A 57,671-nucleotide genomic window follows, 5' to 3' on the forward strand; every position below is an offset into this window, starting at 1 on the left:
CGGCTCACAATCATTACCTCAATCATCAACAACCACTTCTACTAGTGCGTCAAATGTATTCGGCTCCACTCAGATCCTCAACAAGGGTTTCAAGGGCAATATCTATTATTTGGAGGAGGGAACGAGTCACCTTCCCGATTTCTCAAAAATGACTCCCGTCGGCACAATTTACATTGAGCAACTGGATATACCTGACAGGGATTTCACCGAGGGATTCCCGGGCATTACCAACAGGTTTGAATGGTTCGGAATCTCCTATGTCGGCGGAGTTTTTATCCCAGCCGAGGGCTATTACACATTCAAATTGACGTCCGATGACGGCGCCAAACTTTATATCGATGGTGAGCTGAAGATCGACAACGATGGGATACACCCATTCAGAACCCAAACAAAACAGGTGTATCTGACCAGAGGAGATCATGTTATAAAGGTTGATTATTTTCAGGGTCCAAGAGCCCGTTTATGCCTCCAGTTACATGTTCAAACTCCGGGTGGAGCAGAAGACCCGCTGAAACCCGGGCTCGACCCGTCCCAAATAGTATCTCCCGCTCCTGCATCGACCACCACTACCATTACGACAACCATACCTGCAGGCACTGCGCTCATTGCCGAGTCCAGGACCGTTATGACCGGCGGTACGGTTCAGGTGCCGATTTATTTCCAGGATGCTCAGAGCGTCGGCAGTCTGGGTTTCACACTATCTTACGATCCTGCAGTATTGCAGGTGGTAAAAGTATCCAAGGGATCCCTGCTGGCGCCGGCTACCTTTACATCCAGCGACCAATCCGGTTCCATTATTTTCGGTTTTGCTTCGCCCCAGGCGATCAGCGGCAACGGCTCCGCGGCCATTGTTGAATTCAGGGCTCTGGGCAGCGCGGGCAGCACAAGTGCTTTGACGCTGTCTGAGATACTGGCAACCAGCTATTACGGCTCCTCACTGACCGTCAGCCCCGTCAACGGCCTGCTTACCATCGGGCAAAATCAGCCGGGCGATGCCGACGGAGACGGCAAACTCAGTGTGCTGGATGCGCTGATTGCCCTTAAAATGTATGTCAAGTCGCTCCCGCTGGACCTGATAGCTGATATCAACCAGGATGGGAGGGTCACCCCCGAGGATGCCAGGTTGATTATGGAGAAGGCCAAGCCATAATAAAGGAAGGTGATGATCATGAAATCAGGTACCATTTGTCGGACTTTAATCATTGCGGCGCTGGCCGCCTTAATAATCATACCGGCGGCCGGCTGCATCAAGCTGCCCCGGAAGGCTGCTTCGACAAGCGGGCAGTTGAAGGTCCCCATTAATGCTGTCAACGCCGGCAACCTGGGTAGCCTTGAGTTTGAATTGGTATATGACCCCGCTATCGTACAGGCGGAGGGCGTGACAAAGGGCGATCTGGCGGATAATGCCATGCTTGATTTCAGTCTGTCACGTACCGGCCGCATATGGGTGGCCCTGGTGGATTCCAACGGTTTAAACGGCAACGGTTCCCTGGCCGTGATATCCTTCCACAGGGTGGGAAGCGGGCAAACGGCGGCCACCCTTAAACTGGAAAATGTCATTGCCCACGACGCCATCAACCTTGTTGATATCATAACCAGCACCACCGCGGGAAGTCTAACAACACCACCGGTTATAAATTTTACCCGCTGAGGAGATAGAGCGGCCAACCGGAAAGCTGATCTACCACTGGGTTATGGATATGTCTGAGATCAGACAGGATATTACCACTGAAGAATGGGTCATTATAGCGAAAGAAAGGGCGCTGAGGCCGTCCGAATTCGCCCGTCAGCAGTCCAGACCGGAACTTCCTGCATTTTCAGCATCATGCCCGTTTTGCCCCGGCAACGAATCGATGACGCCGGGAGAAATACTTATATACCGGGATAAAGAGGCCCCAGGATGGCGCGTGAGAGTTGTATCAAATAAGTTTCCTGCGCTCAAACCGGGCGGCAGTACCGTAAGGAAGATCGAGTCAGGATTATTCATGAGCATGGACGGCGTTGGAATACATGAGGTTATTGTGGAAACACCGGAACACAATAAAATCCTGTCATTGCAGGAAGCCGGCGGCATTGCAGATATCCTGCGCGCCTACCGGGAAAGGTACAACGCCATGAAACAGGAATCCTTCGTAAAGCTTATCACTATCTATAAAAATTATGGACCGAAGGCGGGCACTACGCTGGAGCACTCGCATTCGCAATTGATAGCTACGCCTGTCGTGCCCAGATATATGCGAATACAATTTGAAGTTGCTACAAGATATTATGACAATATCGGCAGGTGCCTTTACTGCGACCTGGCAAGCCATGAAATTAGCACATCCGACCGACTGGTAATGGAAACGGAATTTTTCACAGTCTTCCACCCATTTGCTTCACACACACCTTTTGAGACTTGGATTATACCTAAAAGGGGGCAGGCATCCTTTGGCAATACAACGACACAAGAGCTGGCTGACCTGGCACATGTACTGCGATCTGTATTATTGAAGATTTATACGGGTTTGAATAATCCCGATTATAACTATGTTATCAGTAGCGCCCCGGTGGATGATGAAAATAAAGACTATTACAGCTGGCACATCAGGATTATCCCCAGGCTGACGGAACTGGTCGGATTTGAAATCGGGTCAGGCATCAACCTGAACACTGCTTTACCGGAAGAGACAGCCCGATTCATGCGTGACCTGTAGTATAATTAATTTTAGTAATGATAGTGTGGAGATGGTGGCTAACATGAAAAACATCCTTTCGTCCAGGTTTCCGGTTCTCGCCGTCTTACTGATCCTATTGAGCACTACTTTTACAGCATGTGTATCCTCCGGGCAAGCCACCCCGCAAAGCGTCAGCCCTCAGGAGGCCCGGCAGATATCCTATAATGCCGCAATATACGGCTTCCCGCTGGTCGTAATGGACCTGACCCGGCAGGTCATGACGGCGGTTCCCACAGCCAATGCGAACGGGTCACCGGTCAACCAGTTCGGCAATAAGAAGGTCTTTCCGGATGCAACATTTACCAACGTGGTGAACCCTAATGCCGATACGCTTTATTCATCGGCCTGGATAGACACCTCTAAAGAACCAATTATCCTTTCTTTGCCGGATACTCAAGGACGCTACTACCTGATGCCCATGTTCAACTGCTGGACCGATTGCTTTGCCTCGCCTGGATCACGCACCACCGGCACCGGCGCCGGCAGCTACGCCATCACCGGTCCAGGCTGGGGCGGCGGGTTGCCTGAAGGCCTCCCTGAGATGAGGTCTTCCACCCGTTGGGTCTGGATAGTCGGTCGCATCGCTTGTAGCGGACCCGCAGATTATGAAAACGTCTGGAACCTCCAGGACCGGTTAAAGCTGACGCCGCTCTCCGCCTGGGGCACGGATTATGTACCGCCGGCTGACGTTCCGGTCGATCCTGCTGTTAATACCAAAGTCTCTCCTTTGAATCAGTTGCTGGCCCTGGATTCAGCCGGCTACTTCAACTACGTGTGTCGGTTGATGGTCGACAATCCTCCCTATGACGCAGATGCGCCGATGCTGGCCGACATGGCAAAGATAGGCATTAAGCCCGGAGCCGACTATGAATCATATTTTGCCGGGCTAAATGATAGTCTCAAGTCTGCAATTCAAACCGGTTACAAGTCCGCTCTGGCCGATATTCCCGTAACAGACCTGGGTAAAGAGAAAAACGGGTGGCAGCTCCCCACCAATACCGGCAACTATGGGACCGATTATACAGTCAGGGCGGTTATCGCCTACAGGGGGCTGGGCGCAAATCTAATCGATGATGCTTTCTATGCCTCGGCTTCAACCGACGGCGACGGGACAATATTTTCCAGCGATAACAAATATATACTTCATTTCAACAAGGACGAGATACCGCCGGTAAACGGATTCTGGTCTCTCTCCATGTACAATGACAAGATCATGTTCGTGGCCAATCCGATCAACAGGTACAGCCTGGGCTCATTAAGCGATCCGCCCCTGATAAAAAATCCTGACGGGTCTCTCGACATCTATATACAGCGCGATGCGCCTGACTCCGCCGTAATGAACAACTGGTTACCTGCACCGGCCGGCGGCGGCTTTCAGATGACGCTGCGCCTGTACTGGCCGCAGCAACCGGTGGTAGACCAGCAATGGGCGCCGCCGGCAGTACAACCGGTCAAGTAGAGTCAATATATCGTTCAATAGCACCGAGCATGCCTGTCAGCCTAATACTTTGACAGTCGACAGGAACGGCAATACAATTTTGATGGATTGGGGGTATGCATTTATGAAGCACAACTGCAAATATAAAATCATCTATCTGATGTCGGTCATTTGTATACTGGCCCTGTGTTTGCCGGGATGCGTATCCGGCGGCGCTCAAAATCAGGTCAGCGCATATCCGATTGATACTGACGTCCGGACTACGGTGCACAGGACGATCGCTCTCAATGAAAACATCTCCGGTCTCAGCTCTCTTGAGCTTTCCAAAGTCTCGGAATATGGCAAATACGGTTACGGCAAGTGGACCTATGGCCAGGGCATCCCCAACGAGCTGCGCACCGATATCATGCCGGCCGGTGATGCCGCCGCGTCGGTAAGCAGGAAAACCAGGCTACTGAATTTCTTCGCTATAACCGATGTCCATATAACCGATAAAGAATCCCCATCCCAGTTGATCTACCTGCAGCAGTTAAATTCCAAAGACGCCGAGGTCACTTCGATATACTCGCCGGTGATGCTTTGCACAACTCAGGTACTGGATGCGGCCGTACAGACCATAAACGCGCTTCACAGGCAAAATCCGTTTGATTTCGGCATCTCACTGGGCGACGTATCCAACAGCACCCAGTACAACGAAACAAGGTGGTATATAGATTTGCTGGACGGCAAGGTCATCAATCCGAGTTCCGGCGCCCATGCCGGGGCTGAAGCCATCGACTACCAGAAGCCTTTCAAGGCGGCAGGCCTGGATAAGACTATTCCCTGGTACCAGACGCTGGGCAACCACGATCATTTCTGGATCGGTTCAATCCCTGTCAACGACTTCCTGCGCCAATCGTACACCAGCGATACAATCCTGGCTGCCGGCGATGTCCTGGCCGACCCCAGAAATTTAAACAAACCTGATTATTATATGGGCGTAATCGACGGCTCGACTCCTTACGGAGAAATAAGGGGAGCCGGGCCGGTAGCCAACTTCAATAGTCCTCCCAAGGTCGTAGCCGACCCGGACCGCCGGTCACTCTTGAGAACCGAGTGGATCAACGAGTTCTTCAATACAACTTCCAGTCCTGTCGGCCACGGCTTCAACCTGGTCGACCCCGGCCAGCCGGAGGGATTCGCCTGTTATAGCTTCGTCCCCAAATCAACAATACCGCTCAAAGTAATTGTGCTGGATGATACGCAACGGGAAGATGATGGCTCGGCCGATATCCACGGCCACGGTTTCCTCGACCAGGCGCGCTGGGAATGGCTCAAGAAAGAGTTGGCGAACGGCCAGGCCGCCGGCCAGTTGATGATCGTCGCGGCACATATACCCATCGGCGTTCAACCCGACAATACGGAGCTAGAATGGTGGAACAGTCCTCAGAATGCCGTCACCCTGCCGGACCTGCTGAAGGAACTGGAAAATAATCCAAATCTGATTATGTGGATATCAGGGCACCGCCACCTCAATACCATCAAAGCGTTTGTGTCCACCGATCCCGCCAGGCCCGAATGCGGTTTCTGGCAGGTTGAAACGTCGTCACTGAGGGATTTCCCCCAGCAGTTCCGCACCTTCGAAATATATCTCAACAGCGATTACACGGTCTCAATCGTAGCAACCGATGTCGATCCTTCGGTCAAAGAGGGAACGCCGGCCGCCAGATCACGCGCTTACGCAGTGGCCGCGCAGGAGATCGTCAAGAACAATCTGAGTCCGGTCTTTGCCGGAGCCGATCCCACCATCCCTGATCCGACTATTCCGGATCCCACCATCAGGCCGATGCCGACACTTTCCTATAATGCAGAGCTTCTCAAGCAGCTGAGCCCGGCGATGAAGGCCAAATTGCAGGCGCTCTTCCCATAAGCAGCGCTCGACTTAATTAATGATATAACTGAATATGTAAGCCGCAAGTGATACCGAGTCCTGCCAGGTCTCAGTAGCTCTTTGATGAGTCCAGTTTATCACTCCACAACTGCTTGAGCATTTTCAGGTCATCTATAAACTCTTCCTGTGTCTGCTCTTTCTTCTTCTCAAGTGACTCCAGTATCTCAAAGGCAAAAGCCTCGCCTCCAGACGATTCCCACGCTTCCTTCAAGCGGAGGTCAAGGCAAGAGCCCGAAGATATCGTAAAATTGAAGCTGTTTTGCTTTGCTTGAAGGTTAGGTGTGCAGTCCAATAAATACATCCCGTTGTGAGTATTGATCAACCTGTATACTCCGCCAACAACCTTCGCCTGCTTATATTCATTTATAAGTGTTTTTCTTCTATCCATTTCGATCCGAATTCAAAAAAGTAAAAAATGGCAGCGACTGGGATTGAACCAGTGACCAAGGGCTTAACAAAACCTTTGTCTGAGCGGAATTAATATTTGGGATTTAGGCCAGCCTGTTTGCACAACCAGTATCATCTCAGTTAGAGCATCTTTCAACATTTCACGACATTCATCGATATCTTTACCCTCGGTAATCACCTCAGGCCATTCAACCAGCTGTCCCATATAACCCGAACTTATCTTTGTGTATTTTGCAGTGTAGCTCTTAACCATGTATTGCCTCCGTGCAAAGACCTATGACTATTATAGCAGTTACTCAAAGATGCGGAGATTGATACGTCACCGGATTCCCTGCGATAACATGGTAGAGGGTTGGTGGCAGCGACTGGGATTGAACCAGTGACCAAGGGCTTATGAGTCCCCTGCTCTACCGCTGAGCTACGCTGCCACGCCGAAAAACCTGTGATAATTAAAGGACAGCAAATATTTTAGCACTAAACTACCAACTTTTGCTACAGGTCCCTGCTCATCATCAGTAAACCTGCACGAGTCGGCATAAATACCCCGCCAGGTATACCTGATTTCACGAAAATGGCATTGACATAGATACGACCATGTGTTACTTTGACCAGACCCCATGTAGTCAAGGTTGGAGCAGGCACGGCAGCAAAAACGGCATCTTAAAATCTTACGAGGAGGTTGGCATGGAAAAAGGAACATTGGCAGAGGGACCGGCTTACTCTAAATGGAACACCTATTATACTACCGCTCTTCTATATCTCCTGCTGATGTTCGACTACATCGATAGATTTGTCATCGTTGCCCTGTTCCCCTTTCTGAAAAGTGAATGGGCTTTAACGGATACTCAATGCGGCTTGATGGTATCCGCCGTTTTCTGGGCTATCCTGGTTTTAACCCTGCCAACCGGGGCTTTAATAGACCGCTGGAGCAGAAAGAAAACCATCGGTCTGATGGCCATCATCTGGAGCCTTGGTACGGCAGCCGGCGCCCTGACCAGGAATTTCACACAATTATTTACGACCAGATTCATTATCGGAGCGGGCGAAGCGGGTTATTCGGCCGGCGGCACAGCCCTTCTGTCCGCCATTTTCAAACCGGAACAGCGCGCCCGTGTTATAGGGTTCTGGTATTCCGCCATCCCTCTCGGTCAGGCCCTGGGTATAGTGTTAGGTGGGATTATCGCAGTCAACCTGGGGTGGAGAAATGCATTGGGTATAGTAGCTCTCCCGGGATTATTGCTTGCCATCCTGTTTTTTTGGGTCAAGGATTATAAAACGGTGGACCTGGTGCAGTCCGTTCCCCAGGAAGGATTATCATCCAAACACAAGATGAGTAAGCGGGACATTATAAAAGAACTGTTCCGCAGCAAATCTCTTTTATTTAACAACCTGGCATTCTCCGCCTGTACCTTTACCATAGTTGCCCTGACAACCTGGCTGCCTGCCTATTTCCAGAGATTCGAAGGTATGGCTATTGAACGCTCAGGGTTGATGGCCAGTATCATTATGGTTCTGGCCATTGTCGGCGGCCCCCTCGGCGGTTTCCTCACCGACCGGTTTTATAAAAATAAGCCGAATTCACGCATGCTTTTCCCTGCGCTCACCTGTGCGATAACTTCATCCCTGTTGTTCGTTGCATTTCTGTTACATGGCAGCCTTCAATACGGTTTCCTCCTCGCAATGGGATTATTCATCATCATGTTTTCACCGGGTGCGATAGCTGTGACACAGGACGTCGTTCATCCCGGTCTTAGGTCAACCTCATTGAGCATTAACATAGTCTTTCAGCATCTTCTCGGCAGCGCGCTCGGGCCACTCGTAGTGGGCGCTCTTTCGGATATTTACGGCCTGGATAAGGCGCTGCTATTCCTTCCGGCAACACTCATTCTGGCGGCGATTCTCTTTTTCACGGGATCATTTTTCTATAAAAGAGATGCTGAAAGCGTTGAAAAAATGGCAATAGTATTTGAAGCCGGGTAGAATAATCCATCGCAAATAAACCTGCAGGGAATATGAAAATCATGAATATGACGGGTAGAGAAAGGATGCTGACTGCACTGTCACTGGGACAACCGGACCGCGTGCCGGTATGGGAGCTGGCTTTCAACGAAGAATCCATCATCAATATAGGAAGGTTGCTGACCGACGACGTCCCGCCGGTTAAGCTGGCTCACGAAATGACCCTGGAGGAAAAATTAAAGCTTTTGGAACTGCTGTACAAGATCACCCGGGAGCTCGATCTGGATGGACTGACCTCAATTCATCTCTTCAACCGTAAGCTCATCGATGTTAATCACATCGAGGATGACTGGGGCAGGGTATCCCACGTGGACCGGGTGGGCGACGCAGTGACGGTCAAAGGCCCGATAGCAGGACCCTCCGACTTGAAACACCTGAAGATCGTTCACCCCCAGGAGAGCGAGTTCCTCATGTTGATGGCTTCTATCGATAAACTGGGCCAGGATGTAACCCAGGTCCTTTTTGTTGTCGGCCCCTTCCGGGAAAGCTGGTCGATGATGGGAGGAATGGAGAACCTGTTCTACTATTATAAAGAGGACCCGCAGTTCGTGAAGGACCTGGCCCGTATCACCACCGATTACATACTGGAGATAATCGACAAGGGCGCCGACCTCGGCGCCGATGCCATTGCGCTATCCAGCGACCTTGCTTATAACCAATCCACTCTAATGTCACCCCGCCACTACGAGGAATACATCTTCCCCTACCACGTGGAGATAGTAAGGCACATACACAGGCGCGGGATGAAGGCCATCAAACACTCGGACGGCGTTATGTGGCCGATCATGGACCATATGGTGGAGGCAGGGTTCGACGGCATCCATCCCATTCAGCCGCAGTGCATGGACATCGGCCAGGCCAAGGCAAAATACGGCAAGCGCATCTGCATTATGGGCAATATCGACTGCACACACCTGTTGCCCACCGGCACTGTGGAAGAGGTTGAAAAAGCGGTTAAGGACACGATAGCCGTTGCCGCACCCGGAGGTGGCTATATCCTCAGTTCCTCCAATACCATCCATCCATCCTGCAAGGGCGAGAACTATGTGGCCATGGTCAGGGCTGCGCACAGATATGGGCGTTATCCCATATAAATATGCGACGCAAAAAAGCGTGGCCGGCTTTGGTCCGGGCGCTCCTGCCATAGAACTTGCCCAAGAGAATAAATAAGGAGAATGACTGCATGCAACGCGGCGTTAATAACAGGAGATCCCATGGAAATCGCGAGGACCTCACTGGTGAACACACAGTCGGCGATGCCGGGCAGGCAATTCTGGCCTGCCTGTTTTTTATTACCTGGATAGCAGATTCCTTCTTTTTCCATTACACAACTATGCTAAATCAATACGTAACTTTGTATATTCGAATACCGCTGGGGATTATCTTCATTTTAATATCCGGATATTTGGCGCTAAGGGGCATGTCCATTGTTTTCGGTGAAAAGAGAGAGCCGCCGGTTGTAATTCGAAAGAGCGTGTTCGGTATTGTCAGACACCCCATATATCTGAGTGAGATTTTGCTATATCTTGGTCTTATAATACTTAGTATATCCATCGCGGCTATCGGGCTCTGGATAATTGCTATAGTTTTCTTACACTGCATCTCACGCCATGAGGAAAAATTATTAATAGCGCGCTTTGGGGATGAGTATAAACAATACATCAGAGACGTACCAATGTGGATACCGCGCCTCCAGCGCAAGTAAACAATGAATAAACCACCTATGAACTTTCCCTGTCAAAGAGGCAACCGTACAGTAAATCAAGATCACATCGTCATTGCGAGCCCGTAGGGTGCGGCAATCCTGTACACCCGCATGACGGCACAAGATTGCTTCGCTATGCTCGCAATGACCGGGTTGCAATAGCAATAAAAAAGCTACGTAAAAGATGATTGACAACATTTTTGCCGATAGTGTAATATGTCATACAAGTTTACTACTTATGCTCATGTGCGCATAAGTATACGAGGGTAAAGGATGCGTGATCTACTGAAGATATTTAAAGCCATGGCGGACGAAACGAGATTAAGAATCATGTATTTGCTGATGGAAAGGGAGGCCTGCGTGCTGGAAATCAAGCAGGCCATGCGCATCAGTCAGACCCGCGCCTCGCGCAACCTGGGCATACTGCATGACGCAGGACTGCTCAAGGCGCGCCGCGAGGGTCCGCTGGTCTTCTATTCACTGGATACACGGCAGATCAAGAAAAGCTGCAACGGGCTGGACGCCATGGTCAAGCAGGCATTCGAGATGGACGAAACCTCGCTCAAGCACCGCGAAAGGCTGAAGAGGCCCGTCCCGCGTAGCTCGGACAGGGAATAAGGCCGATAAACGGCCACTACGGATTGACTTTTTTCCGTATAAGTAGTGTAATATTTAAGGCCTGTTGACGGTCACTATCTGAATATACTGATATGACAGATTTCGAACCTAAGATCGTCGCATTTCTATGCAACTGGTGCTCCTATCGCGGGGCCGATCTGGCAGGCACCTCCAGGATCAAATGCGCCGCCAACGTACGCGCCATCCGCGTGATGTGCAGCGGCCGCGTAGAGCCCGCCTTCGTGCTGCGCGCCTTCGAGCTGGGTGCAGACGGCGTCCTGGTGCTGGGCTGCCATCCCGGCGATTGCCACTACTCGGAAGGCAACTATAAAGCTCTGCGGCGCATGGACCTGCTCAAGCGTACGCTCATACAGCTCGGCGTGGGCGAGGACAGGTTCCGCCTGGACTGGGTTTCCGCCTCCGAGGGCGACCGGTTCTCCCATATCGTTAACGAGATGACCGAAAAGGTGAGGGCGCTGGGACCTTTCAAGACGAAGGAGGGAGCGGTTGCCTAAGCTCAAGGTCGCGCTCTACTGGGCCGCCTCCTGCGGCGGTTGCGAGATAGCCACCCTGGCTATCGGAGATAAGATACTCAAGCTGGCCGAAGCCGCGGACATCGTATTCTGGCCGGTCGCCATCGACGCCAAATATAAGGATGTCGAGAATATGCCGGACGGCAGCATTGACGCCTGCCTGTTCAACGGCGCTATCCGTAACTCCGAGAACGAACACCTGGCCAAACTGCTGCGGCAGAAATCTAAGATATTAATCGCCTACGGCTCCTGCGCCTACGAGGGATGCATACCGGGGCTGGCCAATTTCTTCGACGCAAAATCGATACTGGAAAACACCTACATCGGTACCGCATCCAGCGACAACAGCGCCGAAATTATCCCTCAGACAAAGGTGCTCGTGCCCGAGGGCGAACTGGAGCTACCCGAGTTTTACAACACGGTCAAGACGCTGGCCCAGACGGTCGACGTGGACTATTTCGTGCCCGGCTGCCCTCCCGAGGAGAGCACCACCTGGATGGCGCTCGAGGCGCTGGTCAGCGGCAAACTGCCTCCCAGGGGCACGGTCATCGCCCCTGCGGCGACCGCCGTCTGCAACGACTGCCCCCGCGTCAAACACGAGAAAAAGATCAAGGCCTTTCACAGGCCTTATGAGATCATCCCCGAGCCGGATAAATGTCTGCTGGAACAGGGCCTGCTCTGCTGCGGCATGGGCACACGCGGCGGCTGCGGCGCCCCCTGCCCACAGGCCAACATGCCCTGCACCGGCTGCTACGGACCGGTGGAAGGGGTGCGCGACCAGGGCAGCCATATTCTGACAGCCTGGGCCTCCATCATCGACTCCAACGACGAGGACGAGATTAAAAAGATACTCGACGGCATAGTGGACCCGGCGGGCTACGCCTACCGCTACAGCCTGCCCGATTCTATGATGAAACGGGCGAGGACCCGGCCATGAGAAAGATCACCATCGATCCCATCACCAGGCTGGAAGGCCACGGCAAGATAACCATCTTCCTCAATGATGACGGCAGCGTGGCCAACGTCTACCTGCAGATACCCGAGCTGCGCGGCTTCGAGAAGTTCTGCGAAGGACGTCCCGTGGAGGAGATGCCTCAGATAACACAGCGTATCTGCGGCGTGTGCCCTGAAGCACACCATATGGCCGCCACCAAGGCGCTGGACGATATGTTCCAAACCGAGCCCACCAGCACGGCTAAAAAGATCCGTGAGCTGCTCTACAGCGCCTTCTACGTCACCGACCACACCACCCATTTCTACATATTGGCCGGCCCGGATTTCATCATGGGGCCGGACGCGCCCGTGGCGGAGCGCAACATACTCGGCGTGATCGCCAAGGTGGGCATGGAGCTGGCGGGACAGGTTCTCAATACACGCAAGGAGAACCACTGGATCATACAGGCCGTGGGCGGTCGCCAGATCCACCCCGTCTTCGGGCTGCCCGGCGGCGTGAGCAAACAGATATCGGAAGAGGACAGGGCAAAGATCGAGGAGATAGCCAGAAGGGATGTCGCCTTCGCCCAGCTATCGCTCAAAGTATTCGGGGACATCGTGCTCAAGAACAAGGCCTACGTGGACATGATAACCAGCGACGCCTTCACCAGCCGGACCTATTACATGGGTCTGGTCGACGATAAGAATAAGGTCAATTTCTACGACGGCAAGGTCAGGGTCGTCGACCCGGACGGCAAGGAGTTCGTCAAGTACTCGCCACGCGACTACCTGGAACACATCGCTGAGCACGTGGAGCCCTGGAGCTACACCAAGTTCCCCTTCCTCAAGAAGGTGGGATGGAAGGGCTTCGTGGACGGCAAGGACAGCGGCGTCTACTGCGCCACGCCGCTCTCCCGCCTCAATGCCGCCGACGGCATGGCCACACCGCTGGCGCAGGAGGAGTACGACAAAATGTACTCGACCCTGGGAGGCAAACCCGTTCATCACACGCTGGCCACGCACTGGGCGCGCCTGATCGAACTGCTTTACGCGGCCGAGAGGCTGCTTGAGCTTTCACAGGACAGGGAGATCACAGGGCCAAATATCAGGAACATCCCCGCTGCCAAGCCGACCGAGGGCGTGGGCATCGTGGAGGCGCCGCGCGGGACCCTCACCCATCATTACGTAGCTGACGAGAAGGGATGCATCAAGAAGTGCAACCTGATCGTGGGAACAACCAACAACCAGGCCGCCCTCTTTATATCCATCAAAAAAGCGGCCGAAAATTTGATTAAACCCGGCCGGGACATACCGGAATCGCTGCTCAACCAGATTGAGATGGCCTGGCGGCCGTACGATCCCTGCATGTCCTGCTCGACCCACACGCTGCCCGGCGCCATGCCCCTCGATATTACCGTGCTCGACGCCGGCGGCAACACGGTCAGACGTCTGACCCGATAATTTATTTTTTACCAGATTTAAATGTTGAACCGGTTTACTGTCTTTAACCGGTGTCTACATATGAACATATTTAAATATGCTGCATAACATTGAGCGCAGCAAACAAAAAATAACAGAAGGAGTTGTGTATGCAGAACCGGGTCATATCCAGGAAGGACCTGGCAGGCTTCGTCGATGACCTGATCAAGACGAAGGCTGCGGGTGAGGTCATCGGCATCAAGGCGCAGGGCAACAAGTTCAACTTCGGCCCGCTCATGGGCAGCGGCGAGCTCCGCCTTGACTACGACGTGTCGCTGCTGCCGCCCAAAAAATACTTCTTCCCGCAGATGGAAACGGTGCTGAAGTATGAGGTCGGCAAATCGCCCAGGGTCGAGCCGCTGGTGAGCGAGCAGGAGCTTTGCATCATAGGTGTGCACCCCTTCGACATCCAGGGCATCCTGCTCTTCGATGCCGTATACGGGGGCAAGGACCCCGATCCCAATTACTTCCTCAAGAGGAACAAGGCTATTATTATCGGTGTCGATTGCCTGGCGCCCAATCCCAAATCGTTTGCCGCCAGCATGGGTACCAGTGTCACGGACGAAGGCTTCGACCTGATGCTGACCGACCTGGGCGGCGACTACTTCGTCACGGTCGGTACCAGCCGGGGCGACAGCCTGATCGGCAAAGCCAAAACCAGGGACGCCACACCGGCTGACCTGGAGAAACGCGACAGAGTGCGCAAGGATGCCGAGAAAAAATACAAGATATCGCTGAAGATGAAGCCGAACGAGATACCGGGGCTGCTGGACGCCACCTGGGACAGCAAGATCTTCACGGACAAGGCAGCTACCTGCTTCAGCTGCGGCTCCTGCGTGATGGTCTGCCCCACCTGCGTCTGCTTCGATGTGCAGGATGAGATGTCGCTCAACCTCAAGGACGGCGAGCGCTACCGCCGCTGGGACGGCTGCATGCTGACCCAGTTCGCCAGCGTGGCCAGCGGGGAGAACTTCCGCGAGCACAAGGAACAGCGCTTCCGCCACCGAATGTACCGCAAGGGCAAGTACCTGGTGGAGAGATATAAATACCTTGGCTGCGTCGGCTGCGGCCGCTGCGCCATCGCCTGTCTGGCCGAGATCGCCAGCCCGGCTGAAACTTATAACCTGCTCAAGGAGGCCAAGTAAATGGTTATGCAGCTAACCGCCAAACAATCCATACACCTCCCGAGAACAGCCGAACTGATCAGGGTCGAGAAGCTGAGCGATAGGGAGAAGGTATTCGAGTTCAAATTCGAGGACGGCAAGGAGCTCGGCCAGCGGCCGGGCCAGTTCGTCGAGGTCTCCATCTTCGGCGTGGGCGAAGCCCCCATCTCGGTGACCTCCTCGCCCACACACAAAGGCTCATTCGAGCTGGCCGTCAGGGCCACGGGAAGCGTCACCGACAAGCTGCACACGCTGGAGAAGGGCGCGAAAGTGGGTATCAGGGGCCCCTTCGGCAATGGATTCCCTATCGAGACGCTCAAGGGCAAGGACATACTCTTCGTGGCCGGCGGCATTGGCCTCTTTCCCCTGCGCTCTCTGATCAACTACGTCATGGACAACCGCAAGGATTTCGGAGAGGTCAATACGCTCTTCGGCTGCCGCTCACCGCAGGAGAGGCTCTTCATCGGCCAGCTGGCCGAATGGGACAAGAGCAAGGACATGTGCTTCCTGGAGACGGTCGACCGCGTGCCGGACGACTCCTGGCAGGGCAATGTGGGCGTGATCACCACGCTCTTCCCCAAGATATCCTTTAACCCGGCCACGACCTACGCCATCGTGGTGGGGCCGCCCATCATGTATCGCTTCGTAATCGCCGAGTGCCTCAAGAAAGGCCTGGCCGACGACCACATAATCATGTCGCTGGAGCGCAGGATGAAGTGCGGCGTGGGCAAGTGCGGCCACTGCCAGATCAACGGGCTGTACTGCTGCCAGGAGGGGCCCGTCTTCACCTACGCCCAGGTAAAGTCTTTAAAGGAGGCAGTATAAATGAAACCCAGAGTAGCCTTTTTCGATTTCACGGGCTGCGAAGGTTGCCAGCTCGAGGTATTGAACTTCAACCTGGAGATCGTTGATCTCATCGGCGCGGTGGACATCGTCGAGTTCCGCGAGGCCAGCTCAGACCACTCCGACGATTACGACATCGCCTTCATCGAAGGCAGCCAGACCACCAAGCGGGACGTCGAGCGGCTGCAGAAGATCAGAGAGAAGGCCAAGATACTGGTGGCCCTGGGCGCCTGCTCCTGCACGGGCGGCGTCAACGCCCTCAAGAACCGCTTCTCCATGGAGGAGAATCTCAAGGTCGTTTACGGTGAATCGGCCAAATACTATGACACCATACCCACCAAACCCACCAGCGCCTACGTCAAAGTGGATGCATATTTGCCTGGCTGCCCCCCTAACCGCAACGAGGTCATCAGCCTGGTCAAGTGCCTGCTGACCGGCAAAAAGTTCGAGCAGTGCCACAATCCCGTCTGCGTGGAATGCAAGCTGGCCGAAAACATCTGCGCCTTCGAGCGCGGCGAGTTCTGCCTGGGACCCATCACCCGCGGCGGCTGCAACGCCGTTTGCGTCACCGCCGGACGAAAATGCTGGGGTTGCCGGGGTCCGGTGGACGAGCCCAACACCAATTCACAAAAAGACATTATGGCCAAATACGGTCTGACTATGGACGACATGCTACTGCAGTTCAAGCTCTTCAATGGAGCGCTGGAGGTTTCTAAATAATGGCTGTTAAAGAATTGAATTTCAAAGTTCATCACGTAGCCCGCGTCGAGGGGCACGGCAACATAATCGTCAACGCCAGAGACGGCAAGATCGAACAGTGTCTGTGGGAAATACCCGAATCGCCGCGCTTCTTCGAATCCATGCTGCGCGGGCTCAGCTACTCCGACGTCAACTTTATTGCGCCGCGCATCTGCGGCATCTGCGCCGTGGCGCACGCCACAGCATCCATCGAGGCGGTGGAGGCCGCCTTCGGCGTCAAGCTCAGCGAGCAGGCCTCTCTCATCCGCGAGCTGCTTTTCGATGCCGAAACCGTCACCAGCCACGTGCTGCATTTCTATTTCCTGATAGCGCCTGACTTCCTGGGCGTGGGCAGTGTTATTCCCCTGGCAACCACACATACCGACGTTGTACTAAGGGCGCTGCGCATGAAGAAAACGGCCAACAACTGGGCGGATATGCTCTGCGGACGCAAGACACATCCCATATCCATGGTGGCCGGCGGCTTCGTCAAACTGCCGGAGATCGAGCAGCTTAAATGGCTCAAGCAGACGCTCGAGGGCGAGTATATGAAGGACCTTGAGGCCAGTGTAGAGCTGTTCAAAACTCTCAAGTTCCCCGATTTCACGCGTGAGACCGAGTACATCGCGCTCCACAGGCCCGATAAATACAGCTTCATCGGAGGCGCCATCGGCTCCACCGACTGCAAGCCCATACCCATCAACGACTACCAGAAAGTGACCAACGAGTTCTGCGTGCCGCATTCGACAGCTAAATTTACCAAACACCTGCGCGATTCATACCAGGTGGGCGCGCTGGCGCGTTTCAACGTCAACCACACCAAGCTTCACCCCAAAGCAAAAAAGGTGGCCCAGACCTTCGGGCTCAAGGCGCCCTGCTATAATCCCTATTTCATCAGCGTGGCGCAGATTGTTGAAACGATGCACGCCGTCGAGAACAGCATCATCATCCTCGACAAACTACTGAGCAAAGGCATCAAGCCGGAGAAGCCGGAGGTCAAGCCCAGGGCCGGGCGCGGCGTGGGCGCTGTGGAGGCCCCCCGGGGCATCCTCTTCCACGACTACACCTTCGACGATGCGGGCAAGCTGATCGCCGCCAACATCATCATCCCCACCAACGAGAACCACAACAGCATCCAGCATGACTTCAACAAGCTGCTGCCGGAGATAATCGACCGTCCGCAGGACGAGATCAAGCTGGCTATGGAGATGCTGGTCAGGGCCTACGACCCCTGTATCTCCTGCTCCACGCATATGCTGGAAGTCAAATTCGTTTAACTGCCGATAATCCGGTTTTTGTAACAGAACAGGGGGAGTGCGCACTCCCCCTGTTCTCTATGCTATGACAGATAATTCCTGTATAATGAACTATATTCACGTCACCGAGAAGACGCTTTATGATAAGCGGTAAGCTTCTATATCGCCTGTCGGCCATCTTCCTGGCAGCACTTGCACTACTGCTATCCTCCGGCCAGCCGGTCAGTGCTGATACATTCGTAGGCCCCTCTGCGATCGTCATAGACGGGACATTCACTGACTGGCCCGCCTCACCGCCGCCCAATCCCGGATGCTACGAAATCCAGGATTTTTCAAATACCGGCATTTATGACGGCACCGGCTTCAGCAATACCGCTGCCGATATCAATTACTTCTGGAATGCCATGTCCACCCAGAACGGCGGAACCGACAACGCCAGTGCCGCAAACAAGATACAAAATATCTATTACCGCATCGATACTTTCACCAATAGTGTGATAAGACCACAACAGACTTACAATATCCAGTTAAACCTGGGGGCGGCGGCGGCGGGTTATGCGGACCACCTTTTGCAGATATCGGTGCTTGACACGGCTACTCCCAAGGTAAGGATCCTGCTTTCCCAGTACAACGCGCCTTATTACAGGATGGGCGCCTACACCAGCGGATCGCTGACAAGCCGTGTATGTAATATTGCCGGTTACGGCGGCGTCGTGGATGCCAGGGCGGTTGGGGCTTATGGCAAGTATGACGGAACAAATTACGGTATCGAGGTCAGCATACCCATTGACTGGTACGGCGCCGCCTACGGCGGGACTGTAAAAGATGATGGAACCGGTGCGAGCTTGATTCCACTAACCCTGTTCAGCTCGACCGGCAGTCTCGGATCGGTCGGCACGGTCAAGGATACTATCAACGATGCCAGGGGCGAGCTGCATTTCGCCATAGTAAATGCCATAACCGGCGATACAACCTACGTATTTCCACCATCTCTCACCGTCACCAAAGAAGGCCCGGATGAGGCCACCGTGGGCTCTTATATAACCTTCACCGGCACTCTGAGCAATGTCGGCTATATACGCGCCGAGAATGTGGTCATGGTGGATTACCTGCCGGCAGGATTGAATTTCATAAGCTCCAGCCACTCATCTGTCTATGACCCTGTGGCGCACACCGTCACCTGGAACCTTGGCAGCGTCGGAGGACTCACTTCGATGCCCGGCTGGATCACCGTCCAGGTGGATGGCGCCGTCCCCAACGGCACTCTTCTGACAAATACCTTTAGCATCACCTGGAAGGACGATATCGGCGCCGGCTACGGCCCTGCAACTGCTACCAAAGACGTCATTATCTATACTCACCCGACTTGTGCAATCAGCAAGTCCGGCCCGGCGACAGGCAACCCGGGAGGAACTCTCAGCTTCAGCATCGATGTAACCAACACCGGCGGCCTGCCTGCTCAGAATATAACTCTGGTGGATACCCTGCCGCCCGAATATGCCTATGTCAGCTCCAGCTATTCAGGGGTATACGATCCCGGTGCGCGCACGGTCACCTGGAACCTGGGATCACTGGCCTCCGGGGGCAATAGCATCATATCACTGACCGTGCAGGTTGATGGCGGAGTGGCCAACAATACCCCCCTGTCTAACAATGCGGCCGTCACCTGGCAGGATGCGGGCGGCACTACCTACGGCCCAGCCGGCACTTCCCTGACCAGCACCATTTACACCACACCCCAGCTAACCATTACCAAAGAAGGCCCTGACGAGGTAACCACCGGCTCCTATATCACTTTTTCCGGCTCGATAACCAATGCCGGCGGCACGGACGCCATAGACGCCGTGCTGGTCGACCAGCTGCCGGAAGGACTGACATTTGTAAGCTCCAGTTATTCAGCGGTTTATGATCCCATCGCACGCACGGTCACGTGGAATCTGGGCAATATCCCCAGCGGCATTTCCCTCTCGGGCTGGATCACCGTGCTGATAGACGAGTCCGTTTATCAGGGAAGTCACCTGGTAAACACCTTTTCAACAACCTGGAAGGACGCAGGAGGAGCAAGTTACGGACCTTCCACTGCCGACAAGGAATTCACCGTCTATACACGCCCGGTGTTATCAATTAACAAGATGGGGCCGGCGACGGGCACACCGGGCGGCTGGCTTACCTTCACCATCGATGTGACCAACTCCGGCGACCTGCCCGCCCAGAACGTCTCCCTGGTGGACGTCCTCTCGGATAAGTACACCTACGTCAGCTCCAACCCGCCTGCCACCCTTATCGGCGGCAATGTTATCTGGGACCTGGGCACAATCAACGCAGGCGGCGCCGCCGCCGTATCGGTTACCGTGCAGGTGGACGCCGCCGTAGCTAATGGCACCCCGCTGGGCAACTCGGCCATGGTTACATGGGAGAACAGCACAGGCAATAGCTACGGACCCGCCAGTTCCTCCCTGACCACCAACATCTACACTGCACCCCAGTTGACCATAACCAAGGAGGGTCCCAACGAGGCCGCTGTTGGCTCCTATATTACATTCAACGGCTCAATAACCAACATCGGCGGCACAACCGCCCAGAACGTGGTGCTGGTCGATTACCTGCCGGCAGGACTGACATTCGTCAGCTCCAGCCATTCAGCGGTCTATGACCCCGTCGCTCGCACCGTTACCTGGAACCTGGGAAGCATCGACGGCGGCGCTTCTACAAATGGCTGGATCACCGTCCAGGTGGATGGCGCCGTCCCCAACGGCTCGCACCGCATCAACGACTTATCGGTAACCTGGCAGGACGGCTCCGGCACAGGCTACGGGCCGGCCAGCGCCACCAAAGAGGTTATCTGCTATACCCACCCCACGCTCTCTATCAGCAAGTCTGGCCCTGCCGTCGGAAGCCCGGGCGGCCGATTAACCTTCACCATCGACGTGACCAACTTCGGCGGCCTGCCCGCACAGAACGTCACTCTGATGGATGCTCTTTCAGATAAGTACACCTACGTCAGCTCCAACCCGCCTGCCACCCTTATCGGCGGCAATGTTATCTGGGACCTGGGCACAATCAACGCAGGCGGCGCCGCCGCCGTATCGGTTACCGTGCAGGTGGACGCCGCCGTAGCTAACAATACACCACTGTCCAACGGCGCCATGGTTACCTGGTCGTATGGCGCCGATAGCTTCGGACCGGCCGGGACTTCCCTGACCACCACCATCTACACCACACCCCAGTTAACCGTCACCAAGGAAGGTCCCGACGAGGCCACTGTTGGCTCCTATATTACATTCAACGGCTCAATAACCAACATCGGCGGCACCACCGCCCAGAACGTGGTGCTGGTCGATTACCTGCCTACGGGACTGACATTCGTCAGCTCCAGCCATTCAGCGGTCTATGACCCCGTCGCACATACCGTCACCTGGAACCTGGGAAGCATTCCCAGCGGCGTTTCCCTGCCGGGCTCGCTGACCGTCCAGGTGGACGGCGCCGTCCCCAACGGCTCCCGCCGCATCAACGACTTCGCGGTAACCTGGCAGGACGGCTCCGGCAACAGCTACGGCCCCGCCAGCGCCACCAAGGAGGTCGTCTGCTATACTGGCCCCACGCTCTCCATCAGCAAGTCCGGCCCCGCGACGGGCACACCGGGCGGCCGGCTCACCTTCACCATCGATGTGACCAACTCCGGCGGCTTGAGCGCACAGAACGTCACCCTGATGGACCTCCTCTCGGATAAGTACACCTATGTCAGCTCCAATCCCCCCGGCGCACTCGTGGGCGGCAACGTCGTCTGGAACCTCGGCTCACTCAACGCGGGAGGCAACGACTCGATCTCCCTGACCGTGGAGGTGGGCGCCGCAGTGGCCAACGGTACGCCCCTGTCCAACGGCGCCATGGTTACCTGGCAGGACGGCTCCGGCAACAGCTACGGCCCCGCCAACAGCGCCCTGACCACCACCATCTACACTACTCCTCAGTTGACCATCACCAAGGAGGGACCCGACGAGGCCACCGTTGGTTCCTATATCACTTTCACCGGCACGATCACCAACGAAGGAGGCATGTCCGCCGAAAACGCGGTCCTGGTAGATTACCTGCCGACGGGACTGACATTCGTCAGCTCCAGCCATTCAGCGGTCTACGACCCCGTCGCACACACGGTCACCTGGAACCTGGGAAGCATCCCCAGCGGCGTTTCCCTGCCGGGCTGGATCACCGTCCAGGTGGACGCCGCTGTGGCCAACGGCTCCCGCCGCATCAACGACTTCGCGGTAACCTGGCAGGACGGCTCCGGCACAGGCTACGGGCCGGCCAGCGCCACCAAAGAGGTTATCTGCTATACCCACCCCACCCTCTCCATCAGCAAGTCCGGCCCTGAAACAGGAAGCCCCGGCGGCATACTCACCTTCACTATCGATGTGACCAACTCCGGCGGCCTCAGCGCCCAGAATGTCACCCTGGTGGATGCCCTCCCTGACAAGTATGCCTATGTTAGCTCCAACCCGCCGGGCATCTACGGCAGCGGTAATGTTGTCTGGAACCTGGGCACGCTCGCCTCAGGCGGCACCGCCTCGGTTTCCCTGACCGTGCAGGTGGACGCCGCTGTGGCCAACGATACACCGCTTTCCAACAGCGCCATGGTTACCTGGTCGTATGGCGCCGATAGCTTCGGACCAGCCGGCGCCTCCCTGACCACCACCATCTACACCACTCCTCATCTGACAGTTGCCAAATCCGGCACGGCCACAGCCAGCCCGGGCGATCAATGCACCTACACCATTACTTTAACCAATTCATCAGGAGGAAGTGCCCTCGATACCGAGCTCAAGGATTACGTTCCGACCGGTATGATCTATGTGAGCAGCAGCGATGGCGGTGCCTATGCCGCCGGCATAGTCACCTGGAACCTGGGAACCATCGCCCCGTCCGGATCGCGCTCGGTAACGGTTACTTTACAGGTCGATCCTCTTATCGCGGAGCAGACCGTGCTGGTCGATACGGCCGCTGCCACCTGGAAAGACAGCCTCACAAATGAATACGGACCTGCCGGCGGAAGCTTCACCACCACCGCATATCTTTTCCCTGTTCTCTCAATGGCCGTGAGCGGGCCGCCCACTGGGCAGTGCGGCACCAACCTGGTCTTCACACTATCCATTACCAATAATAGCTCAACCGTAGACGCCGGCAACGTAATCGCTCAGTATATACTTCCCTCCAGCTGCACTTATGTCGTCTCCAGCGACGGTGGGACCTATGCAGGCGGCGTGGTCACCTGGAATTTGGGCCCCCTTGCAGCCGCAAGTACGCGGCAGGTAACGGTGACCATCTCCTGCTGCGGCGCTCCCGCCGGCTCGGATATCATTTCCACCGGCCTTGCTGTCTGGCAGTACCCGGCAGGTAATATGCACGGGCCCGCATTTGATACTGCGAGGACACATATTCAACTATCGCCATCACCAACTCCACCACCACCACCAACTGAAGATGTTGCTCCGCCCTTACAGCAGCAGATTACCTCGCATTCATCCACGGTATCAAACACATATACCTGGACGTGGGAATCGAACACCATTAATTTATCCAACATTGTTGTACAATCGGCGTCTCTATCTTCATCAAGTACCGAGCCGGGAATTCCCGTGACAGTCTCAGCGCTGGTAACCAATAAAGGCAGGGTGAACGGCTCTACCGATGTTACGATTTATGTCAACGGAGAGCAGGACCAGAGCTACGGCGTCTCAGTTAACAGTGGAAAATCCACCAGGGTCGAGTTCGCAGTCAGCCGCGAAATGCCGGGTACTTATTCGGTGTACGTCAACGGTATGAGCGCGGGCAGCTTCAGCGTGAGCGACAACCTGGGCAACAATATCGTACTGGTACTTAGCTCCCTCTGCCTGCTGGCTGCGCTATTCATTGGAGTTTTAATGATACTGCGCCGCCGGCAAAACCCGTATTGACGGCAGCCGTCGATCTTCCATCCCCACCAGTCCCGACGACCCCGGATAACAATTAAGCTCAAAACATAATATAATTAGTCGCCTGAATTATTATTAACGCCTTCTGCTTCATGCTTGATTTAAACTTAATCTTCGTCGGCTTCATCATACTTGTCGCCCTGGCTTTTGATTTCACCAACGGCATGCACGATGCCGCCAACTCCATCGCCACAGTTGTCTCCACCCGCGTCCTCTCCCCCAGGCTGGCCGTGATCTGGGCCGCCTTCTTCAACTTCGCAGCGTTCCTGATCTTCGGCACGCTGGTGGCCGAGACCATCGGCAAGGGCATGATCGACGTCAGCTCCATCAACGAGACGGTCATACTGGCAGGTCTGCTGGGCGCGATAAGCTGGAATATGATCACCTGGTACTTCGGTCTGCCCAGCAGCTCCTCACACGCCCTGATCGGCGGCTACGCCGGCGCCGCCGTCGTAAAAAGCGGTTTCGGTGTGATCATACCCTCGGGCTGGTACATGACATTGATATTCATCATCCTGGCCCCGGCCATCGGGCTCGTTTTGGGATATGTATTGAAAGTATTGGCCTCCTGGATGCTGTGCAGGCAGCGTCCGGGCGTGGTCAACAGGTGGTCGCGCATTGCTCAACTGGTATCAGCCGCGCTCTACAGCCTGGGGCACGGCGGCAACGACGCGCAGAAGACCATGGGCGTCATCACCAGCCTGCTTCTGGCAGGGGGATTGCTCACAGAGTTCCATGTCCCGATCTGGGTGGTCCTGCTATCTTATGCCGCAATTGCGCTGGGCACATTGACGGGAGGCTGGCGCATAGTCAAGACCATGGGGCAAAAGATTACACGGCTGAGGCCGATAGACGGCTTCTGCGCCGAGACCGCCAGCGCCTTCTCCATTTTCCTGGCCACTTACCTGGGCGTACCGGTCAGCACCACTCATGTGATTACGGGAGCCGTCTCAGGCGTGGGCTCTGCCAACCGCTGGACAGCTGTCCACTGGGGCGTGACACTTCGCATCGTCTGGGCCTGGCTGCTGACCATACCCGGCGCAGCCATCATCGCCGCCCTGATCTATTTCCTGCTGCAATTTACTATGGGGCAGGCACTTTTCTAATAGACGATAGTTACCGACTGTTGCTTCTTTCCAAACGGGCGGACCTGAAGGTCCGCCCCTACAGCAGCCCGGCTTATGTACCGGCTACCTGTTGAGCCTGACGGAAATCAGCTTGTATATCTCGGCGACCACGACTATGGTCAGGGCGCTGGATATCGCCACCACCCAATCCTCCACAGTCAGCGAATAAGTGTTGAAAGCGCCCTGCAGCAAGGGAACGTAGACTACAAGTAAGAGCAGCGTCAGCTCCCAGCCTACGGCGGCCAGCAGCCACCTGTTCTGTTCAACGCCCAGGTTGAAGAGCGACCGCTCCAGCGAACGGCAATTGAATGCATTGAGGAACTGGATGATGATAAGGGTGACAAAACACAGGCTCTGCGCCTCCAGCAGGCTCTCGCCCCGGTTCAACGCCCATATGAAAACGAAGATGGAAGCCAGGCATGTCCAGACTCCCATAACAACCATGTAGCTCACCGTATTGCGCGTGAAAACGGTCTGGTTGCGCGGTCGCGGCTTCCTGAACATGACGTCTTTGGAGTAGGGGTCAACGGCCAGTGCCAGCGCCGGCAGGCCGTCGGTTGCCAGGTTGACGTAGAGAATCTGCACGGCGATCAGTGGCAGCGCTCCTCCGGGTATGCCCAGCAAAGGACCCAGCAATATGGCGGAGGCCATGAGCAGTATCTCACCGAGATTGCAGGAAAGCAGGAATACCAGATATTTCTTGATGTTGTCATAGATGGCCCGCCCTTCCTCCACCGCCGCCACAATTGAGGCGAAATTATCGTCGGTCAGAATCATATCGGCGGCTTCACGGGTAACGTCCGTGCCTTTGATTCCCATGGCTATGCCGATATCCGCTTTCTTGAGCGCCGGCGCATCGTTGACGCCGTCGCCTGTCATGGCCACCACATGTCCCTTGCGGGCCAGCGCCTCGACCACGCGCAGTTTATGCTCCGGCGAGACCCTGGCATAGACATCGACCTCCTCCGCCGTGCGGTTGAATTCTTCCTCGGACATCCCGTTTATCTCTTCGCCCGTCAGCGCCATTCCGCCCTTCATTATGCCCAGCTCGCCGGCGATGGTAACCGCCGTCAGCTTATGATCGCCCGTTATCATGATGGTCCTTATCCCGGCCTGGTCGCACACTGCGATGGACCCCTTGGCCTCCGAACGCGGCGGATCGATCATTCCACCCAGGCCGAGCAGCACCATTCCGCGGACCGTGAATTCCTCAGTATTGAACCCACCGGGCAGCCTCTTGTAAGCGGTGCCCAGCACCCTGAGCGCCTCGGCCGCCATTTGATGTATCTTGCCGTGAATCCGGGCCTTCTCATCCTCATTCAACCTGACCTCCCGTCCATCACGATAGATATATTCGCAGGCATTAAGGATAACCTCGGCTGCGCCGTTGGAATAGGCCACGACTCCATCGGGCTCCCTGTAGGCGACCACCATCCTCTTGGTCTCCGACGTGAATGGTATCTCGCCGACCAGCGGATTATCGTTGCCGGCCTGGTATTCAATCAGACCTGCCTTGGCCGCCGCCACCAGGAAGGCGCCCTCCGTGGGATCTCCCTTGATCCTCCAGCGATCGTCCTCCTGGTAAAGCTTGGCGTTGGCGCACAGGTTGGCCGCCTTTAAATACTTCTGCAGCACGGGATCGGCCGGGTCCAGCTTGCTGCCGTCCCTGTAAAATTCGCCCGTGGGCTCATAGCCTGTGCCGGTAACCTCGATAAATTGACCGTCCAGATAGATCTTTTTCATCGTCATCTGGTCCTCGGTCAGCGTGCCGGTCTTATCGGAGCAGATCACGGTGGTACATCCCAGCGTCTCTACCGCGGACAGCCGGCGCACCAGCGCGTGGCGTTTGACCATGCGCCTGACGCCCAGCGCCAGTGATATAGTCACCACGGCGGGCAGCGCCTCGGGGACCGCAGCCACAGCCAGGCTTACGCCCCAGATCAGCATCTCCAGCGGCGGATGCCCGCGCCAGATGCCCATGCCGGCCAGCACGGCGCACAGTATCAATGCGCCTATGGCTATATATTTACCTATGCTGTCCAGGTTGACCTGCAGGGGCGTCCTCTCCTCTCTGACCTCCTTCAGCATGCGGGCAATCTGGCCGAACTCGGTCCCGCTGCCGGTTTCAACCACCACGGCTTTGCCCCTGCCGTAGACAGCCACTGTTCCGGAAAATACCATATTTACCCTGTCGCCCAGGCCGGCATCGCCCTCGATCCGTCCGCTATTCTTCTCAATCGCATTGGATTCCCCGGTCAACGGCGCCTCGTTGGTCCTCAGGTTGACCTCCTCGATAATGCGGGCGTCGGCGGGCACCATATCGCCCATGGTCAGCAGGATAACATCGCCCGGCACCAGCTCCCTGGCGGGCACATCGGTCTCCACTCCACTCCGCAACACCGAGGCCAGCGGCGCCGCCATACGCTTGAGCGCCTGGATGGCGCGTCCCGCCCGGTATTCCTGGAAAAAGCCCAGGCCGGCAGCGAATAAAATAATAATGAAAATAACGATGGCGTCGGTGACCTCGCCCAGGAAGGCGGAGAGCGCAACTGCGACCAGCAGTATTATGATCAGAACGTTCTTGAATTGCTCCAGCAGCAGCCGCCACGGCGATACGCTGTCATCACCTTCCAGCTCATTGTACCCGTACTTCTCCAGCCTGGAGGCAACCTCTTCATGGCTCAGTCCGCCGCTGCTGGAATCCAACCTGGCCAGCGCTTCATCAGCAGACAGGTTATACCAGGGATCTCTCCTGTCAGAATTCATTTGCAGCTTCCTTTCGATATGTCGTCCGGCTCAACGCATAATTATAGCAGTTGCGAGTCACGCCGGGCATTTTGACATACCTGTGATTCTATGTTAATGTTTAATCCATGGTTAACTGCATAGCGTCCCGCTGGTTTTACGCCTATTATTATTTTACGCCCGGCCGACTGCCTGGGGGACGATGCAACATACCTGAATTTTAAATAACTGTAAGTAAGAATAGCAAGAAGGGCCCTCCAGGCGGAGGCCCTTCTTTTTTTACACAAAATTTCAGGGAGGTACACATACAATGATGATAATGAAACGCGACGCCACGGAAGAGGAGATCAAGAACGTGATCAGGCAGATCAAGGTTCACGGGCTCAAGGCGGATGTCTCGCGGGGGGATTTCAGGACGGTTATCGGCCTGGTGGGCGATGAGCGCAAGGTGCCCTTCGATAACTTCGCCATACTGCCCGGCGTCAAGGAGGTGGTCAAAATCGAAACCCCATACAAGCTGATCAGCAGGGAGTACGGGCGCGCAGCCGACGGCAGCGGCGGGCTGCGCCGCACCATCGATATAGGCAACATCCATATCGGCAACGGTGAACCTATCATCATGGCCGGGCCCTGCGCGGTGGAGAACAAAAAACAGCTCTTCATGATCGCAGAGAGCATCAAAAAAGCCGGCGCACACATCCTGAGGGGCGGGATATTCAAGCCCAGGAGCTCGGTCCACTCCTTCCAGGGAGTGGGCGGCAGCGACACCAAGAGCGCCGAGCAGGCGCTCAAATGGATGCGCGATGCAGGCAGGGAGTTCGGTCTGCCCGTCGTCACCGAGGTCAGGGGCGAGGACCATGTAGACCTGGCGGCTGAATATGTCGATATACTTCAGATCGGATCGCGCAACATGTACAACCAGGACCTGCTGGCCAAGGTCGGCAAGAAGAACAGGCCCATACTGCTCAAGCGGCATTTCGGCGCCGGCATTGAGGAGTTCCTCTCCTTCGCCGATTACATCGCCGCCGAGGGCAACAAGGACATCATCCTTTGCGAGCGAGGCATCGTGCCGGTAGGCAAGGGCAAGGAGTATACGCGTTACACTCTGGACCTTGCCGCAGTGCCGGTCATTAAAAAGGAGACTTACCTGCCCGTAATCATCGATCCCAGCCACAGCACGGGCCGTCGTGACCTCATATTCAGTATGAGCTGCGCGGCCGTAGCCGCCGGCGCCGACGGACTGATGATCGAGGTGCACTATAATCCTCAGGAGGCCATCGTCGACGGCCGCCAGACCATTACACCCGCCGAATTACAGGATATAATAAAGTCCTGCCGTGAGATCCACGGCATGGTATCAGCCAAATCCGGAAGCTGACAGGCGGTATCGAAGGTTGAGGACAGTAAGGATCAAGCCCGGCAGGGTAAGCTACGATGTGCGCATCGGCGGCGGCCTGCTTTACAATGCGGGCAGATGGGCCAGGGAACGGTTTGCAGGCGAGAAGGCTGTTATAATCAGCAATCCGGATGTCGACCGGTTGTACGGCGTCATGGTCAGGCAGGCACTGGAGAAAGAGGGCTTTAAAACCGTGACGCTGCTGGTGGCCGAGGGTGAGCAGCATAAATCACTCGACACCGCGGCCAGGCTCTACGGCGGAATGCAAAACGCCCGGGCGGAACGGTCCACTCCCGTGCTGGCGCTGGGAGGCGGCGTAATAGGCGACCTGGCGGGATTCGTGGCAGCCACCTACATGAGGGGCCTGCCCCTGGTGGCCCTGCCGACCACGCTGCTGGCCCAGGTGGACAGCAGTCTGGGGGGTAAAACGGCGGTGGACCACGGCCCGCTTAAAAACAATATCGGCGTGTTTCACCATCCCGAACTGGTCATCGCCGACACCTTCACTCTAAATAGTCTGCCGCCGAAAGAAGTCAGCAACGGACTGGCCGAGGTGATCAAGTACGGGATGATCCGCGACCGGCCCTTTTTCAGCCTGCTCGAGAAAAAAATGGCCGGCATCCGCGCCCTTGAAGACGACCTGCTGGAAGAAGTGGTCCAGCGTTGCGTGTATATCAAGGCGCGCATAGTGGAAAAAGATGAGCGCGACACCGGGCTGCGCAATATACTGAACTTCGGACACACCATAGGCCATGCCGTAGAGGCCGCATCCGATTTCAGGATAGGGCACGGCCAGGCCGTGGCTATAGGCATGGTCAAAGCCTCAGCCATCTCAAACCGGCTGGGTATATTCCCGTTTCGTGACCTGACCAGGCTGAAGGACCTGTTGCTGCAGGCGGGACTGCCTGTGCACATGCCCCGTCTGGATATGTCCAGGGTCCTGCAGGCTATTAATCGTGATAAAAAGGTGGTCGACGGCAAGACAAGGTTCATCCTGCCGCAAAGGATAGGACGCGTCTTCATTTCGAGCGATGTCAGCTTCGCCCTGGCCGTAGAAGTGCTGGAGAATGACAATGGATAAGCCCAGAATCTGCGCGGTGATCACCGACAGCGACACGGACGCCATCAAGAGAAATGAATCCCTGTCGGACCTGTTTGAGCTGCGCATGGACCTGGTTGGCGACGGCTGGCACAAACTGGTACCGCACCTGCATAAGCCCTGGATAGCTACCATGCGGGACATCTCGCACCGCGGAAAATTCGCCGGCAGCGAGGAGCAACTCGTTAACGAACTGATGCGGGCGGTCGAACTGGGCGCCGCCATCGTGGACATCGAGCTTGACTCTCCGGCGCTTAATGAGACGGTGAAACGCATAAAGGGCAACGCCAGATGCCTGATATCCTATCACAACTGGGATGAGACTCCCCCGCTGGAGCGACTATCTATCATCGTAAAACAGCAACTCGCCGCGGGCGCCGCTATCTGCAAAGTCGTGACCATGGCCAGAGATATCGATGACAACCCGTCGGTGCTCGAACTACCGGGCCGCTTCCCGGGGATCGATGTGATCTCCTTCGCCATGGGTCCGGCAGGTGCGCTCAGCCGCGTCCTCTCGCCTCTGGCGGGCGGCTATCTGACCTATGCCTCGATTGATAAGACCGGAGGCTCCGCCCCAGGGCAGCTGAGCGTGGAGCTCCTGCGCAGGATTTATGGGACGATGGCGTGATGGCGGATTTTGAATTGAACGGCAGCACAATGGTATGCGGCGTGATGGGTGATCCGCTGGAACACAGCGTCTCCCCCGCCATGCACAACGCCGCCTTTCGCAAGCTGGGGCTCAACTATGTTTATTTACCCTTCAGGGTGAGCAAAGAGAATCTGGCGGGCGCCGTCGAAGGCATCCGGGCGCTGCATATCGCAGGCATGAACGTTACGATACCTCATAAGGTGTCGATTATACCCCTGCTGGACGAGGTCGATGCGCTGGCGCAGCGCATCGGCGCAGTTAATGTGGTCCACAACAAAGACGGGAGACTATTGGGTTTCAATACCGACGCCGAGGGTTTCCTGCGCCTGCTGAAGGAGCAGGGCATAGAGGCGGGCAGAATGCATGCAGTCGTTATCGGCGCGGGTGGCGCCTCCAGGGCCGTCTGCTTCGCGCTGGCCTCTCTCGGCAGCAATGTTACCATCCTCAACCGGACCGTACAAAAAGCGCTGGACTGCGCGGCAGACATGGCGAAATATACGGGCCGTACATTCGCGGCGCTGGAGTTGAATCCGGACAACCTGGCCTCAGCGCTGGCAAAGGCCGACCTGGTGGTGAACGCCACCAGCCTGGGAATGGCCCCGCAGGCCGGCGAGAGCCCGGTCAACGGCAAACTGCTGGAGCGCAGGCATATCGTGGCGGATATCGTATATAATCCGGTCGTAACCAGGCTGCTCAGCGACGCGGAGAAAGCGGGGGCCAGGATTATAGGAGGGCTGGATATGCTGGGATGGCAGGGGGCGCTGTCCTTGGAAATATGGACCGGCTGCAGAGCGCCGGTCGATTTGATGCGCCGGGCGGCTGCCGAAGCGGTGAAACGCTATGAAAAGTAATATCGCTTTAATCGGCTTTATGGGGGCAGGCAAATCCGCGGTCGGCCGGGCGCTGGCGAAGGCCGCCGCAATGGATTTTATCGATCTCGATACCATCATCCAGCAAAAAGCAGGGAGGTCGATCTCCCAGATTTTTTCATATGACGGCGAAGCCGCCTTCCGGCGTATCGAGTCACAGGCGGTCAACGACGCCGCCGGCAGGGAAAACACGGTGATAGCCTGCGGAGGCGGGGTGGTTCTCGAGCAATCCAACGTCGAGGCGCTCAGGCGCAATGCGATTATAGTATATCTGCCGGCCGAGCCCTCCGTCCTGCTGCGGCGCGTATTAAACAACCCTGAACAGCGTCCCCTGCTGCAGGTCGTCGATCCCGCTTCGGCCATGGGCGGGCTGCTCAAACGCAGGTTGCCTTTGTACGAGGCGGCGGCCGATCTGACGATAGATACATCGGCGCTCGATATCGAGCGCGTGGTAGAAAAAATAATTTCGGAGCTAAGAACTTATGATTGTCACAATCTCCCGGAGCAGGCTTAGCGGCGGGATACCGGCTCCATCCTCCAAGAGCTACACACTGCGCGGCCTGATGTGCGCCGCGCTTTCGGACGGGTGGAGCGAGATCGAACGTCCGCTTTATGCCGACGACACCGACGCCGGTCGTGACGTGCTGCGTAAAATCGGGGTACTTATCAATGAAAAGGAAGGCTCCTGGCTGGTCAAAGGCAATAGCCTCCGCCAGCCTGATTCGGAGCTGTTCTGCCGCGATTCGGCCGGCACGCTGCGCTTTATGACAGCCATCTGCTCTCTTGTACCGGGCACCTGCCGGCTGACGGCGGGTTTGTCTCTATCGAGAAGGCCCATCGCTCCGCTGGTGGAGGCACTCAAGCTGCTGGGCGTGGACTGCACCACTGAGGGCAGCGCGGCGGTTACCATCCGGGGAGGCCGCTTAAAGGGCGGCACGGCCGGGCTGCCGGGGGACATCAGCTCGCAGCTTGTCTCAGCACTGCTTTTCATCGCGCCCAGGGCCGATGAGGGGATGAGCATAGAGCTGGCCCCGCCGGTGGAATCCAGGCCTTATATCGATATGACGATCGATTGCATGAAGAAGTACGGTGTCCGGGTGCAGCGCAGCCCTGATGATCTTAGATTCGAGATCAAGCCGCAGGCCTACAGGCCCGCACGCTACTGCGTGGAAGGGGACTGGTCGTCGGCCTCCTACCTGCTGGCGCTGGGCGCCGTGGCGGGCGACGTACAGGTGTCGAACCTGAACAGGTCGAGCTTGCAGGCCGACAGGGAGATACTGACCCTGCTCAAGCGCATAGGCGCCGATTTGCAGGCACGTGGCGACGGTGTGAGGGCCAGGAAGGCGAAACTGAAAGCCGTGAAGGCCGACCTGTCCGACTGCATCGATCTGCTGCCGACCATGGCGGTGCTGGCTGCCGCAGCGCAGGGAGAGAGCATCCTGAGCGGCATCAGCCGCGCCCGGCTGAAGGAGTCCGACAGGGTGGCTGCGGTAAAGGAGGGGTTACAGCGGATGGGCATACCTGTCAGGGAGGAGAGGGATACCTTGAGTATCACCGGCGCCGGGCCTGCCGGCTGCACGATCGATGCGAAAGGCGACCACAGGATAGCCATGGCCTTCAGCATACTGGGCGTGCTGGCCGGCAATACGGTCATAGAGGGCGCCGAGTGCGTGAACAAGACATATCCAGACTTCTGGGCCGGCTTGAAGAGCCTGGGAGGGGAGGTGGTTTTAAATGAGCAATAGCATCGGAATGCAGTTTGTTGTAACCAGCTTCGGGGAAAGCCACGGCAGGTGCGTGGGCGTGGTGATTGACGGCTGCCCGGCAGGCCTGCCCATCGGGCTGGATGAGATACAGGCCGAGGTAGATCGCCGCAAACCGCAGAGCAGCGCCGGCGGCACGGGGCGCAGAGAAGAGGACAGGGTGGAAGCCCTCTCGGGCATATTTAACGGCAGGTCGACGGGTGCGCCCATCTGCCTGCTGGCCTGGAATAAAGACGCCGACTCCAGTGCCTATAAAGATATCATCTCCACACCCAGGCCGGGCCATGCCGATTATACGGCCTTTCTCAAATACGGCAAATACAACGATTTCCGCGGCGGCGGCAGGTTCTCCGGCCGTATCACAGCCGGATTCGTCATGGCGGGCGCGATAGCCAGGAAGCTGCTTGCGCTACACGGTATCGAGATAATCGCCCACACCGTGCAGATCGGTGATATCAAGGCCGACCCGCACCTCTCGCATATCACAAGACGCATCATAGATAAGACCCCGGTGAGATGCGTTGACCCTGTGGCGGCAAAAAAAATGATGGCCGTGATTAAGGCCGTTCAGAAGGAGGCCGACAGCATCGGCGGCACGGTGGAGGCGCTGGCGCTCAACGTGCCCGGCGGGCTGGGGGAGCCGGTCTTCGACACACTGGAGGGCGAACTTTCCAGGGCTTTCTTCGCCATACCCGCCGCCAGGGGCGTCGAATTCGGCGCCGGTTTCAGCGCGGCATCAATGAAGGGATCGCAACACAACGACCTCTTCAGCGTAAAAAACAAGAAAATAGTCACTCTTACCAACCATGCAGGCGGGGTATCGGGCGGATTGAGCAACGGTATGCCCATTATCGCCAGAATAGTCTTCAAACCCACTGCGTCTATCGGTAAAAGCCAGAAGACCGTCAGTCTGAAAACAGGCCGGACGGTCGATCTATCCGTCAAAGGCCGGCACGATAGTTGCATCGTGCCGAGGGCGGTGCCCGTGGTTGAAGCCATGATGTCGCTGGTTCTGTGCGACTTCGCCTTGCGGGCCGGCCATATAGGGAGAATAATCTCATGAGCCTGGATGATTTGAGAAAAGACATCGACAGCATCGATTCAAGTATAGTTAAGCTGTTGTCCCGGCGGTTGATGGCAGCCCGCAAGATAGGAGATTTCAAGAGAAAAGGACGCGGACTGATCCAGGATGCCGCCCGCGAAAAGGCGGTATTGGAGCACGTCAGACGGCTGGCAAAAAAAGAGGGCGTCAATCCGGAAGATGTAGAACGGCTCTACCGCCAGATTATCGCTGCATCGAGGAGCGTACAGGGAACAGAGGTCGCCTTCCAGGGACAGGACGGCGCCTACAGCCAGGAGGCGGCCTTCGACTTCTTCGGCAATTCCGTGCTGACGCGCCCCTGCGAGACGCTGGACGAGGTATTCAAGCTGGTGCAGGAAGGCGGCGTGCCCTGCGGGATAGTGCCGGTTGAGAACTCTCAGGAAGGCAGCATCAGCCGCTCCTACGACCTGCTGCTGGACGCGGACGTGATGGTCTGCGGGGAGACGCTGATCAGGGTCTCGCACTGCCTGATCTCCAACCGCGGCGTTTCTCCATCGTCCATTAAAAGGATCTACTCCCACCCGCAGGCCCTGGCGCAATGCCAGGCCTACCTGCGGTACCTGGGCTGCGAGATCATACCGGCCTACGATACGGCGGGCAGCGTGAAAATGATAAAAGAGAAGAAGATCATGGACGGGGCGGCCATCGCCGGCGCCCGTTCCGCACAGATTTACGATATGAAAATACTGGACCGCGAGATCGAAGATAATCCCCGCAATACCACCCGGTTCTTCGTTCTCGGCCGCTCAGATGCGCCGCCTTCAGGCCACGACAAGACCTCCATCGTCTTTTTGCTCAAGCACAAACCGGGCACGCTGTACCAGGCGCTGGGGGAGTTCGCCAAAAGGCGGATCAACCTGACCAAAATAGAGTCGCGTCCCACCCGCCAGAAACCCTGGGAATATAATTTCTACCTGGATTTCGAGGGCCACCGCAGCGATGGCGCAGTGCAGCAGACGCTGATACAATTGGAGGATATCTCCCTCTTCCTCAAGGTGCTGGGATCCTATCCAAAGGCCAGACAGACATGAGCGCTAAAGTTACGAAGATCTGCGTCATAGGCGGATACGGGAAGATGGGCAGGTGGCTTGCGCGCTTTCTGAAGGGAGAGGGCCTGCAGGTCACGATAGCAGGCCGCAGCCTGCAGAAGCTCGAGGAGGCGGCCCGGGAACTGGGCTGCCGGGCTGCGCCCCTGGAGCAGGCCGTGAAACAGGCCGAGGCTATAGTAATTTCTGTTCCTATCGGCAGCTTCGAGGCCGTGGTGCGCCAGCTGGCGCCGCACACAAGGCCCGGGCAATACGTATTCGATATCGCCTCCGTCAAACAACGCCCGGTTGAGATAATGCATAAGTATTTAAGCGGATGCCGCATACTGGGCACACACCCCATGTTCGGCCCGGGCGCCGCATCGTTGCAGGGGCAACGCTTCGTATTTACACCTGTCGGAGATGAGGAAGAATCTCTGGCAGCGCAGCTGCGCCGGCAGCTCGAAAGCAGGGGCGCCAGAATAGCAGTTATGAGCCCCACCCGGCACGACGAACTGATGGGCATGGTGCTGGGCCTGCCCCATTTCATCGCCCTCGTATCGGCGGATACACTGCTAAGCCTGAAAAGCCTGAAGCAGGCAGGCGAAGTCAGCGGCACCAGCTTCCGCCTGCTGCTGACACTGGCAGAGGCCGTCCTTTCCGAGGATCCCGATTTCTATTCCTCACTACAGATGAGCCTGCCGGATATGGCCGACATAGAGCAGCTTTTCCGGGAGAAGACGGACCTCTGGCTTAAACTGGTGCGTGAACAGGATGGAGAGCATTTCTCAGAGAGGATGCGTTATCTTCGCAAGCAGTTCGAGCGTGAAGATCCGGATTTCTCAGCCGCCTATAAAAATTTATACAGACTGGCTGACTAATCCAAACATATATGATATATTAGAATAAGAAAATACCTTCAGCATCCTGCTGATGCAAGAAAATCCGGCACGGCAAGGCGTCCCGGTGATGGGACATCCCGCAAACATCTATGATAAACGCCTGCACAGTGATAGACCGGTCCCGGCACACAGTCAGCAATCATTACCGATATAGTGCTGATCCTGTCGTCAGCCAGAGGAGAATAAATGACTACACCCGACGAGAAAGAAAAACCCATCACCATCCTCATTGTTGAAGATAATCCGGCTGATGCACGTTTAATCAGAAAGCTTTTAAAAGAGGCCCCCGGCATTGACTGTCAGGATAAATACGCCGTTAACCTGGCCGAGGGCCTGGAACTGCTCAGACATAACAATATCAATGTCGTGCTGCTCGACCTAAATCTCCCCGACTGTCAGGGCACAGATGCGTTGTTGGCGCTGAAAAACGAACACACACATACTCCTATTGTCGTGATGACCGACCCCAAAGACGAGAAGATTACGCTGGAGGCTCTTAAAATGGGCGCCCAGGATTACCTGGTCAAAGGTCAGATCGACGGACATATTCTTTTAAGAGCCATGCGCTACGCCGTCGGCCGCAAGCAGTCGGAGGACGCCATACTAAAATCCAAAATGCTATTACAGAACGTGATAGACTCGACGCCGGACTGGATATATGCCAAGGACCCTCAGCACAGGTTCCTGCTGGTCAACAAGACTTTCGCTGAATCGCAGAACGTACAACCCCAGGATATGATCGGGAGGCCCGATACCGATTTCTTTTCCGAGGAGCTATGCTGCGGCAATCCTACCAGGGGAATTACAGGTTTCCATGTCGATGATGATGAAGCGCTCAGCGGCAAGGTGCTTCACAATCTCGATAATTTCGTTACATGGGGTGACGGCTCCCTACACGTTTACGACACGACAAAAATCCCCTTGTACGACGAATCAGGCAACTCTTTCGCGGTACTGGGCTACGGCCGCGACATAACCAGGCGCCATAAGGCCGAAAATGAGCTTGCAGCCAGCTACAGGGCTTTGCGCAAGACGCTGCATGACTCCATCAAGGCCATGGCCCGCATAGTGGACCTGCGCGATCCGTATACCGCCGGCCACCAAATAAAGGTGGCGGACCTGGCCGGCGCAATAGCACTTGAGATGGGCATGGACGATGCGGCGGTGGAACACCTCATCATGGCATCCACGGTGCACGATATAGGCAAGATGTATATACCGGCCGACATATTGAGCAAACCCGGCAGACTCTCGGAACTGGAGTGGGAGATCATCAAAACGCACGCGCAGGGTGGATTTGATATCCTGGCCGGCATCGAATTCTCGGGACCGGTTGCCATGACGGTGCTCCAGCACCACGAGAGACTGGACGGCTCCGGATACCCCAACGGGCTGAAAGACGGCCAGATACTCACCGAAGCAAAGATACTGGCAGTGGCCGACGTGGTGGAGGCCATGGCCTCGCACCGGCCTTATCGTCCTTCCCTGGGCGTGGAGAAGGCTCTCAACGAAATCGAGCGGAAAAAGGGCGACCTTTACGATCCGGCGGTGGTGGATGTCTGCCTCGGCCTTTTCAGGGATAAGACTTTCAGCTTCAACACTCAGCCGGTAGCAGGTCCGTGATGGGCCTTACTTCCGCCCCGCCATAATAGCTATGAAATTCTCCAGCAGCATCTCGGTCCTTTCCGGCGAGTATTTGCGTTTGTCGCTCATATCCCCGTCCAGCACGAGATAAGGTATGTCCCGCTCCTTCATCACGTCTCCGATCAGCTTCTGGGCGGCGCAGGAGTGGCGGCAGGCATCCGTAGAGAAGTGCACCACACCATCCAGATTATATTCGTCGATAATCTCGTTTATCCCCTTCAGCCTCTGCTCGATGGTCCCCACATATGGATTCCTCAGGCTCCACAGGGCAAGGCTCTCGAAAGGCAGGGACTCGTCCATTTGTCCCCCGTAATTGCGGGCCAATTCGCCCATGACAATCGTGACGCCGTTTTTTCTGAATATCCGGTTGATATTGGTAGGTTGGACAGGGAACCAGGCCAGCCATAATACGCGGTATTTCTCAGGTGTGAGTTTACCTTCCATGATCTTTTTACGGCTCTCCTCCACCATTTCGAGGTAGATCTGCTTCTGTATCTCCTTTCCTGCCAGCAAATTGCCGTAGATGGACGTGTTCACAACGGGCACACCGATGTAAGGGTAGGGCGAGACCTTCTGAAGATCGGCCAGTTGCCCGTAAGCCCGCCGCGCGCGGTTGGATACGCGAATACATTCTCTCAGGCGCTCAAGGTCGAACTTCTGACCAGTAACCTCCTCTATCTTGCGAACAATATAGCGCAGCTGGGCAGCCACGTAATCGACCGACTCACGGCTTATCTTGTTTGGAATATCCAGCGATATGGCTTCCTTACCGTAACTCTCTGCAAGCGTTTTATTGGTCTTGGCTTTGCCGTCGCAGAAATAGGACGATGAGAGCAACAGGTCGGCCCTTGGCATGTACCCCAGCATATTGCACCCCGCAGCCAGCCTGTGGTACGAGCAGATATCGGTGGAGTAGCCGGCCTCCTCAGCCTTGTTCATGATCTCAACCGCGACATCTGCATCAAATGTAGGCAGGAGGTTGGCGGCTATCTCAAAATCGAAGGGCGTTACATCGAAGGCCGCCAGCAGTTCCATGGGAAAAGAATAAAACGAGGTCCAGATGACGTTTTTGTCGGCGCGGTAAGCCTCTACAAAAGAAGACGCCAGCTGGATGGTCATTTTTATCGTGGCGCGCGGTTTCTGCCTATACGCAGTTTCCAGACCACTCTTCATTTCCGTATAATATTTTTTCAACATTTCGCTATCCCTCAACTTTCCAGCATTTCTACGAAGGCTTCCACCCTTGTCTTGATCCTGTCCCTGTCTTTGAAAACATAGTCGTTCTCCACAAAAAGGACGGGTATACCGTCCTCGTTCAGCCTTTTAAGAAGGTAAGGTACATCGTATAGCTGCTGGTCGCAGAATTTGAGCGCTGTCAGTATCACTCCGTTTACGGCATAACGCTTGACGTTGTCGCTGATGCGGGCATAGGTCTCGACGGGCGCTGCCGTCCTTGAACAGCGAGGCAGGCCGAGGTAAGCCTGCGCCAGCGACAGGAAGGGATCGCCGCCCTTTTCATCAACGACACGCTCGAAAAACCTTAATCCGGTGCAGATGTCGGCAACCGGCACATCGGCCCCGCTGCCCTCTATCATCTGGAAAACATCGGGCCTGGACATCACATTTCCACAGACCATGACACGAATTTTACTTCGGTCCTCTGCCGATACGCCCGCTGCGGCAGACTTTTTCTCCACTGCCGGGATGCCCTCAGTTGCCCCATCGCCATCACCATGCAGCATCTCAAGGCCCAGTCTGAAAAGCTCGCTTCCGGCAACCGGCAACGGCGATGCCTTTTGACGGCTGTAGAGCTCGCGCATTCGACCCCTGGCTTTATTAGCCTCCTTTATCGCCTGCTTGAGGGCAGGTCGCGTGACCTCGCAGCCGGATGCCTTTCCGATATGGGCGGCGAAATCTCGCAATTGCGAAGCATAATACGTGACGGCCAGATCGTCGGCATTCTTGGGGACCTCCAGCATGTAAGTGAATTTTGACGGTACGTAAGCCCTCCATACGTCGTAAAGGCGGCGCACACCGTCGCAGGAGCGGGCAAAGACCAGCCCGTCGAACGCATTTCCCGCATCCTCCACAGCATCCGTGAACAGGCTTTTAATGTAGGGGCACATATTGGGGTACATCCGGGCATCGGCGGCGGCCGTCATCTCCGCCCTGCCTTTCACCCATACAGGCTTGAAGCCCGCCGCCGCCATGATCTCTGTGGGCACCAGAGAGCAAAAATAACCCATACTGCCTTTCGATTCCGTCATATTTTTTCCTCTCGCACGTACTTCATTTAAAGCCAGCCCTCCAGATCATCGCCTTACTTGCCTATCGATCGAAATAAAACGTGTAGTCGCGATAGCACCTGCCCTGCGTGTGCATCATGCAGCGCGTGACCCTGGGTTCGACCTTCCATTTCAATCCCAGCGTATCCAACCAGGCCTCTATACGGTCCATAATGCCGCACTCATACTGGTCGATCACGCCCAGGGACTTGATCCCGTTATAGGCGAAACAGGATTCCCACTCACCGTGTATAACATTGGGCGCGGGGGACCAGAATTTATACTTCATGAAATCACCCGACACGATGTACATGGCGGACTCGAAGAGTTCATACAGCTGATCGAAGTTCCTGACCTCCGTCACGCCCAGCGCTTTTGCCATACGCTTAATTTCGATCGCTGCCATAGCCTTCACCGCAGCCCTGTTGATCTTGTTGGTCGGCTCGATCCCCACCTCCTGATAACTATTGTAAAACCACATAGCGTCATGCGTCATCCACCCTTTATTCAACAGCTCCTTGAGCAGCTTCGGCTCCATCTCTGCTACCTTCATTGTTTTCACCCCCTTTCATGATGACTATCTGTCAATTTTGAATATAACATTTCGTTATATTTCTGTCAAGACAAATTGTCATATTTTAATTTCACTGCATTGGAGTCCATTCACAAACTGTGATAAAATTCCGGCGTGAGATTCCGTGAATTAGGAGAGAAAATAAAGCAGGCGAGGGAAGAAAGCGGGCTATCGCAACTGGAGCTTGCCGCCAGGCTGAAATGCACACAGTCAGCGCTCTCCAACTACGAATTGGGCAAGAGGAAACTTAATCTCAATCTTCTCATTGAGATCGCGCAAATACTTAACAAACCAATTGATTTTTTCACGGAATCGATTGCAGAAAACAAGACCGATGAAAGCGCCGGTTTACGTTTACCAAGGCTTTAACCGTGCTATAGGGCACCGGTAATACCCGGCAGCATAATGGTGGGCACTACCGATTACAGCTGTGAACCGCTGCTGAAGAAGTACTGACTCGACGCCAATGTCGTGACGATACCGGAAGGGGCCGGCGAGATACAGCGCTATATCATTGCCGCAAAGCTGTAAGATCCCGCATTTGCTGGATCAGCCGCCGCGCGGCGGCCACCATCTCGGCCGCCTCCGCCGCTCCTATAGAGTATCTGCCGCTGAACATCTCCCTGTGCCTTCTTTTCTCGGCCGCCTCGAATATCCTGAGGATACGTACGTCGTCTTCGGGCAGCAGCATCCGGCAGAAAGCCAGCACCGTCGCGTGGTCACTGGCAGCCACGGTGCGGTAGCCCTGCGACCGCATAAAGGCGCAGCAGGCATCATAGACAGCATCGTAGGTCAGCGCAAAGCACCTGATGGGCTGTTTCTCGATGTCCTGCGCGGCACGCCCCAGGCCGTCGGCGGCCGAGGCCATCAGCGTTTTTATCACCAGGGCATCGGCGTCAGCTTCCCTGATCCGCCTGTTTTTAACCATCTTCTCAACCGTCATCTTTCAACCTCCCCGCTCTTACTGTTTTTTGCCTGTTACATTTACAGGTAATTAATCCAGCCGCACTTCTCCTTCACCAGCGGCGACATAGCTCGCAATTTCTCAATGATACGCGGCAGCGCCTCCATTACTTTATCTATATCCTCCACGGATGTCCATTTTCCCAGTGTAAATCTGACCGAACCGCGCGCCCTCTCGACCGGTATGCCCAGCGCCATCAGAACATGTGACGGTTCAGAGCTGGATGAGCTGCAGGCCGAGCCGGTGGAAGCGCAAATACCCTCGGCATCCAGGTACATCAGGATCGATTCACCTTCGATAAAGTCGAAACTGAAATTGGCGTTATTGGGCAGGCGGGATTTCCTGTGGCCGTTGAGGTAAACGTCGGCCACCCTTCCCATGACGGAATCGATCAGCCGGTCACGGTACTTCGTGAGCCTGCCCGCCTCTTCCCCCATTCCCGCGAGGGCGATCTCGGCTGCCTTGCCGAATCCGGCGATGCCGGGTACATTCTCTGTGCCGGCGCGCCTCTCGTTTTCTTGCTCTCCGCCGTGCAGCAGCGGTGCTATACGGGTGCCTTCACGCACATATAGCATACCCACGCCCTTGGGCCCATAGAGCTTATGTGCCGACGCCGACAACAGGTCGATACCCAGCTTATTAACGTCTATTGGCAGGTGCCCCGCGGTCTGGACCGCGTCGACGTGAAAATACACGCCGGCCTGTCGCGTGATACTGGCGATCTCTTCGATCGGCTGGATGGCGCCCACCTCGTTGTTGGCATGCATGACCGAAACCAGCAGAGTCTTTGCCGTTATGCTTTTCTTTATGCGGTCGGGGTCTACCATGCCGTATTGATCAACGGGCACCACCGTGACGTCGAAGCCCAGGTTTTTCATGTAGTTACATGTGTTGAGCACGGCATGGTGCTCAATGGACGTGGTAACGATATGGTTACCCCTTTCCCTGTTGGCCAGGCAAACCCCTTTTATGGCATGGTTATCCGCCTCCGTCCCACCACCGGTAAAGACCACTTCCTCCGGCCTGCACGCGATTAGTTCAGCAACCTTCGAACGCGCCTGATCCATGCAATCCCTGGACTCCTGTCCCATCGAGTGTATGCTAGATGGATTGCCGAATCTCTGGCTGAAATAAGGCTGCATCGCTTCGGCAACCTCCGGTAGCATGGGCGTGGTGGCCGCATAGTCCATGTAAATGTGTTTCATATAATCCTCGATTCCGGATTTATCCCTCTATTTTAGCGCAAATGCTAGTACGATTTTCCCGTCCTTCACTGGGCGATACCACCTCCCACAACCACATCACCATCATAAAAAACAATAGCCTGCCCGCGCGCAGCGCCTATCTGAGGTTTTTTATATCTAACGACGATTTCCCCATCATGACGGGGGAATATAACAGCTTCGTACCCCGCATGCGAACTCCTGATCCTTACCGTCACCTGCATGGCACCTGCAACAGATTCGCGGGCAATCCAGTTGACTTCAGACACGATCTGCTCCTCAATATTCAGTTCCTCCATACCACCTACAACTACCGTGTTTGTTTCAGCCCTGATATCGATTACATATAAGGGTTTTTTAGAAGCAATGCCCAGACCCCTGCGCTGTCCCGGCGTGTAAAAGACAATGCCTTTATGTCTGCCCAGAACGTTGTCCTGCCTGTCCACAATAGGGCCTGGAACGCCTTTCCCCTCAAATAGCGAGGAATAATCTCCCCCGGCGAAATCCTGGCTCTCATTATCGGCTGCGATTTCCAGCTTCATTTCCACGCACATTTTACGCACATCCTGCTTGAGAAATTCGCCCAGCGGAAACAGCGTACGGGCCAACTGTGGCTGGCTCAGACCGTAAAGGAAATAAGACTGGTCTTTTTTTACGTCGCGTCCCTTTTTCAACAGGTTACGCCCGCCTGCGACCCTGCACACGCGCGCATAGTGTCCGCTGGCGAAGAAGTCCGCATCAATGCCAAGGGACAGCGCCTTCCGCCACAACAGATCAAACTTTATCAACCGGTTGCAGCGCACACAGGGATTAGGAGTATTACCCAGTTGATATTCCCTGCATAAATAATTCAGTACGTGTTCCCGAAACTCATCGGCCAGATCGATCACATGAAAAGGCACTGCCAGCTTGGAGGCGGTCCGGCCCGCTCTTTCGATGCTTTCCTGCTGTCCCGGACTGAAGCAACTGCCACGGCATACCGGGCTGCTTTCATCCCAGGTTTTCATGGTTACACCGGTGACATGATACCCCTGATTCACCAGCAGGGCGGCGGCCACCGAGGAATCGATTCCTCCGCTCATCCCCACCATTACTTTCTGTTTGCCTTTGCTGACCATTTACAGAGAAATTATATCACCGCCTTATTCCAGACCTGCCATCATGGCGCCCAGATTGATAGGCTCATAGGCATCGAACTGAATATCACGCACGTAGCGCATGCCTTCCCACATTATCTTATAGCCTTTCATCTTGCTGGTGAATCCGATCTTCTTCTGCCAGAAGTCTATCTCCTCTTTCGTTCCCACCCTGACCTCGCCGGCTTTCCCCATCAGCCTGACGCCCGGCGGCGAAGGGAACCTGCCGTCCATCAACGCTTTGCCCCAGAACAGCTTGTCGGCGTTGATCGCCATCACGCAAACACGCGGATTATGCTTGAGGTTCTCCGGCAGCCGCGAGGGGAACTCCTCGAAGTAGAAGCCGGTACTGTCATTCCTTAATGCGAGTCCCCCGATGGGTGTGACATGCGGCGAACCATCGGCGTTTACTGTGGCTACGGCATAATGGAAACAGCTCTTGTATGCTTCCTCAAATATCTTCTTGATCTCGTCCCAGTGATTGCCGATTTCCATATAAGACCTCCCTGCAATTTGTGACCTTACCTGATATTGATCAAAACTGCCGTCAGAGCCGTCAGCCGAAGTTCAATGCTCTGACAAATAACTCCATGAAATCAGGCCTGTCAGCCAGCTCCAGATACTTCACCCTGCTCGCCATCGCTTCCGTTCTCTTGCGTGCTGCGCCGGACACCAGCACCACGCAGGCGCCCGCGCCGGCCGCATTGCCGACCTGGCTGAACCGTCTCAGCGGCAGGTCCGGCAGCATGCCTATCCTTATCGCACTTTTTATATCGATATAGTTCCCGAACGTCCCGGCGACGATTACACGCCTGACATCCTCTGCAATCATGCCCGCCGATCCCAGTAAAACGTTGATCCCCGTGCGGATGGCGGCCTTGGCCAGCTGCAGCTCCCTTATATCTCCCTGTGTAATCACGATATCTTCCCCGTTAGCCGACCTGTCCCTGCCGGCGATCATAATCTCCGGCCGTCCCGCATTTATTCGAACAAGAGAATGGTCGCTTTGCATCCTTCCCCCTGAATCGACAATGCCGGCGCCGGACATCCGGGCCACGGCATCGAGCATGCCTGAACCGCAGATCCCTGCCGGCCTGTGCCTTCCGATGGTCCTGTATCTGACCCTGCCGTCTTCTATCACTATCTTATCGATAGCCCCGGCCGAGGCCTTCATACCGTGCTTAATATGCCCCCCTTCGAAGGCCGGGCCGGAGGCACAGGATACGCTGGTAATATCTCCGGCGACCGCCAGAGATATCTCGGTATTGGTGCCGATATCGACGATAAGAGTGGCTGATTTGAGATTGCCGGCATCCGTTGCCGCCAGCACCGCAACATGGTCTCCGCCAACATACCCTCCGATATTGGGAAGCAGGTATACATCTGCTTCCGCCGCCGATTTAAGACCCAGCTTATTTGCGCTGATATTCACAGGGGCCTTCGTCCACGGCAGATAGGGTGCGCGGGCAAGCTGGCCCACCGGCAATCCGAGCAGCAGGTGATGCATCGCCGTGTTGCCGCAGACGGATGCCCTCACTATCGCCCCGGGCGCACTATCCGTCCTCACACACAGCTTCCTGATCAATTCATCGATCGCTACTACCGCCTTTTCCTGCAGCTTTCCGCAGCCGCCGGTTGAGCTCATGGCGTACGTTATGCGACTGATGACGTCGTCTCCATAAATAGCCTGCGGGTTGGCCACAGCACAGCTGCTCAGAATACAGCCGCCGGCAAGGTCAATCAAATATCCCGCTATCTTGGTAGTGCCCAGATCGATAGCCACGCCACAGTTGCCGCCGCTGCTCCCGACCCTTCGGTCCGGAACAATCCTGGCCAGCAGTTCTTCTTTAAATGCTGGGGTTGAAGCCAGTCCCTTGCCGGGCGGCAGGAAGACGATCAGATCGCCGGCGGGCCTGGTCTGGCAGGCCAGACGCCAGCCCCACTCCAATTCATCGCGCGAGAGCTTCTTCAATTCGACCGGCGCCGGAGGGCTGACGGTTCCTTTCTCGATACGCACCCTGCAGGAACGGCACTTTCCCTGCCCGCCGCAGACGCTGGCTATTTCAATCTGATTCTCGCGGCAGCAGCTGAGAAGATCTCTGTAGTCGCTGCAGGATACTTTCCGACCGGATGGTTTGAATAAAATTTTATACTTTTTCATTTACCTGTCCGCTCGTGATTATATCATGCACACCACTATTTATATTCAATTTCAACGATTCCAAACCGATCGAGTTATATTGACGGACTAATCAATGTTACTTGCTTTTAGGCGGCTATTAACCTAAAATTTTCTCGTAATAAATTCAGCGCCGCATCACCAGGCCCTCCGGTCACACCGGCCGGAGGGTTTAACTGTGAACCAGGATGCCCCGGAGGAAAAATATGAAAGCTGACCAGTTCGAAAAGTTTAAAGGATCGGCGGATTATGTCATCTCGGATGCGCTTAAAAACGCCGTAAACGTATCCATCGTGCTCAAAAGGCCGCTTTTAGTCAGAGGCGAGCCGGGTACGGGCAAGACGCTCCTGTCCCACAGCATCTCCGTATCTCTGGGCAAACCTTTAATCCGCTGGCATATCAAATCCACCACCAAGGCGGCCGAAGGCCTGTATGTTTACGATACCGTGCAGCGGCTCAACGACAGCCGTTTTGGAGGCAAGGATGTCTCTAACATTAAGCACTATATCAAGCTGGGAAAGTTGGGACAGGCTTTCACGGCGCCCGAGCAGGTGGTGCTGCTTATCGACGAGGTGGACAAGGCCGACCTGGAGTTCCCCAACGACCTGCTCAACGAACTGGATGAGATGAGCTTCTACATTCCGGAGACCGATGAAACCATCTCCGCCAAACACCGACCCGTGGTCATCATCACGAGCAACAACGAGAAGGAATTGCCCGACGCCTTCCTGCGCCGCTGCATCTTCCATTATATCGAGTTCCCGGAACCGCCTCTGATGGAGGAGATAGTCAAGGTACACTTCCCCGACATCAAAAGCGCCCTGCTCAAGGAGGCGCTGGATACCTTCTACACCCTGCGCAAGATCGACGACTTCCGCAAAAAGCCCTCCACCAGCGAATTAATCGACTGGATACAGGCGCTGATGGCCAGCGGGCTGGACGGCAAGATCAAGGACGGCGAGATTCCTTTCCTGGGCACGCTGATCAAGAAGGAAAACGATATCGATTTTTACGTGACGCACCACGTTAAGAAGAAGGCGCAGACCCGTGGCTACAATGTATACGGAAATTGAGTCCAACCGCCTTAAAATATAAAGGCTATGTTTACACCATTTTTCTATACGCTCAAGGACAAGAAGGTGCCCGTTTCCATCAACGAATGGATGATACTGATGGAGGCTCTGGACAAGCGTCTTATCCGCAACATGAGCGACTTCTACTACCTGGCCCGCTCCATACTGGTTAAGAGCGAAACCCATTTCGACCAGTACGACATCGCCTTCCAGGAGTATTTCGGGGGCATAGCCCCTCCCTTCGAGGTCACCGAGGAGTTGATTCAATGGCTGATGGAGCCCAAGAACAGGCCGCAGCTAACGCCGGAAGAGCTGGCGGCCATCCAGAAGATGGACCTGGAGGAACTGCTCAGGGAGTTCGAGAAGCGCCTCAAGGAGCAGAAGGAGCGGCATGACGGGGGCAACTACTGGATCGGCACCGGGGGCACGTCGCCCTTCGGCCACTCCGGCAATAATCCCCAGGGCATGCTCGTGGGCGGTCCGGGAGGCATGCGCAGCGCGGTGCGTATCGCCGAACAGAGGTATTTTCGCAACTACAGGGACGACGTTACGCTGGATATCCGCCAGATTAAAGTCGCCCTCAAACAGCTCAGGCAACTGAACCGCGCCGGGCCAGAGGATGAGCTCGACCTTGACCGGACCATCGACGCCACCTGTAAAAACGCGGGCGAGATCGAATTCAAATGGAAGCGCCCCCGCAAAAACAGCATCAAGCTGCTGCTCATCATGGACGCCGGCGGGTCCATGGAGCCATACGCGGACCTCTGCAGCCAGCTCTTCTCAGCCGCCAACTCCCTCAGCCATTTCCGCGCTTTCAAATACTACTACTTCCACAACTGCCCCTACGATGTGCTCTACAGCGATATCCAGCAGCGCAAAGGCGAGCCTATCGAGCACCTGCTCAAGGTGCTGGAGCCCGACTATAAGGTTATCTTTGTGGGAGACGCCTGCATGGCCTATTCGGAGCTGATGGACCGCTTCGGCGACCTGTATTTCCACGGGTACCAGAAGCACGCCGGCATCGACAGGCTCAAGCAGTTCAAGTCCCACTTCAGTCATGTTGTCTGGCTCAATCCCGAGACATCGGTGCTGCGCAGCTACCCTACGGTGCAGATCATCTCCAAGCTTTTCCCCATGTACAACCTGTCGCTGGAAGGCCTCAACCGCGCCGTTAAAAAACTGGTCTCCAAGCTGTAACCGGTACGGACGCCAGATAGACAAAGGCCGGTCATGCAGCTATAATCCCGATATGCCGACCAGACTCAAGAGGCTTATTACCAGCGCCGAGATAAACAGCGCCGTTCAGAGGCTTGCCTCCGAGATAACCAACGACTACAGGCACAAGAATCCCCTCCTGATCGGCATACTCAAGGGATCTTTCGTTTTCATGGCCGACCTGGTGCGCAGGCTGGATATGCCGCTGGAGGTCGATTTCGTGCGATTGTCCAGCTACGGCGGCGGCACCGAGTCATCGGGCAGGATAAGGGTACTGGGGAAAATGAGTGAGCCGGTGGAGGGACGCCACGTCATCGTGGTGGAGGACATCATCGATACCGGCCTGACAACCTCCTATTTCCTTCGTTACATCAGGGGCAGAAAACCGGCCTCGGTCGCCCTTTGCGCCCTGACCGAAAAGCCCGCGCGGCGCAAGGTGAAAGTCAAGATCGACTACCTCGGTTTCACCGTCCCCGATAAATTCATCGTAGGCTACGGCATCGACTACAACGAGAGATACCGCAACCTGCCGGATATCTGCTATATTGAGTAAGCGAGGTGATATGAGCCTTCCGGATTTGATTGCGGTGGCGCGGGGCGACAGGCCCGCCGACCTGCTGCTGAAGAACGCCGGCATCATCAACGTTTTTACCAGCAGCATCGAAGAAAACAGCATCGCCGTCTACGACGGGCGCATCGCCGGTATAGGCGACTACACTGAGGCAAATAACATCATCGACCTCAGCGGCGCTTTTCTGGCGCCCGGCTTTATCAACGGCCACATACACATCGAAAGCTCGATGCTGCACCCGGCCAATTACGCCCGCACCGTGGTGCCGCATGGAACGACCTCCATCTCCACAGACCTGCACGAGATCACCAACGCGTCGGGCATGGCCGGCATTCGCTTTGTCCTGAACTGCGCGCGCAACCTGCCGCTGGACTTCTTCTTCCAGGCTGCGTCCTGCGTGCCCGCCACCCACATGGAGACTTCGGGCGCTTCGATTACGGCCTCCGACATACGGCGGCTGCTCAAATGGAAGAACAATATCGGCCTGGGCGAGATGATGAACTACCCGGGCGTGATCAACGCTTTCCCTCCGGTGATGGATGAGATAAATGCGGCCGGCGGCCACGTGATCGCCGGGCACGCGCCCGGCCTGAGGGGAAAGCAGTTGAACGCCTATGTTTCCGCCGGCATCTACTCCGACCACGAAAACTCGGAGCTCGAGGAGAGCAGGGAGAAGCTCTCCCGCGGACTCTTCCTCATGATCAGGGAGGGCACATCCGAGAAGAACCTGGAAGACCTGATCCGGCTGGTCACGGACAAGACCTGGCACAGGTGCATGTTCGTGGTGGACGACCGCAGCTGCTCGGACCTGCTGCGGGACGGTGATGTCGATGCAGTGGTAAGGAAGGCCATCGGACTGGGATTGGATCCTATCCGGGCCATCCAGCTGGTCACGCTCAATCCCGCCGAATACTTCCGCCTGCACGACCTGGGACGCATCGCACCGGGCAGCAGGGCCAACCTGGTAACCATTAAGAACCTGGAGAAGCTTGATATAGACATGGTCTTTTATGACGGCAAACTGGTTGCGAGGGGAGGCCGATATCTGGGAAACACGACAATGAAAACGCCGTCCAGACTGACGAAATCGGTCAACTTCAAGCCGTTTAAACCATCGGCGCTGGAACTGGTCTCGAAAAACGATCATTTCCCCGTAATTGAGATAGTGCCCGGCCAGATAATAACTAAAAAACAGATGGTAAAAATCGGGCGGGGCGTATTCCAGACCGACACGGCCAGGGACCTGCTTAAAGCCGTGGTGGTGGAGAGGCACCACGCCACCGGCAATATCGGCCTGGGCATTGTGCGCGGATTCGGACTCAAAGAGGGCGCCATCGCATCCACCATAGCTCACGATTCGCACAACATCGTGGTGGTCGGCGCCGGCGATAAAGATATCCTGGCAGCGGTTCAAGCCGTCAGGGAGATGCAGGGAGGACTGGTGGTCTGTCGGGATGGAAAGCCAATCGCCAGGCTTCCTCTGCCCATTTGCGGACTGCTCTCGACCGACCCGGCGGAGAAGGTCTCTGCTCAATTCGAGCATCTGGAACGGGTTGCAGCCGGCCTGGGCAAGCTGCCGCCGGCCCCCTTCGCCCTGCTGTCCTTCATTGCGCTGCCGGTTATACCCGAGCTGCGCCTGACCGACAAAGGCATAGTGGATGTAGTCCAGTTCAAATTATTGACAGACGTTTAAGAGGAGCGGCTAATGGCATATGAAACACTGCTGGTAGAAAAAAAGGACGGTGTCGCGCTGGTGACGTTCAACCGTCCCGATAAATTGAACACTCTCAACACCCGGCTTTTTTTCGATCTGAGGGACCTGATGGCCGAGTTCAGGTATGACATCGAGACAAGGGTGATTATTTTCACGGGCGCCGGCCGGGCATTCTCCGCCGGCTTCGACCTGCGGGTGGATGCCCTCAAGGAACATGCATCCCAGAAGGAGATGCCCAACGAAAGGATATGGCAGCTTTTTTTCATGGACCTGATGTCAACCATCGAAAACCTGGAGCAGGTCACCATCGCCGCCATCAACGGTCCCGCTATGGGGGGCGGTTTCTGCATTGCCTTGAATTGCGACTTCCGCATCATGGCCGACAACGCCAGCCTGGGCGTCCCCGAGACCGGACTGGGGGTATATTTGAGCTGGGGCGCAACTCCCAGGCTGGTATCCCTGCTTGGACCGGCCAGAGCCAAGGAATTCATCATGACCTGCGATCCGGTTGACGCCGACGAAGCTTTAAGGATAGGCATGGTCAATCGTGTGGTGCCTTCCGATAAACTGCTTCCCGCCGGCTACGAGCTGGCCGGTAAGATCATGCGCAGGGGTCCGCTGGCCATCCGCATTACTAAAAAGCAGGTGAACGCGGCCTCGGTAGCCCGCATGTCCGACCTCCACCTCTTCGAGTCCGAGCTGTGGGAGAGGAACCAGCTGTCACCCGACCTTCAGGAGGGCATCATGGCATCCATAGAGAAACGGCCGCCTTCTTTCAAACCCGAGGCCGGAGTGCCCAAATTCGATTTGCCCGCGTAACAAAGCGCAGTTCATAAATACGAAAATATAAATGGGAGGTTGTGACCATGGATAAAGAGAAGCTGGCCTGGCAGTACGTGAAGAAATGGGCGGAGGAAACACCGGACAGGGAGGCGCTCGTCTATAAGGACAGGCGGATTACCTACAAGACGTTCTATGAGAGAACGGTCAGCGTGGCGAAACTGCTGATCGAGCTGGGAGTCAAAAAGGGGGACCGGGTGTTCACGCTTTCCGCGGCGCGCGATGAGTTCGAGTATATCTACATGGCTACGGCCATGGTGGGAGGTATCTGGTTCGGGCTCAATCCGCGATATACGCGCGATGAGTTCCTTTATATGGTCGGTGACGCCAGGCCCAAAATCGGATTCGCGGTCAGGAACTACGATGTCCTGATGCGCGACTACAAGGACGACCTGACCGCCCTTAAGGAAGCCAATCCCGAGCTGGAGCGACTGATCATTATAGATAATCCCTGGGAGGGCACCTTCGAATGGGAGCGGGAGCTGGGCAAAGACCGCAGCAGCCTGGACGCCGCCTTGAAAAAGCGCATCAGCGAGGTTAAGGAGGATGATCCTGCTTTAATCATCTATACCTCGGGAACAACGGGAAAACCCAAGGGGGCGCTGTTGACACACAGGAACATGGTATCCAGCGCAGCAGCACAGAATGCGCGTTTCATGGCGCCCAACAGCAAGCGCGGTGAGGGCAAGGCCCTCATCCATTTCCCCATCAACCACGTCGCCTGCGCGGTGGAGCTCGTCATGGGCTGTCTGCACTGGGGAGCCACCATGGTATTGATGGACCGCTTCGACCCGGCGGCAACGCTTAAAATGGTGCAGGACGAGAAAATCACCTTTATGGGACAGGTGCCGGCCATGTTCATGCTGCAATTCACACTGCCCGATTTCGATAGCTACGACCTGTCCAGCCTCAAAACCATCATCTGGGCCGGCTCAGCGGCCCCTGAATCGATGGTCAACAGGCTTTCGAAGACAGGAGCAACACTGATGACCGGATACGGACAGACAGAGAACGCCGGCTTCATCACCTACACCAAACCGGGAGATTCCATGCGGGACCTGATCGAGACGGCAGGCAAATGCTATCCACCGTTTAAAATAAAGCTGATGGACGGCAAAGGCAAGGAGGTCGGCCGCGGGGAAGTGGGCGAAATATGGATGAAAGGCGATCTGGTGATGAAAGGATACTGGCAACGTCCCGAGGCCACGGCCGAGACGATTACAAAGGACGGCTGGCTGAAATCGGGCGACCTGGCTACCATGGATGACCGCGGCTACATCAAGATCGTGGGACGCACCAAAGAGATGTTCAAATCGGGCGGCTACAACGTCTATCCGCGCGAGATCGAGGCCGTCATCGAGCAATATCCCGGCATAGCCTTTGTCACGGTCATTCCCATACCGGACGAGACCTGGCAGGAGGTGGGCAAGGCCTATATCATGCCGGTCCCGGGCAAGAATGTCGACGTAGATGAGATACGCGAGCTGTGTAAAAAGCACCTGGCCAACTATAAGGTGCCGAAGCAGTTCGAGGTCCGCCCGCTGCTTCCCCTGCTGGCCAGCGGCAAGGTGGACCGGCGCGCTCTGGTGGAAGAGGAAAAGACGTCCAGACAGAAGTGAGCATGCCGGAAAAACTGAATCCCGCCTTTTAAAGGCGGGATTCATATCGGATTCACAAATTAATTTAGGTAATTATACCCTAGTATCAAGTAGGGACTTTTTCTTAGACTACACGTCCCTTTTTCCCCCTTTGAATCGTATCCCCAAAATACCTACCGTGTGTGTGTTATGATTAATCATGATACCACCGTGGGGAGGGCACCAATGTCACAAAATGAAATCCTAGCACTCGATGCAAGGTTGAAATTAGCACATGAAGAACGTGCTCCTGATTCACCTGAAGATGAGTTCTTTGAAATATTTGCCTCTGAACAGATATTGAAAGACTTCGACCTTACTGATGAGGAAATAGAAGCGGGACAAGTTGGCGGGGAAAACGACGGGGGTGTAGATGGCATATATTTCTTAGTCAATCGACAACTTGTCACGGATGATTTTGACATCAATCCAAAGACAGTCACAAGGGCTGATATTTTCTTCATCCAGGCAACACGGGAGCAGTCATTTAATGAAAAGCGTGTTGCAAAATTGAATTTGCTAACTGAAGATTTTCTCGATTTTTCAAGGGGCCCTGGACAACTTCACGGAACTTATAATTCTGACGTAGTATCTGTGATGATGACATTTAAAGAGCAATACCAAAAGCTTCTTGCTTATCCTCATGACCTCACAATTTCTTATTGCTACATGAGTAAAGGGGACATTAAGACAATCAATGTTGGATTGCGTAGGCAGAGTGAACGAGTTCAGGAAAAAGCAACACAACTATTTCCTAAAGCCATTGTATCGTTTAGGTTTATTGGCGCGGCAGTGTTGCTTGACCTAATCAACAAGCAACCACAGAAGGCTTATCCATTAGAATATACTGAAATGATTTCGCCTGCGGGACAGCAAGCTTGGGTATGTCTCGTGCCTATGGTTGCATACAATAAGTTCATTACTAACGATGAAGGCGAGATGAAAAATGAGTTGTTTGAAGGGAATGTAAGAGACTGGCAAGGTGACAATGATGTTAATGAAGCTATACGGGGGACTCTTGAGAGTGGAGTTGATGATGAAGATTTCTGGTGGTTGAATAATGGTATTACAGTTTTAGCTTCCGGTGCCTCTAGCCAGGGTGGACATGTATTGAGTGTTCAAATGCCTCAAATTGTGAATGGACTCCAAACCTCTCGTTGCATATACAATTATCTCAACGCAAAAAAAGGGATCAATGAGCATCGCAATGTCCTTGTGCGTATTATTGCGACACAGCGTGTAGAAAGTCCAGATCATATCATAAAAGCCACAAATAGTCAGACACAGGTGCCGCCTTTCCGTTTGCATATGACCGAGCCGATTCATAGGAACATAGAAAGTCTTCTAAGAAATCACAATCTGTTTTATGACAGAAGAAAGAACTTTTATAAGAATGAGGGCAGACCTATTACACGGATTATCCAGCCTCTTGCTTTAGCACAGACAATTATGTCAGTTGTCCTTCATAGGCCGAATGATGCAAGGGGGAGACCAAATTCAGTTTTGGAGAAATCATATGCAGAAATCTTTAGTACACAATATTCCCTTCAACTGTTCGCCGTTTGTGCTTTGCTGATGAGAAAGGTCAATGCTTTTCTTTTACTGCCCGATTTGAGAACAACACGAACAGAAAGGACAGATTTACGTTGGTATCTCGCCATGCAATATTCACGTACATTGACGGGTACGGACGCTCCTACCGTCGATGAATTAACAAAGATGGTAATGCCTGCCGATGACAAGTTGCTGCATATATCCTATAAGCGAGTGAGCGAGATTTATAAATTACTAGGGGCAACTGATCTAGTAGCAAAAGGCACTACACTCGTAGAACAGGTAAAGAAATTGGCCTATAGTTAGACAGCATTATTTGGATATATGATTGTAATATCGTTGAAAGCGAGAATGAGATAGCAAGCTACAGACAGAGTTTCAATATGAAATAAAGCTATATGTATACCTATCTTATCATCACAAAAGAACTTGCCACTGTGGTATGATAAAGCCACTAAACCGAAGGAGTGGCGTATGCAAGTAATGTGGGGTGCATGGGTAAAAAAGGCAATTATCAGACGAAAGCATCCATTTACGGTCGATATTCAAGGTATCTATGAGCAGATTTGGAAACATGAGAAAGCCGATTTTCCATTTTCAGTTGATCTCACTCTCTTACTGGTATACCAGATTACCAATCGTGCTGAGTTTGGCCAAGTATACAAATTGGCCCTTGATTTCAGAGATAAATATGGTATAGATTGCCTGTTCCGTTCGATACAGCCGATGCAATTGCCAGAGGGTGATTTACCAGTACGTTGGTATGAGACCTATGCAATCAATAATGTAGTAATTAAGCAACCAGATGATTATGCTATGAACATATATATAAACCAGGAATTCAAACAGCTTATTCCGTTGTGGGTCATTGCCCCCAAAGTCATGACATGGGATGATGCTACAGGCACTACTACTGAGATGTGGCCAGAAGAATTTTTTAAGGATTTCGACAGAGAGGAACAGCAAGATGTTTAATCTAAAAGTGGCAAGGTTTACAGTCAAACAACGGGGGGGCAAAGACCCTGATGTGCAGATTATTAGGACTCAGTATATACCCATACCTCGTTCAGAAGTTATAAAAAATATATCTAAATTAACGCCCAAGAAACGGCGATGTAGTTCTGCCAAAGACTCATGTGTCACTGAGCAGGCTTTTGAAGACATTCTTGACAGAGCAGTACGCGCAATAAGAAAAAGTACGGAGAAGAATTAACCTCAGATTCAGCGTATTTGTAGCATCATATACGCTTGCTTTTGCATCTGCCCGTATTTATCCTAAGGAGATGAGACCTATGCTTAAATCATTACTTGTAATATTGCTAATACTTGTACTCATCAACTCCTTTTCATTGGCATGTGCAGGTATCAATCAAACCACAGAAAATATGTCGACTATCAAACCAAATTCAATTATCAATCAATCAGACTCGCTAGACGAACAAAGGTACTTACTAAAGCACGATAACGGGATATTCAGTGATTCATATTGCTTATGGGACCCAAGAGGGCTATGCGTATCTTATTCTCCCCCGGTAACCCCATTTAAGATTAACAAAATATTTATCAGGGGTTATCGCACTGACTTCCCAAATGCTGAGGGAAAAACATATACAGTTAAAATTTGGGATGGTGATTTTGGAAAAGAATTATATTCATATGATTATCCCTATTCCAAATTTTCCACGAATGCCACTATGGTTGAACATACCATAAGTCCACCGCTAATTGTGACAGACAACTTCACGGTGGATTTCATAAGTCATAGTGAATCTGTGAAAGAGGGCGCAAAACCAAATATTGCTATCTATATTACATATGACAATACTCTCAGTATAAATGAGCATTCAGGTATATCATGGTTGGGTAAATATGACGATGCAGCTGTTGAAAGAGTCATAAAAAAGAATCCCAAATATTTGTATGCCGCTTGGATGATTCAAATTGAAGGCAGCGGTCAAGCAAGCAGCGGCAAACCTCAAGCTATCATCACGGTCACGGAAAATATCTCAGCCGTTGTTGACGGTAGCTATTTTGCACCTTTTCCATGCTCATCCACCCATGCTGAGATTAAGGAAGCGCGCAATTTAATAAAAGACGCCATGGCCCGCAGACAGAGTTTAACTGCTTCGGCTTTCGGTCATCTTATAGGCGAAGAGCGTAACAAAATGTATGAGGCAATTGAGATTCTTGAACATTGCGCTTCGAAGTTAACTGAAAACGACTGTGAACCTGATGATAGAAATGCAACTTTGTCGTCTCTATACAACGATATTGGATATTGCCATACATTTTTACAAAATGAGAATTTTGCTTCAGATTATTATTACCGAGCAATCAAGGTAAATCCAAATAACAACTGGGCGGCGGCTAATATTCAGGCTACTAAGGAAATACTACTTCCCAATAAAATTGTCCATTTTAATTTGTCACAGTAGAGGAAAAGACGTCCAGACAGAAGTGAGCATGCCGGAAAAACTGAATCCCGCCTTTTAAAGGCGGGATTCATATCTTGTTAAGCTATGTGATTTAACCGGCCGATTTGGCTTTCAGCCGGGCGCTCTGCGCCAGTGCCCGTATGGCCTCTAACAGGTCCTGCCTGCGACAGTCCTTGGTCAGATACCAGCTTGCGCCGGACG

At 54.7% G+C, this 57,671-nt stretch carries 51 protein-coding genes and 1 tRNA gene (2 of these 52 only partly in view); 38 read left to right on the plus strand and 14 right to left on the minus strand.

Going from position 1 to position 57,671, the window contains the following annotated elements:
• From WC359_05375 to WC359_05395, 5 genes are all read left to right on the plus strand, one after another.
• Nucleotides 1-1,150 carry the 3' portion of a PA14 domain-containing protein gene (locus tag WC359_05375; GenBank protein ID MFA5399846.1) on the plus strand. Its footprint begins 1,535 nt before the window's first position, so 1,150 of the gene's 2,685 nt are visible here — the last part of the coding sequence; its start codon lies beyond the left edge, outside the window; its stop codon occupies nt 1,148-1,150.
• 18 nt (nt 1,151-1,168) lie between these two features.
• Complete coding sequence (locus WC359_05380) at nt 1,169-1,651, plus strand: cohesin domain-containing protein (GenBank protein ID MFA5399847.1); 483 nt, start codon at nt 1,169-1,171, stop codon at nt 1,649-1,651.
• Nucleotides 1,652-1,700: 49 nt separating this feature from the next.
• On the plus strand, nt 1,701-2,696 hold the full coding sequence (galT, locus tag WC359_05385; GenBank protein ID MFA5399848.1) for a galactose-1-phosphate uridylyltransferase: 996 nt from the start codon (nt 1,701-1,703) through the stop codon (nt 2,694-2,696).
• Nucleotides 2,697-2,739: 43 nt separating this feature from the next.
• The gene (locus tag WC359_05390) at nt 2,740-4,176 is read left to right on the plus strand and encodes a DUF1254 domain-containing protein (protein MFA5399849.1); all 1,437 of its coding nucleotides are present in this window, start codon (nt 2,740-2,742) and stop codon (nt 4,174-4,176) included.
• Between the two features lie 103 nt (nt 4,177-4,279).
• On the plus strand, nt 4,280-6,064 hold the full coding sequence (locus WC359_05395) for a TIGR03768 family metallophosphoesterase (GenBank protein MFA5399850.1): 1,785 nt from the start codon (nt 4,280-4,282) through the stop codon (nt 6,062-6,064).
• Nucleotides 6,065-6,134: 70 nt separating this feature from the next.
• Here the strand turns inward: WC359_05395 and WC359_05400 are convergent, their stop codons facing one another.
• The 3 genes from WC359_05400 to WC359_05410 all read right to left on the minus strand — a co-directional run bounded on the left by WC359_05400 (nt 6,135) and on the right by WC359_05410 (nt 6,921).
• Nucleotides 6,135-6,473 carry a GIY-YIG nuclease family protein gene (locus WC359_05400; protein ID MFA5399851.1) on the minus strand — a complete coding sequence of 113 codons (339 nt, stop codon included), beginning with the start codon at nt 6,471-6,473 and terminating at the stop codon, nt 6,135-6,137.
• 63 nt (nt 6,474-6,536) lie between these two features.
• Complete coding sequence (locus WC359_05405; GenBank protein ID MFA5399852.1) at nt 6,537-6,746, minus strand: type II toxin-antitoxin system HicB family antitoxin; 210 nt, start codon at nt 6,744-6,746, stop codon at nt 6,537-6,539.
• A 100-nt stretch (nt 6,747-6,846) separates the two neighbouring features.
• Nucleotides 6,847-6,921: transfer RNA gene (locus WC359_05410), tRNA-Met, on the minus strand.
• Between the two features lie 256 nt (nt 6,922-7,177).
• On the opposite strand from WC359_05410, the gene WC359_05415 reads away from it, so the two are divergent.
• Together WC359_05415 and WC359_05420 are read left to right on the plus strand one after the other, a co-directional pair.
• Entirely contained in the window at nt 7,178-8,473 is a 1,296-nt protein-coding gene (locus tag WC359_05415; protein MFA5399853.1) for an MFS transporter, read from the plus strand.
• Nucleotides 8,474-8,505: 32 nt separating this feature from the next.
• A complete protein-coding gene (locus WC359_05420; GenBank protein MFA5399854.1) occupies nt 8,506-9,606 on the plus strand; it encodes a uroporphyrinogen decarboxylase family protein in 1,101 nt (366 codons plus the stop codon).
• Here the strand turns inward: WC359_05420 and WC359_05425 are convergent.
• Nucleotides 9,594-9,836: a hypothetical protein gene (locus tag WC359_05425; GenBank protein MFA5399855.1), complete on the minus strand. Its 243-nt coding sequence runs from the start codon at nt 9,834-9,836 to the stop codon at nt 9,594-9,596. The two genes, WC359_05420 and WC359_05425, sit on opposite strands and share 13 nt — an antisense overlap.
• On the opposite strand from WC359_05425, the gene WC359_05430 reads away from it, so the two are divergent.
• From WC359_05430 to WC359_05480, 11 genes are all read left to right on the plus strand, one after another.
• Complete coding sequence (locus tag WC359_05430) at nt 9,813-10,217, plus strand: methyltransferase (protein MFA5399856.1); 405 nt, start codon at nt 9,813-9,815, stop codon at nt 10,215-10,217. The genes WC359_05425 and WC359_05430 overlap by 24 nt on opposite strands.
• A 273-nt stretch (nt 10,218-10,490) precedes the next feature.
• Nucleotides 10,491-10,835, plus strand: a complete 345-nt coding sequence (locus WC359_05435) for a metalloregulator ArsR/SmtB family transcription factor (protein ID MFA5399857.1) — start codon at nt 10,491-10,493, stop codon at nt 10,833-10,835.
• A gap of 92 nt (nt 10,836-10,927) precedes the next feature.
• Nucleotides 10,928-11,350, plus strand: coding sequence for a hydrogenase iron-sulfur subunit (locus WC359_05440; protein MFA5399858.1), 423 nt, complete (start codon nt 10,928-10,930; stop codon nt 11,348-11,350).
• Nucleotides 11,343-12,305 carry an oxidoreductase gene (locus WC359_05445; protein ID MFA5399859.1) on the plus strand — a complete coding sequence of 321 codons (963 nt, stop codon included), beginning with the start codon at nt 11,343-11,345 and terminating at the stop codon, nt 12,303-12,305. The genes WC359_05440 and WC359_05445 overlap by 8 nt, the downstream gene beginning before the upstream one ends.
• Nucleotides 12,302-13,762: a Ni/Fe hydrogenase subunit alpha gene (locus WC359_05450; GenBank protein ID MFA5399860.1), complete on the plus strand. Its 1,461-nt coding sequence runs from the start codon at nt 12,302-12,304 to the stop codon at nt 13,760-13,762. The genes WC359_05445 and WC359_05450 overlap by 4 nt, the downstream gene beginning before the upstream one ends.
• Before the next feature lie 128 nt (nt 13,763-13,890).
• Nucleotides 13,891-14,925 carry a 4Fe-4S dicluster domain-containing protein gene (locus tag WC359_05455; GenBank protein MFA5399861.1) on the plus strand — a complete coding sequence of 345 codons (1,035 nt, stop codon included), beginning with the start codon at nt 13,891-13,893 and terminating at the stop codon, nt 14,923-14,925.
• Nucleotides 14,926-15,768: an FAD/NAD(P)-binding protein gene (locus WC359_05460; protein MFA5399862.1), complete on the plus strand. Its 843-nt coding sequence runs from the start codon at nt 14,926-14,928 to the stop codon at nt 15,766-15,768. It abuts the gene before it with no gap.
• Entirely contained in the window at nt 15,769-16,506 is a 738-nt protein-coding gene (locus tag WC359_05465) for an NADH:ubiquinone oxidoreductase (protein ID MFA5399863.1), read from the plus strand.
• Nucleotides 16,506-17,801 carry a Ni/Fe hydrogenase subunit alpha gene (locus WC359_05470; protein MFA5399864.1) on the plus strand — a complete coding sequence of 432 codons (1,296 nt, stop codon included), beginning with the start codon at nt 16,506-16,508 and terminating at the stop codon, nt 17,799-17,801. The genes WC359_05465 and WC359_05470 overlap by 1 nt, the downstream gene beginning before the upstream one ends.
• A gap of 119 nt (nt 17,802-17,920) precedes the next feature.
• Nucleotides 17,921-23,731 (plus strand): hypothetical protein, encoded by a 5,811-nt coding sequence (locus WC359_05475; GenBank protein MFA5399865.1) that lies wholly within the window; start codon nt 17,921-17,923, stop codon nt 23,729-23,731.
• A gap of 110 nt (nt 23,732-23,841) precedes the next feature.
• On the plus strand, nt 23,842-24,855 hold the full coding sequence (locus tag WC359_05480) for an inorganic phosphate transporter (protein ID MFA5399866.1): 1,014 nt from the start codon (nt 23,842-23,844) through the stop codon (nt 24,853-24,855).
• A gap of 84 nt (nt 24,856-24,939) precedes the next feature.
• Here the strand turns inward: WC359_05480 and WC359_05485 are convergent, their stop codons facing one another.
• Nucleotides 24,940-27,642: a cation-translocating P-type ATPase gene (locus tag WC359_05485; protein MFA5399867.1), complete on the minus strand. Its 2,703-nt coding sequence runs from the start codon at nt 27,640-27,642 to the stop codon at nt 24,940-24,942.
• A gap of 289 nt (nt 27,643-27,931) precedes the next feature.
• On the opposite strand from WC359_05485, the gene aroF reads away from it, so the two are divergent.
• The 10 genes from aroF (at nt 27,932) to WC359_05535 (ending at nt 38,049) form a co-directional block, all read left to right on the plus strand.
• Nucleotides 27,932-28,999, plus strand: a complete 1,068-nt coding sequence (gene aroF, locus WC359_05490) for a 3-deoxy-7-phosphoheptulonate synthase (GenBank protein ID MFA5399868.1) — start codon at nt 27,932-27,934, stop codon at nt 28,997-28,999.
• A 16-nt stretch (nt 29,000-29,015) separates the two neighbouring features.
• Nucleotides 29,016-30,098 carry a 3-dehydroquinate synthase gene (aroB, locus tag WC359_05495; protein MFA5399869.1) on the plus strand — a complete coding sequence of 361 codons (1,083 nt, stop codon included), beginning with the start codon at nt 29,016-29,018 and terminating at the stop codon, nt 30,096-30,098.
• A complete protein-coding gene (locus tag WC359_05500; GenBank protein ID MFA5399870.1) occupies nt 30,091-30,744 on the plus strand; it encodes a type I 3-dehydroquinate dehydratase in 654 nt (217 codons plus the stop codon). The genes aroB and WC359_05500 overlap by 8 nt, the downstream gene beginning before the upstream one ends.
• Nucleotides 30,744-31,616 (plus strand): shikimate dehydrogenase, encoded by an 873-nt coding sequence (locus tag WC359_05505; GenBank protein ID MFA5399871.1) that lies wholly within the window; start codon nt 30,744-30,746, stop codon nt 31,614-31,616. Before WC359_05500 ends, WC359_05505 begins: the two co-directional genes overlap by 1 nt.
• On the plus strand, nt 31,606-32,148 hold the full coding sequence (locus WC359_05510) for a shikimate kinase (protein ID MFA5399872.1): 543 nt from the start codon (nt 31,606-31,608) through the stop codon (nt 32,146-32,148). Before WC359_05505 ends, WC359_05510 begins: the two co-directional genes overlap by 11 nt.
• On the plus strand, nt 32,117-33,379 hold the full coding sequence (aroA, locus tag WC359_05515; GenBank protein MFA5399873.1) for a 3-phosphoshikimate 1-carboxyvinyltransferase: 1,263 nt from the start codon (nt 32,117-32,119) through the stop codon (nt 33,377-33,379). Before WC359_05510 ends, aroA begins: the two co-directional genes overlap by 32 nt.
• Complete coding sequence (gene aroC, locus WC359_05520; GenBank protein MFA5399874.1) at nt 33,369-34,460, plus strand: chorismate synthase; 1,092 nt, start codon at nt 33,369-33,371, stop codon at nt 34,458-34,460. Before aroA ends, aroC begins: the two co-directional genes overlap by 11 nt.
• Entirely contained in the window at nt 34,457-35,530 is a 1,074-nt protein-coding gene (gene pheA, locus WC359_05525; GenBank protein MFA5399875.1) for a prephenate dehydratase, read from the plus strand. Before aroC ends, pheA begins: the two co-directional genes overlap by 4 nt.
• Nucleotides 35,527-36,405, plus strand: a complete 879-nt coding sequence (locus tag WC359_05530; GenBank protein ID MFA5399876.1) for a prephenate dehydrogenase — start codon at nt 35,527-35,529, stop codon at nt 36,403-36,405. The genes pheA and WC359_05530 overlap by 4 nt, the downstream gene beginning before the upstream one ends.
• A gap of 207 nt (nt 36,406-36,612) precedes the next feature.
• On the plus strand, nt 36,613-38,049 hold the full coding sequence (locus tag WC359_05535; protein MFA5399877.1) for an HD domain-containing phosphohydrolase: 1,437 nt from the start codon (nt 36,613-36,615) through the stop codon (nt 38,047-38,049).
• 6 nt (nt 38,050-38,055) lie between these two features.
• On the opposite strand, the gene WC359_05540 is transcribed toward WC359_05535, so the two are convergent.
• The 3 genes from WC359_05540 to WC359_05550 all read right to left on the minus strand — a co-directional run bounded on the left by WC359_05540 (nt 38,056) and on the right by WC359_05550 (nt 40,908).
• Entirely contained in the window at nt 38,056-39,267 is a 1,212-nt protein-coding gene (locus tag WC359_05540) for a 2-hydroxyacyl-CoA dehydratase family protein (protein MFA5399878.1), read from the minus strand.
• Nucleotides 39,268-39,278: 11 nt separating this feature from the next.
• A complete protein-coding gene (locus tag WC359_05545; GenBank protein MFA5399879.1) occupies nt 39,279-40,337 on the minus strand; it encodes a 2-hydroxyacyl-CoA dehydratase family protein in 1,059 nt (352 codons plus the stop codon).
• A gap of 61 nt (nt 40,338-40,398) precedes the next feature.
• A complete protein-coding gene (locus WC359_05550; GenBank protein MFA5399880.1) occupies nt 40,399-40,908 on the minus strand; it encodes a DUF6125 family protein in 510 nt (169 codons plus the stop codon).
• Nucleotides 40,909-41,043: 135 nt separating this feature from the next.
• Here WC359_05550 and WC359_05555 point away from each other — a divergent pair, with 135 nt between their 5' ends.
• Entirely contained in the window at nt 41,044-41,298 is a 255-nt protein-coding gene (locus WC359_05555; GenBank protein ID MFA5399881.1) for a helix-turn-helix transcriptional regulator, read from the plus strand.
• Nucleotides 41,299-41,440: 142 nt separating this feature from the next.
• On the opposite strand, the gene WC359_05560 is transcribed toward WC359_05555, so the two are convergent.
• The 5 genes from WC359_05560 to WC359_05580 all read right to left on the minus strand — a co-directional run bounded on the left by WC359_05560 (nt 41,441) and on the right by WC359_05580 (nt 46,413).
• Nucleotides 41,441-41,872, minus strand: a complete 432-nt coding sequence (locus WC359_05560) for a hypothetical protein (GenBank protein ID MFA5399882.1) — start codon at nt 41,870-41,872, stop codon at nt 41,441-41,443.
• A 41-nt stretch (nt 41,873-41,913) separates the two neighbouring features.
• Nucleotides 41,914-43,098, minus strand: coding sequence for a cysteine desulfurase NifS (gene nifS, locus WC359_05565; GenBank protein MFA5399883.1), 1,185 nt, complete (start codon nt 43,096-43,098; stop codon nt 41,914-41,916).
• Nucleotides 43,099-43,163: 65 nt separating this feature from the next.
• Nucleotides 43,164-44,234, minus strand: coding sequence for a tRNA 2-thiouridine(34) synthase MnmA (gene mnmA, locus WC359_05570; GenBank protein ID MFA5399884.1), 1,071 nt, complete (start codon nt 44,232-44,234; stop codon nt 43,164-43,166).
• 24 nt (nt 44,235-44,258) lie between these two features.
• Nucleotides 44,259-44,747 (minus strand): pyridoxamine 5'-phosphate oxidase family protein, encoded by a 489-nt coding sequence (locus WC359_05575; GenBank protein MFA5399885.1) that lies wholly within the window; start codon nt 44,745-44,747, stop codon nt 44,259-44,261.
• A gap of 61 nt (nt 44,748-44,808) precedes the next feature.
• Nucleotides 44,809-46,413 (minus strand): ASKHA domain-containing protein, encoded by a 1,605-nt coding sequence (locus WC359_05580; GenBank protein MFA5399886.1) that lies wholly within the window; start codon nt 46,411-46,413, stop codon nt 44,809-44,811.
• Nucleotides 46,414-46,637: 224 nt separating this feature from the next.
• Between WC359_05580 and WC359_05585 the strand changes: the two genes are divergently transcribed.
• From WC359_05585 to WC359_05625, 9 genes are all read left to right on the plus strand, one after another.
• Nucleotides 46,638-47,504, plus strand: coding sequence for a MoxR family ATPase (locus tag WC359_05585; GenBank protein MFA5399887.1), 867 nt, complete (start codon nt 46,638-46,640; stop codon nt 47,502-47,504).
• A 27-nt stretch (nt 47,505-47,531) separates the two neighbouring features.
• Nucleotides 47,532-48,701, plus strand: coding sequence for a VWA domain-containing protein (locus WC359_05590; GenBank protein MFA5399888.1), 1,170 nt, complete (start codon nt 47,532-47,534; stop codon nt 48,699-48,701).
• A gap of 52 nt (nt 48,702-48,753) precedes the next feature.
• Nucleotides 48,754-49,272 carry a hypoxanthine phosphoribosyltransferase gene (hpt, locus tag WC359_05595; protein MFA5399889.1) on the plus strand — a complete coding sequence of 173 codons (519 nt, stop codon included), beginning with the start codon at nt 48,754-48,756 and terminating at the stop codon, nt 49,270-49,272.
• Between the two features lie 10 nt (nt 49,273-49,282).
• A complete protein-coding gene (gene ade, locus WC359_05600; protein MFA5399890.1) occupies nt 49,283-50,983 on the plus strand; it encodes an adenine deaminase in 1,701 nt (566 codons plus the stop codon).
• Between the two features lie 12 nt (nt 50,984-50,995).
• Nucleotides 50,996-51,823: an enoyl-CoA hydratase/isomerase family protein gene (locus tag WC359_05605; GenBank protein MFA5399891.1), complete on the plus strand. Its 828-nt coding sequence runs from the start codon at nt 50,996-50,998 to the stop codon at nt 51,821-51,823.
• Between the two features lie 47 nt (nt 51,824-51,870).
• The gene (locus tag WC359_05610; GenBank protein ID MFA5399892.1) at nt 51,871-53,463 is read left to right on the plus strand and encodes a class I adenylate-forming enzyme family protein; all 1,593 of its coding nucleotides are present in this window, start codon (nt 51,871-51,873) and stop codon (nt 53,461-53,463) included.
• Between the two features lie 204 nt (nt 53,464-53,667).
• Nucleotides 53,668-55,341 (plus strand): AIPR family protein, encoded by a 1,674-nt coding sequence (locus WC359_05615; protein MFA5399893.1) that lies wholly within the window; start codon nt 53,668-53,670, stop codon nt 55,339-55,341.
• A 168-nt stretch (nt 55,342-55,509) separates the two neighbouring features.
• The gene (locus WC359_05620) at nt 55,510-56,010 is read left to right on the plus strand and encodes a hypothetical protein (GenBank protein ID MFA5399894.1); all 501 of its coding nucleotides are present in this window, start codon (nt 55,510-55,512) and stop codon (nt 56,008-56,010) included.
• Between the two features lie 317 nt (nt 56,011-56,327).
• Nucleotides 56,328-57,470: a hypothetical protein gene (locus WC359_05625; protein MFA5399895.1), complete on the plus strand. Its 1,143-nt coding sequence runs from the start codon at nt 56,328-56,330 to the stop codon at nt 57,468-57,470.
• 91 nt (nt 57,471-57,561) lie between these two features.
• Here the strand turns inward: WC359_05625 and WC359_05630 are convergent, their stop codons facing one another.
• Nucleotides 57,562-57,671: the end of a response regulator transcription factor gene (locus tag WC359_05630; GenBank protein MFA5399896.1), read on the minus strand. Its footprint extends 286 nt past the window's final position; only the last 110 of its 396 coding nucleotides appear in the window; the start codon falls outside the window, past its right edge; the stop codon is at nt 57,562-57,564.

The organism is Dehalococcoidia bacterium (genome assembly GCA_041653995.1).
In the GTDB taxonomy this organism is placed as follows: Bacteria; Chloroflexota; Dehalococcoidia; order GIF9; family UBA5629; genus CAIMUM01.

Bases quoted from the DNA above. Each gene is read 5' to 3' on its own strand.
- WC359_05380 (MFA5399847.1), top strand. From the start codon at position 1,169: ATGAAATCAGGTACCATTTGTCGGACTTTAATCATTGCGGCGCTGGCC.
- galT (MFA5399848.1), top strand. From the start codon at position 1,701: ATGTCTGAGATCAGACAGGATATTACCACTGAAGAATGGGTCATTATA.
- WC359_05390 (MFA5399849.1), top strand. From the start codon at position 2,740: ATGAAAAACATCCTTTCGTCCAGGTTTCCGGTTCTCGCCGTCTTACTG.
- WC359_05395 (MFA5399850.1), top strand. From the start codon at position 4,280: ATGAAGCACAACTGCAAATATAAAATCATCTATCTGATGTCGGTCATT.
- WC359_05400 (MFA5399851.1), bottom strand. From the start codon at position 6,473: ATGGATAGAAGAAAAACACTTATAAATGAATATAAGCAGGCGAAGGTT.
- WC359_05405 (MFA5399852.1), bottom strand. From the start codon at position 6,746: ATGGTTAAGAGCTACACTGCAAAATACACAAAGATAAGTTCGGGTTAT.
- WC359_05415 (MFA5399853.1), top strand. From the start codon at position 7,178: ATGGAAAAAGGAACATTGGCAGAGGGACCGGCTTACTCTAAATGGAAC.
- WC359_05420 (MFA5399854.1), top strand. From the start codon at position 8,506: ATGAAAATCATGAATATGACGGGTAGAGAAAGGATGCTGACTGCACTG.
- WC359_05425 (MFA5399855.1), bottom strand. From the start codon at position 9,836: ATGGAAAAAGAAGGAATCTGCTATCCAGGTAATAAAAAACAGGCAGGC.
- WC359_05435 (MFA5399857.1), top strand. From the start codon at position 10,491: ATGCGTGATCTACTGAAGATATTTAAAGCCATGGCGGACGAAACGAGA.
- WC359_05440 (MFA5399858.1), top strand. From the start codon at position 10,928: ATGACAGATTTCGAACCTAAGATCGTCGCATTTCTATGCAACTGGTGC.
- WC359_05450 (MFA5399860.1), top strand. From the start codon at position 12,302: ATGAGAAAGATCACCATCGATCCCATCACCAGGCTGGAAGGCCACGGC.
- WC359_05455 (MFA5399861.1), top strand. From the start codon at position 13,891: ATGCAGAACCGGGTCATATCCAGGAAGGACCTGGCAGGCTTCGTCGAT.
- WC359_05460 (MFA5399862.1), top strand. From the start codon at position 14,926: ATGGTTATGCAGCTAACCGCCAAACAATCCATACACCTCCCGAGAACA.
- WC359_05465 (MFA5399863.1), top strand. From the start codon at position 15,769: ATGAAACCCAGAGTAGCCTTTTTCGATTTCACGGGCTGCGAAGGTTGC.
- WC359_05470 (MFA5399864.1), top strand. From the start codon at position 16,506: ATGGCTGTTAAAGAATTGAATTTCAAAGTTCATCACGTAGCCCGCGTC.
- WC359_05475 (MFA5399865.1), top strand. From the start codon at position 17,921: ATGATAAGCGGTAAGCTTCTATATCGCCTGTCGGCCATCTTCCTGGCA.
- WC359_05480 (MFA5399866.1), top strand. From the start codon at position 23,842: ATGCTTGATTTAAACTTAATCTTCGTCGGCTTCATCATACTTGTCGCC.
- WC359_05485 (MFA5399867.1), bottom strand. From the start codon at position 27,642: ATGAATTCTGACAGGAGAGATCCCTGGTATAACCTGTCTGCTGATGAA.
- aroF (MFA5399868.1), top strand. From the start codon at position 27,932: ATGATGATAATGAAACGCGACGCCACGGAAGAGGAGATCAAGAACGTG.
- WC359_05500 (MFA5399870.1), top strand. From the start codon at position 30,091: ATGGATAAGCCCAGAATCTGCGCGGTGATCACCGACAGCGACACGGAC.
- WC359_05505 (MFA5399871.1), top strand. From the start codon at position 30,744: ATGGCGGATTTTGAATTGAACGGCAGCACAATGGTATGCGGCGTGATG.
- WC359_05510 (MFA5399872.1), top strand. From the start codon at position 31,606: ATGAAAAGTAATATCGCTTTAATCGGCTTTATGGGGGCAGGCAAATCC.
- aroA (MFA5399873.1), top strand. From the start codon at position 32,117: ATGATTGTCACAATCTCCCGGAGCAGGCTTAGCGGCGGGATACCGGCT.
- aroC (MFA5399874.1), top strand. From the start codon at position 33,369: ATGAGCAATAGCATCGGAATGCAGTTTGTTGTAACCAGCTTCGGGGAA.
- pheA (MFA5399875.1), top strand. From the start codon at position 34,457: ATGAGCCTGGATGATTTGAGAAAAGACATCGACAGCATCGATTCAAGT.
- WC359_05530 (MFA5399876.1), top strand. From the start codon at position 35,527: ATGAGCGCTAAAGTTACGAAGATCTGCGTCATAGGCGGATACGGGAAG.
- WC359_05535 (MFA5399877.1), top strand. From the start codon at position 36,613: ATGACTACACCCGACGAGAAAGAAAAACCCATCACCATCCTCATTGTT.
- WC359_05540 (MFA5399878.1), bottom strand. From the start codon at position 39,267: ATGTTGAAAAAATATTATACGGAAATGAAGAGTGGTCTGGAAACTGCG.
- WC359_05545 (MFA5399879.1), bottom strand. From the start codon at position 40,337: ATGACGGAATCGAAAGGCAGTATGGGTTATTTTTGCTCTCTGGTGCCC.
- WC359_05550 (MFA5399880.1), bottom strand. From the start codon at position 40,908: ATGAAGGTAGCAGAGATGGAGCCGAAGCTGCTCAAGGAGCTGTTGAAT.
- WC359_05560 (MFA5399882.1), bottom strand. From the start codon at position 41,872: ATGACGGTTGAGAAGATGGTTAAAAACAGGCGGATCAGGGAAGCTGAC.
- nifS (MFA5399883.1), bottom strand. From the start codon at position 43,098: ATGAAACACATTTACATGGACTATGCGGCCACCACGCCCATGCTACCG.
- mnmA (MFA5399884.1), bottom strand. From the start codon at position 44,234: ATGGTCAGCAAAGGCAAACAGAAAGTAATGGTGGGGATGAGCGGAGGA.
- WC359_05575 (MFA5399885.1), bottom strand. From the start codon at position 44,747: ATGGAAATCGGCAATCACTGGGACGAGATCAAGAAGATATTTGAGGAA.
- WC359_05580 (MFA5399886.1), bottom strand. From the start codon at position 46,413: ATGAAAAAGTATAAAATTTTATTCAAACCATCCGGTCGGAAAGTATCC.
- WC359_05585 (MFA5399887.1), top strand. From the start codon at position 46,638: ATGAAAGCTGACCAGTTCGAAAAGTTTAAAGGATCGGCGGATTATGTC.
- WC359_05590 (MFA5399888.1), top strand. From the start codon at position 47,532: ATGTTTACACCATTTTTCTATACGCTCAAGGACAAGAAGGTGCCCGTT.
- hpt (MFA5399889.1), top strand. From the start codon at position 48,754: ATGCCGACCAGACTCAAGAGGCTTATTACCAGCGCCGAGATAAACAGC.
- ade (MFA5399890.1), top strand. From the start codon at position 49,283: ATGAGCCTTCCGGATTTGATTGCGGTGGCGCGGGGCGACAGGCCCGCC.
- WC359_05605 (MFA5399891.1), top strand. From the start codon at position 50,996: ATGGCATATGAAACACTGCTGGTAGAAAAAAAGGACGGTGTCGCGCTG.
- WC359_05610 (MFA5399892.1), top strand. From the start codon at position 51,871: ATGGATAAAGAGAAGCTGGCCTGGCAGTACGTGAAGAAATGGGCGGAG.
- WC359_05615 (MFA5399893.1), top strand. From the start codon at position 53,668: ATGTCACAAAATGAAATCCTAGCACTCGATGCAAGGTTGAAATTAGCA.
- WC359_05620 (MFA5399894.1), top strand. From the start codon at position 55,510: ATGCAAGTAATGTGGGGTGCATGGGTAAAAAAGGCAATTATCAGACGA.
- WC359_05625 (MFA5399895.1), top strand. From the start codon at position 56,328: ATGCTTAAATCATTACTTGTAATATTGCTAATACTTGTACTCATCAAC.